The following is a 57,671-nucleotide window of genomic DNA, read 5'->3' as shown; positions in this document are numbered from 1 at the left end:
TTCAATTTACAGGAAAATATCAAAGAACTTTTATTTAACGTTTTGCTAAAGAACTTTAAAAGGAGAAAGCCATTCTTAAACTGCAGCCTCTTCTTTTTATTTAGAAACATACAGTTCTATTGTCAACCCAAAAAAATAGTAGTTGACAATAGAGTTTTTACATTATACAATCCCACTAATAAGAAAACTATGGAATGAATGATGATTGATCAAAAAGGAGATTTGTACAATGAATGCAAAAAGCAGGAGACTCAGAATTCTACTTAATTGTTCTATTTTCGCAAGCATAACAGCAATACTGGCACAAATCGAAATCCCGCTACCACTCATCCCCATCAGTGGTCAGACGTTGGCAGTTGGGATAGCTGCGACAATTCTTGGCAGTCGTCAAGGCGCATTAGCCATGATTTGCTATGCAGCTATAGGTGGGATTGGACTCCCGGTCTTTGCTGGTTTCGCTGGTGGACCGCAAGTTTTAGTCGGACCATCTGGCGGCTATATTTTTGGCTTTATCGCAGCTGCTTATGTAACCGGATTAATCCTTGAAAAAACGAAATTCTCCATTACGATGGCACTTGTTGCTAATATAGCAGGAATGTTTGTCACGCTCCTTTTCGGTACGTTACAATTAAAAATTGTATTAGATTTGGGATGGAATGCGGCACTTATAGCCGGTGTCTATCCATTTCTTGTAGTGGGATTTATTAAAGCTTATTTGGCTAGTTTGATTGGGATTAAGGTAAGAGAGCGGTTGGTTGATGCGAAGTTGATTGTGGATGGGGAGAAGGTTGCATCCTAAGATGTATTTGAAAAATATCCCAACAGTTAGGCGGACCCTCTGTTGGGATTAATAATATTACTAAATTATAATATAACTTATTAGCAGGTCTTATATCATTCTTTTATTACACAAAAAACAGGTCAACTAAAGTATCTGATTGACCCGCTATTACATGTAGGTGCTTTTACCTTCTAGCCTCACCTTACCTGATACTCGGATGTTAGTTTAATAGAGGACCATCCATGTTGTTGTCCTCTACTGAATTTTACCCGAAGATTAATAGATTCTTCATCTTCATTCCAAGTTAATGTATTTTGAATAGCTGAAGGGACTAGGGTATGAACTTGTATTGTAGTATCGATGCGCGAATGCTCTTTACAAATACTTTCATAATCCTTATAGTATGTAATTGCCATCATTGCTTTACCTAGCAAGCTTTCAATTCCTTGTTTTAAGTTCTCCTGAGACGCATATTCTAATTGAGTTCCTAATTCTTGAGCAAGCTCTTTTAAACTCTCTCGATGACTTAGTTCCCCGCTTTCAAATCTTTGTTTGACCAATCCTACTACAGGCTTTAAATCACCGATATCAAAATATGCAGGTCCTAAAATAGTGCCAATCCCAGGATTCTTTGTCGTCAATTTATTCCCCTTCTTAGCAGTGGCTTTAAGAGAAATACTTTCAATTTCATAGGATTTATTGACCCTTAAGGTCAACTTAAGATCTCCAGTATCCAACCGATCATCTATATAGCTTTCAGGCACTAATTCAATACTTTCTATCTCATAATCCAAGTATTTCTCATATAATTTGTCTTTAATAGCAGGAATAATAGTAGAAGTTGATTGAAAGAGATCCGAGAGCACTTCCGGCTTTACAATGTGATAATATTTGTGCAGCTGTTCAACGCATTCATTATGCTCAACTTGAAGAACGTCGGGAAAATATTTTAAAAAGTAATAGTATGTTAAGGCTTCATGACATTTGCCAATCGCATTACTTTGATTTCTTCCACCTTCATAGTTGTGATTTTCTATTAAATGTGTCATGTTCCTTATCGTCCGTTTATTCGATGCTTCATTTTCTGCTTCACTAGGAAACGTTTCATAACTGACAGCAAGCTTCACAGAAGATGTTGGAGCACTTTCAAATTTAAACCTTAATGTTAAAGCTATTTCACCATATTTAATACCAACTGAATTTTTCCCCGACTTATAAATATCAATTGCTGTAAAATATGGACTACTTGGACTGAATCTCTCAACAGATATAGAACTTTCGTATTTTCCATAACGGGTAATGATTGTTGTATCGTCCGTCATAAATAAGCTATGATAAGCATGATTAAACCCTTTGTTCCTATCATTATAGGAATCCTTCAACAATGTAAAAGCTTCTTCGCGTATGTTATATAAAAATTTCTTTCTGTACTCCTCGATTTCAGGCTTGAATTTAGGGTATTGGTCAGAGATGATTCTTTTCAACGATTTTACGTCTGAATTAGAAATCTTTCTTTTCGTTAATTTTACTATGTTTTTTAAAAAATCTAAGTAATGCTTTTCAAATGCTTCATTAAATTTTTCTTGGAGAGAATCAGATAAAAAATATTTCGCAAAAAAACTCTTTGCTCCTAAATTCTTAGTCTGTATTTTCGCTTTCCTTTTTACCAAAAACAAATTTACATTGATGATGCTACCATCCTCAAGGAGCAATGTAAGGTCTTTTGCTAAATTTGTATTTTTCGCTTGAAACTTAGATTGAGCAGAAACGATATTTGGATATAATTTTATTATGTACTCCACTGTATCCCTTACTGTTTTGGGATATGTTGTAATTAGTGGATTCTTATTAATTGCTAGCATAAGTGCCTGATGAACCTCGTGTACATGCTTGTCGCCAAGTTTTCGTGGATTTATCATATTAAACACCTCAACCTAATTATAGCGTATTTATTTCTATTACGGGAATTTTTGTCTAAAGCTTAAAACTGGCCTTATGCTGCATTTAGTGGTAAAATAAAAATACTTTGGGAGGTATGAGCATGAAGATAAATGAAAGAGGACGGGCAAAACATCGTCCATTAAGAGACTATGACCCAAAAATAGTAAAGGAACTGTTACTAAATAAAATAGAAGAAGAACAAAAAACAATACAAAAACTAGCATACGAAGAGACAAAACCCATCGTTCAATATAAAGATGATAAAATTAATGTACTCAGTCTTTTCTCAGGAGCTGGTGGTTTGGATCTCGGCGTTGAATTAGCAGGTCTGGCAGCTGTAATTGGTAGGGAAAAAGCCCAAAAAGCCTTCCATGACAGAGAGAACTACAGAGCTGTTAGAAATGAAAGTATTTTTCACACCATATATACAAATGATCTATTTAAAGAAGCTAATGAAACGTATCAATTGAACTTTCCACCAACATTTCAACATGAAATGGATATTCGGAAAATAAAAGAGTTTCCATCAGCGGATTTAGTTCTTGGTGGCTTTCCATGCCCAGGATTCAGTGAAGCAGGACCACGATTAATAGATGATGAAAGAAACTTTTTATACATCCATTTTATCCGTTGCTTATTACAAGCAAAACCATTTGCTTTTATTGCAGAGAATGTCAAAGGAATGCTTACACTTGGCAAGGGAGAGGTAATGAATCAGATTATGCAAGATTTTACATCGGCTGGATACAATGTAAAATTTAAACTTGTAAACGCCCGGGACTATGGAGTTCCCCAACATAGAGAAAGAGTATTTATCATTGGAATTCGAAATGATATAGAATTTAATTATAAGTTCCCAGAACCTACACATGGACATGGAAAGGATCTGGAACCATTCATTACTTTAAAAAATGCAATAGGTGATTTGGAAAATAATCCGGGAGATTGGTATAAAGGTGGTTTTTCTCCAATCTATCTATCCCGAAACAGAAAAAAGAAATGGGATGAACAAAGTTTTACCATTCAAGCTTCTGGAAGGCAAGCCCCATTACACCCAAGTGGACCAGAAATGGTAAAAGTGGATAAGGATCACTGGATACTGCCAGATGATCCCTCATTGCATCGACGTCTCTCAGTAAGTGAAATTTCTCGCATCCAAACGTTTCCAGATTGGTTTATATTTTCGGATGGAGGAAATCTGGAATCTAGTAAAAATAATCGTTTAAACAAGCAATATAAACAAATTGGAAATGCAGTACCAGTAAATCTAGCAAAAGAAATTGCAATGCCGATTGCAAAATGGTCGAAGGAGAATATGGAATCTATAAAACAATTGGTTTTATTTTAGTTTTTAGCTTAACAAAAACCTCTCCTATAAATTAAGATATGGGAGAGGTTTTAATTAGTAGGATATAGTGGATGTATTAACATCCTCTTATAGCATATCAACAATGTTTTAAAGTAAGCTCAAAATCGCGAGGATCCTAGATTATCATTCTTTTATTACACAAAAAACAGGTCAACTAAAGTATCTGATTGACCCGCAATATTAAATAATAGAAGTTTGTCTATATTTTATTATAAGATTTTTATTGCCCTTTATATACCGGTTCCCTCTTTTCAACAAAAGCCTTCAACCCTTCTTTAATATCTTCACTTCCGAGTGCTTTACTCGCATATTTCCATTCTTCATGAAAACCAAGCTCCATCGGTAAACTTAACAAACGGATAACAGCTTCTTTTGTTGATTGCACGGCAATCGGTCCATTTTTACAGATAACGATTATATTTTTCTCAATATAGCCGGTCTGTAAACGCTTGAATATTTGTCTATTCAATGGGTAACTACCTTTCAAACATTTTGAAGTTCATAATAATTATTTAGATCTAAGCCAAAACTATTAAATATAATTAATTACCACGCATTTCCCTGTATCTTAAAAACAAAGTGTTATCAAAAATTAATTACGAAGCATTTTCTTCTAAACAACCCACCGTATAATCACTATGGTATAATAATATAAAATCTTATGACTAGGAGGAATATTCGTGAATGGTATCGTTGATTTAGTTGAATCTCAAGTAATTGCTTCTGTAAAAAGTAAACAACAGTTAGAATTTGCTGCCAATTCTAAGGCTAATATTGTTTTTTTATTAACTGGAAATCTTATTACGACGAAAAAATACATAAATCATTTAAAAAAATATAATAAGATAATATTTGTTCATATAGATTTTATTGATGGATTAGCAAACACGAGAAGTGCAATTGAATATATTGCAAATATCTGGCAACCGAAAGGAATTATTACTACGAAAAGTAATCTAATTAAATTTGCGAAGGAGGAAGGACTTATGGCTATACAGCGTATATTCCTAATCGATGGAAATGCGATGAAAAAAGGTATTGAAATTGCTCACTCAAGTAAACCTGATGCAATTGAGGTCCTTCCTGGAATCATGCCCGACATCATTGACAATTTGACTAAACTAACCCACCTACCAATCATAGCAGGAGGGCTAGTAAGTAATAAAAATCAAATTACAGATGGATTGCAAGCGGGCGCTTTGGCTATGTCCGCAGGTGATTCAAAGCTTTGGAATTTGAGTCTTTAGTTAACTCTGGTAAATCTTTAATACTATTAATTATAAAGTCTGGTTGATCTTCTGCGTGCTCTAGCATTGCTTTTTCTGTTATGCCTGTTAGAACAAGAACTGAATTTAAACCATAGTCATTTCCCATTCGAATATCCGTCTCTAATCGATCTCCAACCATGTAACAACTACGATGCGGGAGCCTAAGTATATCCTCAACAATGAATTTGGCCGCTAACTGGGAGGGTTTTCCGAGAATGAGTTCTACTTTTTCACCGGTTGCCCCTTCTAGGGCTCCTATCATCGCACCACAATCCGGTATTTGTCCTCCTTCAATAGGGCAAGTTCGATCCGGATTTGTAGCAACTACGATCGCTCCATTTTTCCAGGCTTGAAAAGCTTGATTCAATTTGTCATAGGTAAACTTCCTGTCCCATCCTATTACAACGTAACGAACTTCATTCTCATTTCCTGAAATTTTTATCCCCATATTCGTTATTTCGTCATATAATGGTTGTTCCCCAATGACCATCACCTTCTCGTTTGGAAGTAATTTAGATTTTAAATAACGAGCTGTAAGATAGTTTGAGTTAACTACATTTTCTTGATTTATATCTATTCCTAGTTTCCTTAGTTTTTTCACATAGCTTGCAATTGTTTCAATTGATTTATTTGTTAAAAATACTATTGTATCGCCACGTTCTTGTAATTCTTGGATAGCCTCTCGTGCACCCTCAATTAATTGATCATCAATATAAACAGTTCCATCCAAATCAAAGATAAATCCCCTTTTCACCTTAATCCTCCCTTTAAATTTATCTAAAATGCTCCCTTTTTATTCGTGTGACTTATTTCCTCCAGATAACTTATTTGCGATAGCTTGCAGTACAAGAACTATAATAACCAAAATAACTGACATCGCTGCCGCTGAGTAGTATTCGGCTCTCAATACATTTTGAAAAATCGCCAGACTCATGGGTGCCCATTCAGCAGGAGCCATTAAAATGGAAACACTGGTTTCCTTTATAACTGTTACAAATACTAAAATAGAACCAGCAGCAATACCAGGAAGCATTAATGGACCGACGACTGTTGTAGCTGCCGTTAATGTAGAAGCCCCCAGGCTGACAGCAGCCTCTTCAATATCTTGTTTTATAGCTCTCATCGTTCCTACTGTAGAACGAACCATATATGGTAATCTACGGATACTATAGGCAATGATTAAAATTAAAGCGGTTCCAGTCAACTGTAAAGGTGCAGTATTAAAGGTTTGAATTAAGGCGATACCAAAAGCAATTCCCGGTACAATCAACGGAATAGTTGTCATAAAATCTAAGGTTGTCGAACGCTGACGGACGACAAAGTACGATACAAATGTAGCGATAACTGCACTTAGAATAAGTGCTCCACCCGCTAGGACTAAACTATTTTGGATATTCCCCAAAGAAGAAGTAAATATGGTGCGATAATGATCAAATGTATATCCATTAGGTAATGGATCCCTTCCCCAGGTTGTCGCTATGGACTGCAAGAAAACTGTAAGCATAGCAAGAATTGGAATCAATACAACTATGCCTGAGAATATAGTAAGCGGAATTGTTAAAGCTTTATTTTTATTAAGTTTCACTTGCTTCGGTTTGCCAGAAAGTACGTCATAATTTTTATCCTTAAGAAGATAGTTTTGCAACCAATAGACAACCCCAGCAACCGCGATCATAATTACAGTTAGAATAGCAGCCCCGCCCCAATTAAAGAACCCAGCGATTTCCCGATAAGCATCCACCACGATAAGATTCAAATCATTTGGAGCCAAAATAATTGGTGTTCCAAAATCTGAAAAACTGACAGCAAATATTACTAATAAAGTAGAAAGCATACCGGGCAAAGCCAGTGGAAATGTGACTGTTATAAATGTTAACCAACCCCTAGAACCCATATTACGGGAGGCTTCTTCCAAGGATATATCACTAATCTTAAAAGCCGCGACCATTGGCCAAAGTGCATACGGGAAGAAAAAGAAAATTTGCACAATCGCTATCCCAGTCATCGAATACGGATCAATCAACATTCCTTCTCCACCCAATTTTTCATAAATATAAGTAACCCATCCTGAACGTCCAAACATAATAATGAACGCATAGGCAGAAATAAATGTCGGGATAACTAGAGGCACGGTGCATAATGCGCTAATCGTCCTTTTAAACGGCATCTTTGTGCGTGCAATTCCATACGCTATTGGAATACAAATAATAAGTACCCATAAAGAAACTATTAAAGAAAGCTTTAAACTATTAATTAATCCTCTAAAATAACTTCCATAAGTAAACATAGCTTTAAAATTATCTAATGTAGCGTTCTTTAACTGGTCAATTGTAATTTGCATTTGCTCCCAGCTAACGAGCGAGCCAAACACATTAATAGGTTCATCTGTAAAAGCGACTAAAAAAACGGATAATAAAGGGATGATTAAAAACAAAAGAAAGAATCCGTATATTAATAATTTAATTAAACCCAATCCCATAAAGTTTTGTTTGAATTTGTTCATATTAGTAACACCCTTTCAGGTGATACACCTAAACGGATAGTTGAACCATTTTTCTTAATGCTGTCACCTGATTCATATGTCGTATCTATTAATAATTGATGTTCACCGACTCTTACATCGTAGCGAACAATTGAGCCAAGATAGGTTGCCAAATGGATGGTCCCCTCAAAGGAATTACCAAAGTCATCCGGAGCACCATTTAACACATTAATATTTTCCGGTCGAATGATTACCTGTACATCTTTCTTATCCGTTTGGGTGGATGACTTAATTTGTTGATTACCGATTTGCACAATTGTCTCCCCCTTTTCACTTCCAACAACTTTACCAGATAAGATATTAGACGTACCCACAAAATCTGCAATGAATGGCGTGTTGGGATTGCTGTATAAATCGGTAGGCGTTCCTACCTGTAATATCTTTCCATCCTTCATTACAGCTATCCGGTCTGCCATGCTCATTGCTTCTTCCTGGTCATGAGTTACAAAAATTGTAGTTATTTTTAAATCCTGTTGGATACGCCGAATTGTATTTCGCATTGTATGACGTAGCTTTAAATCCAAATTGGACAAAGGCTCATCCATTAAAAGTACTTCAGGCTCCATTACTAGCGCTCTTGCCAACGCCACACGCTGTTGTTGCCCTCCAGATAATTCACTGGTAAGCTTTTTTGCATGTTCTGTTAATTCAACGTACTCTAATATGTCCATTACCTTTCTCTCGATATGTTGGGGATATTTTACAATTTTACTATTAAGCATTCGTGTATAAACTCCAGCTTTTTTAAAGAATTTGCTCTTTTTCAATTCCTTAATATTTAAACTATAAGCGACATTATCGAATACATTCATATGGGGAAAAAGTGCGTAGCTCTGGAAAACCATTCCACAATTTCGTTCGTTTGGTGCTAAATTCGCCACATTTTTATCTCCAATTTTAATGATGCCACTAGTTGGTGTTTCAAAACCTGCTATACATCTCATTGTCGTTGTTTTCCCACAGCCGGACGGACCGAGGAGGGCAAAAAACTCGCCCTCTTTAATGTCCAGGTTTATATCTTGAAGTACAGTTAATCCGGAAAAATCCTTTCTAAGTTGCTCAATTACAACTGACCCCATTTTATCAACATCCTTTAGTTTATTTTATTGGTCCACTCGTTACGAATTCGGTCATAATGTTCATTAACCCAATCAATATCCAAGTCCACCGCATTATCCTTTATGGAGTCAATATTTAATGGTGTCTCAGACTCTACTTCTGGGTTGATAGGGATATGATACCAATTCGCTAAAATTTGCTGTGCTTCTTCCTCTAACATGAAATCTATGAATTTCTTACCACCCTCTGGGTTTGGCCCATCTTTAACTAGAGTGGCTGGATTTACTAAAATAGGAGTTTTATCCGGCACAACAAAATCTACTGTTTCTCCTTTTGCTTGATGTTCATACGCCATAAAGTCAAAACCAATTGCAACATGGGCTTCCCCCATAGCTACAGCTTTTGTTGGAGCTGAGCCAGAGTCAGGAATAGAATTGGAATGGGAAGCTAGCTGCTGAAAATACTCCCAACCTTCTTCCTCTCCATGTTGCATCATATAACTAAGTACCATTAAAGTAGCCGTTCCCGATGCTGCTGGATTGGGAAACTGAATTTTCCCTTCCCATTTTGGATCTAATAAATCCTCCCATGTCTTTGGAGCTTCTTCTTCCGTCACAAAGTCAGTATTATAAGAAAATCCTAGAACAAATAATTCTGTTCCGACATAATAGTCGTCTTCATGTTTCATCTTAATTCCATTTTCGACTACCTCCCAATCCTCTGCACTTTCCGGTATATACTGTGTTATGATTTCTTTTTCGACTGCAGATTCAAAAGGAAGGATTCCCCCTCCCCCATACCATACATCCGCCTGGGGATTACCTTTTTCCGCCATCATTTGATTCACTAAAACGTTTGTTCCCGCATAGTGAACATTAACCTTCTGTCCGTATAATTCTTCATACTTTGCAGCAAGTTCATTAGTTAAATCTGGTGTCTCCGGTGAATACAATGTTATTGGATCACTTGAAGATCCTTCCCCATCTTCGGACTCAGACTCTTCACCTGCACATGCTGTAAGCGCCCCAACAAATAAAACTAAAAATAATAAAGTCAATAGAAATTTCTTCATGTTACATCCCCCTTTTGCTATTTACGAAAAACTTTCGGAAATGAATAAAGAAGAGATTGAAAAAACATACTCCTGTGGCAGAAGTATTATTTCATTCTCTTCTCTTCCAATCTCCGAGAGATATTCGATTAATCAACATTATAGCGAACGCTTACATATTTGTAAATACATAACCATTAAAATATTGCGTTAAAATGAAATATTTAGTTATCTGTTACCTATTCCCTAGATATTTTTCCAAAATGAACCATTAACCCCATAGACAAGGGATTTATTTCACAGCTATACTGATGGTAATTTCATAATTACTTAGGTAGAGTCTTAGAGAAGATACCATGAGTCACCCTTTTATGGGGGCTCTTCGGTGTCTTCTCTATTTTTTTTGTAAAGGAGGGATTAACCCAAGAACATAGACCTCTTAGAAGAGACAGAAACAAATATACAAGGAGGATTTAAAATGAAGAAATTCTTATCATTTCTATTAACATTCACCGTCACCTTTCTATGTGTTTGTTTTCTGAATTCCCAAAGTACCGCAGCAAGTGAGGAAATCCTGCTGGAAGAAGACTTCGAAAAAGAAGGATTACCAGATGGTTTTAAAGTAATTGAGGGTAATGCATCCGTTGTAGATGGGGCGCTTGAGCTGACGTCACCAAGTACATCTCAACCTTCACGCGTTATATTTTCAGTTGGGGAGGATCTGGGTGATTATATCTTTGAGGCTGATGTCTCTTTTAAATCAGCAGTGGATGATGGCCGCTGGGCTTCTCTGATGTATAGAATTCAAGATGAAAACTATCCATACTACCAATTTGCTGTTAGAAAAGGCACAGCTGCACTAAATGGTATAGAGTTGGCTTTACGTACTCCTTCCAATACGTGGGATGTACAAGCGACAAACTTTTATCCAGAGGATTTCCAATATAATGAGACATATCGGTTAAAGGTGATTGCAAAGCATGATCGTGTACAACAATATATCAATGATCAATTGGTGATCGATTCAGATCTTGTCGGTACCTATTTAGAAGGAGATCTAGGATTTCAAGTTTCCGGTGCCACGGTTGCTTTTGACAATGTTAAAGTTACAACAAGCACCCAGGAACTCCCGCCACTGGAAGAATCAAATGCCTTTCTACCAGAGGAACCTGAAACAAATATCGTCAACGCACCAACTGTAATATCAAGTGAGATTCCTAATCAATTTGATGAACTTGAAGGAGTATCATCTGTATTATTTCCAGCAGAATTAAATGATGATGGACATGTTACGGTCGGGGGCTCCACTTTAACAGATATTCTAGCCGTTTCAAAAGAAAAAGTTATCCCAGTCATTCAAGTGGATGATCCGAATGCGGTTGAAGGTGTCATTGATGCTTTACAATCCACGTCAATCAATGATGTGCATATATTATCAGCCAATGTAGACATATTGGAAAATATTAAATCTGCTTATCCAATCGCTCGGGGAGCCATTCTCTATGAGAAAAATCATTTGAATAAACATGACTTGAAGAAATTAGTGGAAGATGCAAATATGAGTCGTTCCTTTACAGTAGTTCTTCCGGAGCAACATATTTCCATTGACAATACACACTACTTCCATACCCGGGCAATTTCTGTGTGGGGCATTGGAGAAAATGCTTATGATTTAATTCATGCTGGTGTCGATGGAATAATTTCCAGTAATCCTGCAGAAACTACAGCAGTTTTCGAAAATTACCCTGAAAGAACGATTGTTCAACGTCCAATAGTAGTTGCACACCGAGGCGTTCCATCCCTGGCACCTGAAAATACAATGGCTGGTTACCACTTATCATATGAATTGGGTGCTGATTTAATTGAAACAGACGTCCAACGTACAAAAGACGGTCATCTTGTGATAATGCACGATACTACAGTCGACCGAACAACAAATGGTACAGGTGCAGTAAGTGAATTGACACTGGAAGAAATTCGCGGGCTTGATGCCGGCAGTCATTTCGATGAAGAATTCGCAGGTGAAAAAGTGCCTACTTTCCGCGAATTTTTAGAAGGCTTCAAGGGCAAAGATGTGCTGCTTCTTGTGGAATTGAAAGGAATTGGAATAGAAGAACAAGTACTTCAGGAAATCATCGAGGTTGGCATGGAAGAAAATGTCGTCCTGCAAAGCTTTGACATGGAAAGTGTGAAAAAATTTCGGGAAATCGCGCCGCAAATCAGTGTAGGTTATCTTTACTCTGCATCAGTTCCCGATTCGCCGGAACAACGAATACAAGATGCTGAACGAATGTTGAACTATGCGACAAGTATTGGTGCCCGCTTGAATGCAAGTTATGGCAGCCTTTCTGAAGAATCTATAACATATATGAGACAACGGGGATTAATCAATATGCACTGGACTTTCCGCAGTCAGGAACCTTTTAAGGATTTATTGAAAAAAGGCTTAATAGGCCCAATCACTGACTATACACAATGGTTGAGCGACGGACCGACATTTATTGAAACGCCAATAAAAAAACGGAATTTAAAAGTTGGTAAATCCGCAACCATTCAAGCAAAAACATTTGTAAACTATCGAATGGATCGTTCAGAAAATCTGGAAACTACTCTTTATAGCCACGATAATGATAGATATGTAGATGTGACAGGCAATACTATAACAGCACTAGCACCTGGAAGAGCTGAAGTCTTCGCTGTGCATACATTTAATATGTTGGATGAAGACTGGAATTTGGTTTCCAAACCAATTGAAGTAAATGTCAGTAAGTAAGACAAACGAAATAACGAACCATGAAAATGACATTATTCCACCGCTTGAGGATTTAATCTAAACTGTATAATAAAAGAACAACACTCATATGCTCCCCCTATAGAAGAAGAGACTTATATTATTTCTCAGTCTAATATACGATACGGGGGAGCATATCATATCTAAATATATAGCTATTTTTCTTTTACAACAAGCAAGAAATCAATATTGTCATTTGAGTCATGCTTTGCAAAATAGTAAGTATATGCGAAAAAAATCGTATCTAAAAAATCCCCCTACTCACTTTTTCTTAAAATCGACTCATCCAGCCGACTTACAGAACTTTGTCCGGCAAGTCCCATTGTAATATCCAAATCGGCGAGCATATGCTGCAATACTTCCTTAACTCCCCGCTGACCGGCAAATGCAAGGCCATACATAAGGGGACGACCAATTAGTACCGCCTCCGCTCCTAGGGCTATTGCTTTTATAATATCCGAACCTCGGCGAATTCCACTATCCATGAGTACAGGGATATTTCCTTCGACTACATTCACAATCTCTGGAAGAGCATCTAATGCTCCGATTGCGCCATCTACCTGGCGTCCCCCATGATTAGATACAATAATACCATCGACTCCCTGCTCCATAGCAAGTTTCGCATCATCCGGATGGAGGATTCCTTTTAAAATGATCGGAAGGTTCGTATGCTCTCGTAAAAAAGCAATATCCTTCCACGATAAAGATGTGTTACCGAAAACTTTCGTCCAATGCATAATCGCGGCTTGTGGGTCTTCTTGAGGATTTTTTTCAAGTTTTGCTTGAAATGCTGGATCGGTAAAATAATTCCCTACTCCTTCACCAGCAAGAAACGGTAGATAAACATTCTTCAAATCATACTCCCGCCAAGCCATCATTGGCGTATCTAACGTAACAACAATTGCTGAATAGCCGGACGCTTCTGCCCGTTTTAAAAAGCTTGCAGTAATATCCGGATCTCTGCTCCAATAAAGCTGGAACCAACGTGGTGCATCGCTCATTGCCTCCGCAATTTTTTCCATGGGAACAGTCGATGCAGAACTAGCTATATAAGGTACGCCCAATTCCGCGCAAGCTAATGCCGAACCAATTTCTCCATCTTTATGAATAATCGATTGCACACCAATGGGTGCATGCAGAACAGGAGACGGGAAAATATCACCGAATAAATTTATCGACAAGTCCCGCTTATCAACATCCCGGAGCATTCGCGGAACAATTTTCACGCCAGTAAACGCTTTCAAATTTTCTCGCATTGTATGTTCTCCACCTGCTCCACCCGCGATATAATAATATGGGCCATCTTCTAATTTTTCACGGGCAAGTTTTTCCCAATCTTCTAGAATCACTGGAAGTCTTTCGGGATCAGGACTGTGCATCGTTGAATAAATATCAAATTGAATCTTGTTTCCGATGTTCTCCATGAAATATACCTCCTCGATTTCTTACTTTAGTATTTTATTCGACCCTTCACCTATCAATTGAAAATCGGCTTATTCACTCGTTACATTGTTTATATATTTCTCACGCAACTGATATTTTAGTAACTTTCCTTGTAAATTTCTCGGCAGTTCATCTACAAAATCAACGCGGTGCGGGATCTTATATTTAGCTAATTTCCCGGAACAAAAATCTATTATCTCCTCTTGATTTGCAGATTCACCTTCTCCTAAAACTATAATGGCAATTGGTATCTCTCCCCATTTTTCATGAGGTAGACCAATGACTGCCACGTCTGCAACTTTAGGATGCTCATGTAGAACTTCTTCAATCTCTGCAGGGTAAACATTTATAGCACCTGAAAGAATCATATCCTGTTCCCTATCAACGATATAGTAAAATCCCTCTTCATCCTGTACACCTATATCGCCTAAACCGAGCCATTCGCCTTTAAATGATTCGGCTGTTGCCTCAGGTCTATTATAATACTCTTCAAACAAGGTAATTCCCTTTACGTAAAATGCTCCCGCCTCGCCAGATTGGACAGTATTCCCTGCTTTATCCAGAAGCTTCACCTCCATGCCAAGCATCGGTACTCCAACAGAACGGTTTTTATCCCTTTGGTTTTCCGGGAATAAGTTTGTAGCACCACCAAGTTCCGTTGCTCCGTAAAATTCGTTAAGGTCCGCAGTATTGAAGTATTTCATGATTTTATTTTTTGTACTTGTATGGAGAGGTGCTCCCACAGAGATTATAGATTGCAAGGATGAAACATCATACTTATTTTGAATGTTTTCCGGCAACGAAAAAATGGCTTCAAACATTGGCGGGGCTAGGAAAGTAGAAGTCGGCTTTTCTCTTTCAATTGCTTCTAGAACTTCAATCGGATGAAACTTTTCTAGGATATGAACCGGGTTTCCGACAAAAAAGTTTGGCAACGCAATTGAAAAGGCTGCTGCACCATATAATGGACCTGATGCCAAGCCTTTACCATTTCTTCCTATGGAGAACTCGATACTAAAAAGCAAAGCAACCAAATATAAACTTCGATGTGTTCTTACAGCTCCTTTTGGACGGCCAGTTGTTCCACCAGTATACATGATCGATATCCTATCAAGTTCATATAAAGTTTCAGATGGGACAGGTTCCTCATTCGAAAAACCAGAAATCCATGCTTCATACTCGAAAACTGTGATATCTGCTGCATCCCCAACACTTATAAAATGCCTTGTCGTTCGAACCTCATTTGAAATAGCCATCATTTCATTTGAAAACCGACTATCGAAAATAAGAACAAGCGAATCTGAATCATCTAGTACGTGTTTAATCTCCGGGCCAACAAACCTGGAATTAATCGGAACAAAAACTGCACCAATTTTACTGCATGCAAAGACAATTTCAAATAACTGATTGCAATTCATTAACATAAACGCTACTTTATCACCTTTTTTAACTCCAATATGCTGCAAGGCATGTCCCAGCTGATTAATACGATTATTGAATTGGTGATATGTAAATCTCTTCTCCATAAAGGATATTGCTTCTTTTTCTCCATAGCGAATTGCATTTAATTTGATTGGGTCGCTGAAAAGCATCTGTTGCATCCGTCATTCCCCCTCGGAATTTTTAAATTCTACTACGAGAACAGCCATGTTTTCTTTCAATCCTGCCTCCCCTTCAGTAAGTTTTACTTTATAGTTTACCACAAGATTGATTATTATGTATATACCACCTATATTTAGTATTCTGAAATTTATAGTTAACAGTTTGTCCAGTTATATAATAGCCGAGACATAACTTCCAAATATGGCGATCGATCTAAACAAAGTGTAGGAGCATCAACAGCCGCTCCAGGAATATAACTTCGCGCTTCCTTTAGCGGCTGATTAGTCACCTCGGGCGCGGTGCACTGCGAAGTCTCATCGATGCCTTTCTTACTACAGTAGTCCCCTTCTATTCTTGAACTAGTCAGTAGATTTGTTCAGATTTAATCCATGTTTGAATAGTTATGTCCCAACCAATTTACTAAATTATCATTTTCAATTTCAGTAAAAACTACAGCTTAATCTCTTGCTTCCCAAATCGACTTTTCACAAGATAAGCCGCACCAATCATTCCCGCATCATTGTCCAATTGCGCGAGCTTCACTTCACAACATTCACTTACCCTAGGGAGGGCATACTTTTTGAATGCTGCTGTTATTTTAGCGAGCAGCGGCTCCCCTGCTTTAGAGATGCCGCCACCAATTATGATCTGACTAGGGTTGATCGTAACTGCCATATTTGCCATCGCCATACCTAACATATCGCTCATCCGATCAATAATCCTTTGACTCGCTTCATCTCCGGACGTTGCACAATCAAAAACATCTTTCGCTTCTAACATACCACGTTGGTTATAACGAGCAGCGAGTACACCATGAGGAGCTTCTTTTATATGATCCATGGCCATGTGTACAATTCCTGTTGCTGAAGCTATTGTTTCCAAACATCCCACTCTTCCGCAATTACAGCGGTATTCGTTTAGGCGGTATTCGTTTGGCGTAACCAAGATGTGTCCAATTTCACCGGCAGTGCCATTCGTTCCGTTCAAAATCTCTCCATTTGCGATAATTCCGCCACCAACGCCGGTGCCAAGCGTAATAAAAATAAGGTTTTCAGCAGAGTTGCCGCTCCCTTTCCAGTTCTCCGCTAATGCTGCTAAATTAGCATCATTTTCTATAAATACAGGTAAACTTGATAATCGGTGAAGTTCTTCTGTCAGATTGAAGTTTTTCCAGCCAATATTTACAGCCTCTTCAACGATACCAGTTTCTGGATGTATAAAGCCGGGAGCGCCCACGCCAATTCCGATGATTTTATTTTCTATTTTGTGTTTTGATAAGGTATCCGTGATCGATGCCCAAATATCTTTCACAATTGTCTTTCCTGCATTATCTTTGTTCGTTGGTATTTTCCACTTAACTAAAAATTCTCCATTATGATTGATTAAGCCGATTTTTACAGTAGTGCCACCAATATCTATGCCTATCATCAACTCATCCATTTAGATGTACTCCTTATCATGTAAGATTAGCGGATTGCTTCCTTATGAGTAGGTTACTCCTGCATGATCAAGCAACGTCTTATTTTATCTGATACACTCGGGCTTCATACGGACGGAAAGTCATTGTATCCAGTGTTTCATGAGCCTCTTCCACCTGATAGTTACTTAATCGCAATTCAGCCTGCTTCCCTAGTAAATCTTCAGGGAACTCGAAATCGGCAGTACCATCCAATAAGTTTGTTAAAATAACATACTGCTCTTCGCCTAATGTTCGCACGTAAGCATAAATTTGCTCATGTTCTTCTAAGATAAGTTCATAGCTGCCGTATATGAGTGTCTCATTTCCACGGCGCAGCTCAATCAACTTTTTATAGTAATGATAAATCGAATCAGGATCTTTCAGCTCGGCTTCTACATTAATTTCCTTCACATTTGGGTTTACTTTCATCCATGGTGTTCCCGTTGTAAATCCGCCGTTTTCCTTACTATTCCATTGCATCGGTGTTCGGGAGTTGTCCCGGCCGCTCTTCCAGATGATTTTCATTACCTCTTCATGACTCTTACCGGCTTCCCGTTCTTCTTTATAAAGTGTTTTAATTGCAACATCATTATAATCATCAATGGAATCAAACTCGACGTTCGTCATCCCAATCTCTTGCCCTTGATAAATAAACGGTGTTCCTTGCATTAAAAAGTACATGGTTGCAAAGCTCTTTGCCGATTTTTCCCGCAAGTCCGTATCATTTCCCCATGTGGAAACAGAACGAGGCTGGTCATGGTTTTCTAAGAACAGCGCATTCCAACCGACACCATCCAGACCTTTTTGCCATTTACTGAGCGCTTTTTTAAGTCCTTGCATATCGAGTCCGCCTGTTGCACTCTTGCCCCAAAGGTCCAAGTGTTCGAATTGGAAGATCATATTGAAAAAGCCATTCTCCTCACCGACCCATGCATCCGCTTGTTCAACTTTGACTCCGTTCGCTTCTCCGACGGTCATAATATCATATTTATCAAACGTTTCTTTTCTCAGTTCCTCCAGGAAAACTTCAATTCCAGGTCGATTCATATGTCCCTCATACGAAGGAACATATTTTAGATTGTCGGGATTCGGCATATCTGGAAACCCGGGAACTTTTTTAATATGTGAAATCGCATCGACTCGGAAACCATCGATCCCTTTGTCCAACCACCAATTCACCATTTTATACAAATCGTGACGAACTTCCGGGTTTTCCCAGTTGAGGTCTGGTTGTTTACTGGCGAAAACATGCATGTAATATTCTCCAGTCTTCTCATCGTACTCCCAGGCGGATCCTCCAAAGATAGATTCCCAATTATTCGGGGCTTTGCCATTTTTTCCAGGATGCCAAATATAATAATCCCGGTAAGCATTGTCCTTTGAAGAACGGGATTCAATGAACCATTCATGCTCATCTGATGTATGGTTAATGACAAGGTCCATAATCAATTTCATACCACGGGCATGTACCTCTTCCAGTAATTCATCAAAATCTTCCATCGTTCCGTATTCGGGTGAAATCCCTTGGTAATCGCTAATATCGTAACCATTATCAACATTCGGAGACGGATAGATTGGTGAGACCCAAATGACATCAATCCCTAAATCCTGTAAATAATCCAATTTCGAGATGATACCTTGGATGTCCCCGATGCCATCTCCATTTGTATCCATAAAACTGCGCGGATAAATTTGATAGGCTACCGCTTCCTTCCACCACTTGCTAGTCATACTTATTTCCTCCTTTAGCTGAACGGTTTCGTGTAGAGCGTCAGCTAATTCTTTTCCTGTAAAGCAAGATTATGCCCACCACATATTAGCAGGGGCCTCTTCCATATTGATCGCTTTCAAGTTCCGTACTGCTGCGCGAAAGCCTTCATCAATTGACATGATCGGATCTTCATGTTCAATGCTTAAGACATGATCATAACCATATGTCCGTAACGCACTAACAATGTTAGACCATTCCTGGATGCTATGACCATATCCGACTGAGCGGAAAGTCCATGCCCGCGTTTGGACGTTTGCATATGGCTGCATGTCTGTCAGGCCATACATGTTTACATTATCTTGATCAATATATGTGTCTTTCGCGTGGAAATGATGAATCGCATTTTCCTTACCTAATATTTTAATCGCTGCAACTGGGTCAATGCCTTGCCACCATAAATGACTTGGGTCCAGATTAGCACCGATTGCGTCGTTCGTTGCATCTCTAAGTTTCAGCAATGTATAAGGGGTATGAACAAGAAAACCTGCATGAAGTTCCAATCCAACTTTCACCCCATAATCTTTTGCAAATTGAGCTTGCTCTTTCCAATAAGGAATCAATTTTTTCTCCCATTGCCAATTGAAAATATCCGTGTATTCGGTTGGCCACGGTGTTACAGGCCAGTTAGGGTATTGGGAATCTTCACTTGAACCTGGTGTGCCGGAAAATGTGTTCACGACTGGTACATCTAACAGTTGTGCAAGTTTCACGGTTTTCACGAACGTATCATGGGATTTTTTTGCATGTTCTTTATTTGGGGAAACCGGGTTATCGTGGCAGCTGAATGCACTGATCGTTAAGCCCCTTGAATGGACTTTATCGATAAATTCCTTCCGTTTATCCTCACTCGCGAGTAGTTCATCCACATCACAATGAGCAGTACCGGGGTTCCCGCCAGTACCAATTTCCACTGCTTGTAATCCAGCTTTTTTTACATGATCCAACATTTCTTCAAAAGGTTTTTCATTAAATAATACTGTAAATACGCCTAATTTCATGGATACCGCCTCCAGTTAATTTAATGTTATACTTGATTTGCTTTCACTACTTTTGTAAATCGCTTCAATTATTTTGGTAACCGTTCTCGCTTGCTCAGGTTTATTCACTAATTCTGCTTCCCCAAGACAGCTTTCAATAAAGTTTTTAGCCTGAAGAAATCCTGCTTTTGCTTGATCATCTTCCACTTTTGCTGTGGTTGTTAGGTATGCTCCAGTTTTTGGCTGATAGAATTCAAATGGAAATACATTCAATCCGCCATTCGAACCGGATATGCTTACATTTGTCGTATCTTCTTTTATATTTGCTGCCCAAGAGCATTCAAATAACATAGAGGCACCATTCTCAAATCGGATATAGGAAGATACATGATCATCCACATCAAAAGATTCATGATCAAAGCTGCCCCAGTCGTTGAGCTGATTTGGCGTTTTGCTTAATCTGTTATACGTTGTTCCTGTTACTTCTACTGCGTTGGGTTCATCTAATAGCCAAAGTGCTGCATCCAAAAAATGGCAACCCCAATCGATCAGACTTCCTCCGCCTTGTAATTGTTTATTCGTAAACACACCCCAGCCTGGAACTTTCCGGCACCTCAATGCCTGGACCCTTGCTACAAGCGGGTCCCCGACTTCTTTCATTGTTTGTTTGGCCAGCTGAACAGATTCCATGAACCGATAATGATACGCAATGCTTAAACATTTATTCGCTTTCTTTGCTGCTTCAATCATTAAATCGCACGCTTCGGCCGTAATGGCCATCGGTTTTTCACATAAAACATGGACTCCCGCTTCTAATGCCGCGATAGAGATTTCTGCATGAAATTTATTCGGTGTGCAAATTGTCACCGCATCAACGGCGGCAAAAAGTTCTTCATAATTGGAAAACACGTAAGGGATATTAAATTTTTTCGCTACTTCTTTTGCTTTTGTAATTTTAAGATCTTGTATTGCGGTAATTTCTACTTTGTCTGATAATGCCTGGTAGGCTGGGATATGGCGATCTTGCGCTATCCCACCTACTCCGATGATTCCCATTTTCAATTTCCGCATCAATTTCACTTCTCCAAGCTGATAATTCGTTTCGTTTCCACTGATTCCAAAGCACCTAGAATCACTTGCAATGATTTCTTGCCTTCCTCGCCATCAATCAATGGATTTGTATCATGAAGAATGGATTCGACGAGATGATCGATTGTATATGAGGTTGTTTGACCACCATCTTCATTCGATTGAATGCCATCCAACTCATACTTCACTACCTCCCCATTATTGTATTGCACAATAAGGGAGTATTCGGGGTCATCCTCAAGCCTTAACGTTGCATTTTCCCCATAAAGAATCGTTGAATTATCTTCTTTTGCGGTATATGCCCAGCTTGCTGCCAGTGTTCCTACGATGCCGCTTGTTGTTTTTAAAATTAACGTTGCATTATCATCGACATCGATATTTTCTTTCGCATTCATTTCGACAAAAGCTCCTACCTCTACGAATTCCTCACCTAACAGATAACGCAGTAAATCCGCTTTATGTACACCAAGGTCACCCATTGCTCCGATAAAGGCCTGCTCTTTTTTGAAGAACCAACTGTCCGCTCCGTCTGCACTCCAGCCTTCTGGACCACCATGTCCAAAACTCGTACGGAAACTATAAATTTTTCCAACTTCACCTTGTTCGATTAATTTCCTTGCTTTTTGATGAGAAGAAACGAAGCGCTGATTATGGCCGATCATGAGTTTCTTATTATTTCTCTTAGCTGCTTCAATCATCTGTTCAGCTTCTTCACGGGAAGTTGCCATCGGTTTTTCACATAAGACATGAGCGCCTGCATTTAGGGCAGCGATACTTACTGTTGCATGTAAATAGTTAGGGAGACAGACGCTCACTGCATCGATATTTTCTGATTCCAGCAATGCTTCATAACTTGTATATGCTTTAGCATGATATTTTTCAGCAGTTTCTTTTACTCTTGCTTCATTAATGTCACACACTGCGACAATCTCCACATGTGGGTTATTGTTGTATTCGATTAAGTGGCGGTGTTTTGCAATACTTCCACAGCCAATGACAGCAACACGAATTTTTGTCATAGGACGATTCCTCCTTCGTTTATTTCTCGGCTATTTCTCTGGTGAATCCGCTTTTCCATGCGCAGGGGTTTAGTCAATCTTCCATATTCACTCAGACTTATATTCACTTACGGATTCACGGTAAATTACGTTGTGCGGAATGATGATCCGTTTTGCCGGTTCCTTTTTATTAACTGTCTTTTCTATTAACGCTTTAGCTGATTGTGCGCCTAATTCATAGATTTGTATATCAATTGTTGTTAATGCAGGACGCGTAATTTCTGATAAATATACATTATTGAAGCTTACTAACGAAATATCCTTTGGAACATGCAATCCTGAATCTTCAAGCATGCTTAAAACACCTAAGCTAATTAAATCATCACTAATTACAATCGCTGTCGGAGGGGTCTCAAGCGCTAATAAACTCTCTACTGCTTCCCGTCCTCCTGATTTCAGAAATTCGGTATGAATCTGATACGCTTCTTTATTTTCTAGTCCAGCTTCATCGAGTGCTGCTTTATAGCCTTCCTCACGGTCAACTGTTACGAATAAATCCCTCGCCCCACCAATAAAAGCGATTTTTTCATGCCCTTGTTCAATCAGATGTTCGGTAATTTCTTTCCCTGCTGAAAAGTTATCATTATCGACATGGGTTGTTTCGCTGATGTTCTCATAGGGTTTTCCAACGATGACAAACGGAAATTCTCTTTCCCTCAGGAACTGCGTAACAGGATCATTCATCCGGGAATAAAGTAAGATCATACCATCGACATAACTGCCATAAACCATACGTTCAACTTCCGCAAGTATTTCTTCCTCCGTTTGTCCGCTGGAGAGCATCATCGTATATTGTTCCTTATGTGTAACAGATCCAATTCCCCGCAATACTTCTGGGAAAAATGGGTTTTGCAATGCTTTGTCAGCAGATGACGGCAAGATAACACCGATTGCCTTTGTTGATTTGGCAACTAAGTTTCGTGCATGGATATTCGGATGATAACCTAGCTTTTTCATTGCTTTTCGTACTTTTTTCTTTGTATCTGGACTAATTCTCGGATTATCGGCAATTACCCTAGAAACTGTAGAGGGTGATACACCTGTTGCCTTTGCTATGTCTTTTATTGTTACCATACTCTATTTCACCTCACTTCTTTAATCGCCTGACTTCCCATACTGGGTCTTTTGTTTTCTGTTGTTGTTTCCTTTCAACGTACTCATCACTGAAGTGAGTATGATAAAACACAGCGAGCAGAATAAAGATTAGAGCCGTTGACTGTGTCATAATAATGACAATAACATCGAATCCTAATAATCCCACTATCATTGCGATTAAAGTTGCTAATCCAAGTGTGTTTACAATTAGATTGACCGATTCTTTATATGTCCTTATTGATGAAGACTCTCCTCTCTTCGTTAAATAGATGAAGAATGAAGCACCGATCACAAAAAAGAGCAGGCTTGCAAATGCGATATTAAAAACAGCAAAGAGTAAGCCACCTACAACGATTGCTTTATTCTGGGTAAACCATTGATTTGAAATCGCTGCTTGCAGTTCTTTTTCATTGGTTACACCCGACAAATCGAAATCCCGAGTATATTTAATGTTTGCAATTGGCTGTCCCGCCTCTTTGATCGTTATGCCTTCCTTTTGGAAGAGGACTGCATTTTCCATCTCCAGCGCTTGCTCTTTTTTCTCCTCTGATAAATTCCCGCCAATCACACCAGTTTCTTTCTCTTGATAAAAGATAGGAACATGCTCCATTTCCCCTTGAGAGAAAGTTGCATTCTTTAATGAGGCCACGGTCGCGTCATCAATAAGTGCAAACGCATTCGGATACGTTTCATCAATTTCGTAAGTATCCATTTTCGCAAACTCCAGCGACACTGGGATCAAAATCAAACCATTTAAAAAGAAAAATACAAGAATGATTTGCAACCAGTTTAATTGATGTCTCCCCGTAAACATGTCGGTAGGCCTGAATATACTTTTAAAGTAATTTAATGGGAATATATCTGTTTTCATCTATACTCACTTCATTTCTATGATTTAAATCGATTATCCTTTTGTTCCGCCTGCAGTTAAACCGGAAACAAAATTCTTTTGTAACATAAAGAATAAGATACTAATCGGTATCGCAATTAAAATTGCCCCTGCAGAGAAGAGTGCTACTTTCTGTTCTTGCGGATTACTAATAAATGTATGTAATCCAATTGCTACAGTGTAATTTTCAGGTGACCGCAATAGGAATTTAGCTAACATGTATTCGCCAAACGGTGTCATAAATGCCCATAATGCTTGAACAGCAATCATCGGTTTTGCCATTGGTAGCACGATTTGTGCGAATATCCTGAAGTGACCAGCACCATCCAGTTTTGCCGATTCATCCAAATCGTATGGTATCGTATCAAAATACCCTTTCATTAGCCATGTATTCATCGGAATACCTCCACCGATGTAAAGGAACATCAAGAACCAACTTTGGTCGAGTGCACCTAACAGTAATGCCATAACATAGAAGGCAACTAAAGTAGCAGTCGTTGGTATCATTTGTACGAGTAGGAAAAACATCAAGCTTTTCTTACGGCCAATAAAACGATAACGGCTAAATGTATAACCAGCCAATGTAATAAGGATCACCTGGATAATCATCGTGACAAATGCAATGACCAGCGTATTAATATACCATTCGCCATAGAGTGTTTCTGTAAATAATCTCCTGAAGTTATCCAATGTCCATGTCGCATCGAAATTGAGATCAAAGGCGGAGATGTTACCGGCTTTAAATGCGGAGCTTGCTGTTATCAACAAAGGATACAATATAATCACAGATACCAGTAGTAAAAATGCATACGTGAAAAACTTTGTAAAGAATCGGGAAGATTTTTGTGATCGGAATAAATTACTCATCGTTAATCCTCCATTTCAAATGCTTTTGTCTTTTTAAATACAATCAACGCAATAGCAATGACAAATATCGAAATAAATAATGTTACCGCTGCTGCAATTGAATATTGTGGTGATGTTCCAGTTGTAAGCTTAAATATCCATGATATCAAGATATCCGTTGAACCCGCACCTGCTCCGATACTTCCTGGTCCCCCTTCATTAAAGAGGTAAATCATGTTGAAGTTGTTCAGATTAAAGGTATATTGCGTAATAAACACTGGCGCTGCAATCATTAATATCGTAGGAAGGGTTATATGTCGAAAGCGCTGGATTGGACCAGCCCCATCAATTTTTGCTGATTCATATTGTTCTTCTGGAATAGATTGCAAGATTCCCGACACCAGCACATAAATATAAGGGAATCCTAACCAACCTTGAACTAATATAATTGCTATCTTAGTGAAGAATGGGTCCGTCTTCCATGGTAAAGCTCCCAAATCTATAAAAGGAACAAGCGAATTGATAAACGGAATGACCTGTGAATTAATTGCTCCCAAGCTATCATTAAACATATTTGAGAAGCTCATAATGGTAATGAATGCAGGTACAGCCCACGGGAGTAAGAAAATAATTCCAAATAACCGTTTAAATTTAATAAACTTCTGGTTTAACACAACTGCCGTGAATATACCGACGGCTATTTGTAATGTAGTGGCACTTAGTGTCCAAATTATCGTCCAACCAAGTACAGCTATAAATGTATCACGATACGAGCTGAGGAAGAACATATTAATAAAGTTATCAAACCCAACCCAATCAATTAAGCTAGCTGGGGGTATATGATAAAAGTCATAGTTTGTAAATGAGATAAAGATCGTAACTAAAACCGGGAAGATAATTGCAAAAATCATAACGAGGTAAGCGGGTATCGTGAATAGATAAGGAAAACCATTATGATACACATTCTTCAAAATATCTTTCGCCGTTTTATTTATTTTCTTTCCCTCAACGATTTGTATTGCAACTTTTCTCGCATCATAAATATTAATAGCATAAAACAATAAAAATATAACTGTCAAAAGTAGTTGCAAGGATCCTTCTATGAGTAAGAATAAAGAATGATCCTCACCTGGTGTTAACCCTAACGTAACCATACCAGTAAACGCAGCAAAACCAAACACAATCATTTCATATATAAACAAACCGAATACAGCTAGAAAGACAATGCCCTTAAATGTTTGTTTGTTATAAAACTGACCTATTCCTGGAATGACCGAGAGCCATGTCGCTGTTCTTACCCTCTTCTTCGCGTCCTCTGTACGTTCCACAACAGTGTCACTCCCTTTTCCAAAAATGCCCGGCAGAGCCTAATTGGGCCCTGCCGTTACATTGTTTTTCTTATTAATATTTTTGTTCGATATTTTCTTGAATGACTTTTACTGCATCATTCGCTGACTCTTCCGGCGTTTTATTTCCAGAAGCAGCATCGAACATTAATGTTTCTGCACCTGTCCAAACTTCAGCCATTTCAGGAATATTCGGCATTGGAACAGAAGTGTTATATTGTTCAATTACCGCGTTTGTTAACTCGTTATCTCCTTGACTGACTTCTTCTTTTGTGAAATTGTTAGCAGGGATTTCTGCTCGCATATCATATAGTATTTGTTGATTTTCTTCGTTTGTTACATAAGTCAACCATTCTTCCGCCAGCTCTTTATCTTCTGCATAGTCACTGATGACCCATGCTTTCCCGCCGGCAAATGGTTGGTAAGCTTCACCATTTGGAAGAGTTGGTATAGCGGATACGCCGTAATTGACACCCGCTTCATTATAAGTCGCAGCTTGCCAAGGTCCACCGATAATAGCTGCAGTGTTTCCACCTGTGAACTGGGCATCAATGAAATCTCCTGCAGATGTAGCATCCATCATTCCTTGTGGCCATACATCCTGGAACCATTCTGTTGCATACGCGATTCCTTCAATTGCGCCTGGATCATTCAAGCCAATGTCTGTCGGGTCTGTTCCGTCTTGTCCAAACACATAACCACCATATCCTGCAAGGAGTCCATATGTACTATAGAAATCCAACCAATTTGCTAAGAATACAGTACTCTTACCACTTTCGGAAGCAAATGCAAAACGCTCATCATCTATTAGAGCTTCCAATTCCTCAAAAGTTTCCGGTGCCGCGTCTAGTAAATCTTTATTATAATAAAGGACTAATGCTTCAATAACGAATGGAGCGCCGTAAATTTTCTCTTCAAATGTCACTTGCATTTCGTCGGTTTCATCATATCTTCCATCTTCAGGGAACGTATATTCCGCTAAATGTCCTTGTTGGCCTAAGTTTCCAACACGGTCATAAGGAGCAATCATAACGTCCGGTGCAAGTCCAGCTGGACCATCTAATGGTAACGCCTCCAACGTGTCGAACATGTCTTTTTCTGAAACCTTAATGGTGACACCATGTTCTTCTTCAAATGCAGGAGCTATTTCCTCTATAAAGCCGACATAATCATCCTCCACCCCAACTTCTAATGTTGCGGATCCCGTACTTTCTCCTCCATCCGTTGAATTGGATGAATCAGATTTGTCTTTTTCGCCACTACTACAAGCTGCTAGAAACAGAACTGTAACCATAATCATACTTAATGTGAACTTTTTCCAATTCATTGTATTCATTTTACATCTCCTCTTTCTCGTTTTTTGTCGATTAATTCAATCTTTTACCCCCGAACAACTACTAAAACGCTTTCTTAAATTGCCTAAAAAAAATGACTTTGTTTTAAGTATGATATCTCCTTTCGAAATGGTAGTTTTACTAGCTTGCGAAATCGTTTGCACAACCTCTATTACTATAATATACTAAACTTGTGATTTGCGCAAACGATTTCACTAAGAATTTTTATCGTTTACTAAAAAATAAAAATGCTGCTATACCAATTAAGATATAGCAGCTATTATTTTATTACCTTAATCTACGTTTTCTCTGCACGATATATGTGATTAATCCTGCAAGCAGTAAAACGAGACCAGCAAGCATCCAATTATAGTTAGTTGTTGCTGTTTTAGGTAATTTTCCACCTTCTTTTTTACCTTCTGTTAATTGATTATCTTTTCCGTTGTTAAACTTCCCTTTATCTCGACCTTTATCTTTTTCTTTACCAGCCCCTGGTTTTTCATTACCTTCGTCATCACCAGGTTCTTTCGGGTCTGGTGGTGACTTATCATTTCCTGGATCATTTGGGTCCTTGGGATCTACCGGTGGGTCCTTATCTCCCGGGTCACTCGGGTCCTCAGGATCTACCGGTGGCTCCTCCGGGTCTACAGGTGCTTTATCCTCCAGCTTCACAACAACTGTCGTCAAAGCATCGATCTTCAATTGATCTTCAGTAAGCTCAAACCCACTCGGATCAGCGACTTCACTCACACCAGCCTCATCATTATCAACGATAACGACACCATCGCTTAGATCAACATCACCTAATGACAATGCACGCTCCTTGCTATCTGCGTTAAGGAATACATAATACTCCTCGTTCTGATCCGATGAAACCGCATGGTAAGCAATTACTAAATCATCTGTTGCAATTTCTCGGATATCTAACAGTGTCACGTTACGATCCACTTCATCCTTTGTTCCTAAATGAAATGCATCGGTTGAACGACGTAATTCAATTAACCCTGTCGTGTACTCCCTTGTTAAATTCTGAATTGGATAGCGTTCTTCATTTGTTGCTTTTTCCCAATCAATCTTGTTGATTGCATCAGAAGAATCATAGGAATCATGGATGAAATATGGATATACAAATGGATTGCCATCTTCATCCGTCATATAGGTTGATTTATATGGTGCTTCCGTCGTTTCTGCTCTAAACTGTTTTGTCCTGCCAAATTCTTGACCCGCATGAATGAACGCCGTACCTTGTGCGGTCAATACCATTGCATTTCCAAGTCGAATCCGCTTATGAATCTCTTCTTCATGGTATTCAGGGTCTTTTTTAATCGATTGAGCGATCACATCATGTAATGTCAGGTTATCATGTGCCGCAATGTATGTTAGCACATCACCCGGATCATCAGCCACAAAATTATGGGGGTTGGCTGTTAGGTTATCAAAGATTTGCTGAATATTTCTAGCTCCACCTGTTAAGAAACGCGGCTCCCCTTCACTGCCGAAACCAGATTTTAGCTCATTGCGGAATTCATCAGAGAATGAAGCGACACTGTCTGTATACTGCATCCAATCCTGATCTGCCGGCATGACCGGTTCGCCTTCATCTCCAACATAAGTTCTCCAGCCCTCACCAACCATGATGATATTTGGGTTGAGTTCCTTTGCAGCATCATAAGCAGTTTGAATGGTTTCCGCATCATGATCGCCCATCATATCAAAGCGGAATCCATCAACCTTAAACTCTTCCACCCAATACGTAATCGAATCCACCAACACTCTCCGGGACATTTTATGAGTCGTACCAAGGCGACCGCCACCAAAGCTCTCTCTTGGTGAGCCATCTGCATTCATAAAGTGGTAGTAATTCGGTACCAAGTCTTCAAAAATCTCTGTACGCGCTGTATGGTTGTATACTACATCGAGGACTACTCCCATACCACGGCTATGAATTTCATCGATGAGACGTTTGAACTCGGCAATTCGTAACTCTGGGTCATCTGGATTTTCCGAATACATGCCGGATAATGAGAAATAGCTGTGCGGGTCATATCCCCAGTTATAATTATTATCCGATGATGACCACTCCATAAGGCGCTCATCACTCGCCCACTCATCACCAAAGAAAAAGCTCATGACCGGTAATAGTTGAATATGTGTAACACCCAAGTCCTCTATATAATCCAATTTCTCAGCAAATGCACGGAATGTACCAAATTGTGAATCCAATTCATCGGAAATGTTAGGATCTGATGTAAAATCACGCACATGCACTTCATAAATAATTGCATCTTCACGTTTTTCAAATCCATCAATCGCAGCATAATCCAGGTCTGGACCGATGGAAGACGGATCAACAATTGCAGCTTTTCCAATCGGATATTCTCCGCCGGCTTCAGGGTTTGCCCATGTGGCCATCGATTTTGCATATGGATCAAGTGCTAATTTTTCTTCTCCATCATGGGTAATCTTGTAATGATAATAATACCCTTTTAAACTGTTTAAGCCAGTATTTTCATCATCGAGCGTTACTTCCCAAACATCCTGATCTCCTAAAGTCATCGGAATTTCCTCATGAACAACATTGAACTGATCATTTTTATCATAAAGCACAACAGAAACATTCTCGGCTTTCGGTGACCATAATTTTAATGTCGCAGATCCATCATCATGCAGCCGTGCACCGAGTTCACCATCATAAGCATACATTTCATCAATCATTTTCCAGCCACCGGAGACAGAAATTGTTTTCTCTCCATAGGTAACCGAAAATGGCGCCTGCTCCAAATCAAATGTACTGTACAATTCTACAATCGCATCATCCATTATTTTTACGCGTTCAATAACAACGTCATTACCAGCTTTATCCACTACCGTAATGCCTTCTAGAAGATCATTTTCTGTTAAATCCTCTGTTTTTGTAAATCGGAGCTGCATTTTCTCATCCGACAGTAAATCTCCTGACAGAAGCATAACAGGAATGGACCCATAAGGATTTGTATATATTTGGTCATCCCCATCCTTTATGAAAATTTGATTGTGATCAAGCATATTAAATCTATATTCGCCTGTTTGTTCTTCTGTATCTTTATTGACAAAAAGGAATTCGATCTCGTCGGCATTTTCCGCTAACACAAGGTCATAATATGCACCGTATTTCCCAATACCGTTCGCGTCTTCCGCCCCATTCGGCCAATTATCAGAAGGTGCTGCGACATCGCCCCAGGACCATAATGACCAGCCATCATAGGTTTGATCGGCACGTTCATAATGGACACGTATCGTATCGTCTGGTAAATCAATTGGTTCTACTAGAAACACCTCATCCGAACCTTGTTTAATCCATACTTCATTAATTTCTGGTGAGAATAACTCGACAAATTTGTCGTCACCCTCTTTATCTCCTGTTGCGGTATCCAATATTAAAAATCCTATCTTTTGCGCATCACTTTGCAGCGGTATGTCAAGGTATGCTCCATACTCTGTCATTTGATTCTCCACAAATGATGTAGCTCCTGTCGGCCAGTTTTCTGATGGGGATTTTACATCCTCCCACAGCCATAATCCGAAATCGGCATAATTATTGTCGTTACGTTGATAGTGGACACGCAATGTGTCTTCAGGAATTTCCGGCAACGTGTTTTCACCTTCAGCATCATCACTGTCTGATACTAAAATGAGCGTACCACCATCCGTTCGCGCCGGCAATGTCACCGTAACACTGCGATCATCGCCAATTGCAACAGACTTTTCATTATAGACATCTTCCGCAGTCGCATTTTTAACATACGGAGTTGGAATGTTCACATCTATCGCATCATCTGTCGTATTAATTCCAACAATGACTGACTCTCCCTCATAACTGCGCTCAAAAATCATATACCCGGACTCATCGTCTCCAGCTAATAATTCATAGGTTCCTTTAGAGAAGGTCTTCGAATAATCATCGCGAATATTTAATAGCTTCTTATAATGCTCATGAACATCGTTATCTTTCACTTGCTCCCAAGGGAATACATATCGGTTGTCATATTCAGGCCAGTTTGCCTTTCCAGAAAGCCCTAACTCTTCACCATAATAAATGACTGGCTGACCTTTTGAAGTAATTTGTAGTGTAGAGGCAACCTTTAACTTACTCGTATCCTCAGCACCAATATAATGTAAAAATCCATCCTCATCATGACTGCCTAAGAATTGGCCCATTGTTGCCTTATTATCCAATAAGTCATTCCTAGCTTGGATTTTCCCATCAACTGCACATATATTTCCATTTACTAAGTCTCTTGCAATGTTTTTGAACTCAAAATCCAAAAGCGAATCCATCGTTCCTGTATTTAAGTAACGATCCGCATAGTCATTTGTTATTGTTGCCCCAAATGCTTCACCAATCATTTTGAATTCTGGCATTACTTTCGTCAATTCATTTTTAAAATGCATCAATGTTGTATCTTCCACATGTTTAACAGTATCCACCCGGAAGTAATCAATCGTATTCCCATTTTCCGTTTTCGCTTTTTCCAACCAGCCTACTTGCCAGTCGACGATTTGCTCACGTACTTCCCGATTCTCTGTAATAAAATCCGGAAGTCCGGAAAGTTCACCAGTTATTTCATCACCTGGATTTCCGCCATCTTGACGAAGCATATCCCGAAATTTCATACGATCTTCATCTGTCGGATAGCCTTCCGGTTGATCTTGCAAATTTCCATCATCCATTTTCAGACCATAACCAGTATGGTTTAATACAACGTCCACCATAATTTTTATACCGCGATCACTTGCAGCATCAATCAATTCATGGAACTCTTCTAACGTTCCAAGATGCGGATTTAGTTTCTCAAAATCTTTTGCCCAGTATCCATGATAACCATAGTATGGTATACCACCGGCATTGGCATCATTATAGGCAGCATCATGATACACATTTTCAACAATCGGTGTAATCCAAATCGTATTGATTCCAAGGTCATCCAGATAATCGAGGTTTTCAGTAACCCCTTTAAAATCCCCACCTTGGTAAGAACCCGGACTTGTCGGATCATAGCCGATGTTGTTATTATTTTCTTCATTTCCATCAGCAAATCGGTCTGTCAGCATAAAGTAGATTCTTGCCTCATCCCAGTCGAAGTCCTCTTCTCCGTTGACAGCCCGCGGTTTGATATCTACTTGAGCTTCTGCCTCATGTGTGCCGCCATATACATCAATAACTGTAACAGGCAAAACCTTTGTACCAGCCCCAATACGATCAGCAACTGAGATTGTTATTTCTTTTAAATCAGGGTCAATAGCAGTTTTACCAGCCCCACCAACTGAAGTTAAATCTACATACATCTCACGAATCGATTCCTTGTCAACTTCTTGTCCTAGGTCATCCTCCATATGTAATGTCAACACTGCATGTTGATTATAATCGATCTCTTGAGGTGCCACTTCCGTCGTAATTGTTAAATCTTCTGAAGAAATATTAATGATTGATTTACCTTCTCCATTGGTATGGTATGGATCAGCGATTTCTGTCGTCTCTCCATCAATCGTAACAAGATACGTATACTCATATTCCCCTTCCGGCAAGTCTTCCACCGTGCCAGTAAAGCGTTCGTTTTCAGCTTCAAAATTCATATCGTAAACTTGTCCATCCAGCTTCACTTGAACCGATTCAATCGTATCCATTGCGTCTCCGCGATACAAATCAGCATCACGATAGAAAAATTCCACGTTTCCCGCATCAACTTTGGGGGGGTGCATAAATGGAACGGTTCGGAATTCAACTTCCCCTTCTTTCACAAACACTTTTGTCATGTCTTCTGTCGGACTGATGTTAATCGTGCGGTCTTCGTCTACATCAACCTCATCCCAATCCGCGCCTTTTCTTAATTTAAAGCCTATACTGCTCGTTGCTGAACCAACTTCAATATGCGCTGTCGCAACCTCTCCTACTTCGTCGAAATCAATCTGATCATCTTTGGCACCTGTGTTCCATACCCAAATATTCCAATCCTCGTAATCTTGATTTTCCCTTTCATAAACAAATTTAACTGTCGGCAAATTGGAATCATCCGTAATTTCATTCAGCCCTTCCTCATCAACCACTGGACTCTGATGAGGATTTTCTGAGCTTGCAGCTGAAACTGGTTGGATACCAAAGAATAGACTTAAAAACATAAGAGCTGTTAGAAAAATAGATATACTTCTTTGGTGGTGCTTCATCTTCATTGTTTCTCCTCTCCTAATTGCGTGACGTTTGCCTAAATGTTCCTGTAAAATAAATGAACCTTCACCTTTTCGTCATTAAATCTCTCCTTTTCCAAATATTATTTGTGAAAACGTTTGCCCAATTTCTCTATTGATTATATATTCTATCTCAAAATCACGCAAACGTTTTCAGTAAATTTTTTAAGAGGTTTAACCTTTAGTTCCCCCTGCTGCCAGTCCTGATATCAGATATCGCTGCAAGAATAAATATACTGCTGCAATAGGTACTGCCACTAAGACAGATCCTGCGGCAAACCTAGTAAAGTTATTTGAAAATTGATCATTAATAAAGTTGTATAGACCAACCGCTAATGTATAATTTTCCTCACTTGAAAGTACAATTGAGGGTAGCAAAAAATCAAATAAAGGAGTCATAAAGTTGAATAAAGCTACTACTGCAAGAATGGGTTTTGCAAGTGGTAGCATTACACTCCAAAACACCCTTAGATGTCCTGCTCCGTCTATTCTTGCTGCCTCATCTAATTCGCGAGGTATTGTATCAAAGTATCCTTTAACAAGCCATGCATTAAACGGAATTTGACCACCAAGATATATTAAAATCAAACCAGACAGGGTGTCTAATAAACCTAGCATATTCAAAAAGATATACAAAGCAACCATCGCCATCATAACTGGAAACATTTGCAAGAGTAAGAAGATATATAAACCATTTTTCCTTCCAACAAATTTATATCGAGAAAATGCATAAGCAACTAATGAAGTTAGAACTACACTTCCTATTGCATTTGCAATAGAAACAATTAATGAATTTTTATACCACAGTAAATAATCACTGTCTGGACTAAATAGCCATTTATAATGATCTAATGAGAAATTTTCTGGTATTAAACTGGATGAATATAGACTAGTACTTTGGTTGAAAGACATACCAACTGTCCATACTAAAGGATAAAATATAATAATTGCTACAACTGCAATTATTATATAAATGAAGGCTAACTCCATTCTGGACTTTTGCTTTCTATTCATTAGATTTCACCCTCTTCTTTAAATGATCTTGTCTTTCTGAATTGATAAAATGCAAATCCTGAAACAATTAACCCCATTATAATTGAGATTACTGCAGCCATAGAGTAATTATTTGTATCAAAAGTTAGCTTATATACCCAGGAAATTAATATATCCGTTCCACCAGCATTTTGCCCTCGAATAGGTGGGCCACCTTCATTAAATAAATAAATGACATTGAAATTATTAAAGTTTGAAGCATATTGCATAATTAATAATGGTGCAGTAGCAAACATCACGTGGGGAAATGTTATGTTTCTAAACTTTTGAAAACGCGAGGCACCATCCATGTCAGCTGCTTCGTACCAATCTTTGGAAATACTCTGTAATATCCCAGTAATTAAAGCAAAAATAAACGGAAATCCAAGCCACGTTTGAATCATGACAATGGCTATTCTAGTATATAAAGGATCGCTCAACCAAGATACGCCATTTCCACCTAATAACGGAATAATAATATCCCTGTTTATAGCTCCAAAATCATCATTAAACATCGCTGAGAACACTAGTATAGTTACAAACGCTGGTACTGCCCAAGGTAGAATTAAAATGGTACGAATCAATTTTTTAAATTTAACTCGTGGATCATTTACAAGAACAGCCAAAAAGAAACCAAGTGCAATTTGTAATGTAGTCGCAACAACTGTCCATACAATAGTCCACGAAAACACACTTATAAATGTATCTTGCCAGATTGGAACTGTGACCAAGTTTTTAAAATTATCAAATCCTACCCAATCAACTAAATTACGAGGTGGTGAATTATATAAATCATAATTCGTAAAAGCCAAAAGCACAGAAAATAATAAAGGGAAGATAACAACAAAAATCATAAGTAGTAAACCGGGAAACGTCATTATATAAGGAAATGCATGGTCATAAAATTCTTTAAATGATGCTCTCAACTTTAATGGCTTCCAACCATCTCGTAATTTTTCTGCTTGTTTTTTTGCATCGATAACATTAAATACATAAAGAGTGATCACAATAACGGTTACAATCAATGACAATACACCTAAAACTAACAATCTGATAGAATGGTCCGTACCGGGAATAGTTCCTAATGTACGTAGACCCCATAAACCATAGTTAATAGATTCTAAAAATGCAACAAGGAAAGCTAATTCCATGATAATAAAGATTGTTCCTTTTAGATATCGCCTATTGTATAATTGACCGAACCCTGCAAAAACAATCGATAATATCATTGCCACTTTCGGACTATGTTTCTTCCATTTGTCATTCTTCCTTACTTTCTTTTGTTCTATATTTTCATCTGGATTTTTCTTTGCTGGAGTAGACAAAACGGTTTGCCTCCTTTTTTCTATTAAACATTAAAAGTAATAATGGGAAGAATAACCTTCCCATTATTATTTTGCTTTTATTGACCTCCACCACTTGCATTTATATTTGTTTGAATTTGCTCAGCTGCTTCGTCAAGAACTGCTTTCGCTTCTTCACCCTCAGCAAGGAATTGTAAAGCATTGTTCATCGGTTCCCAAACTTGAGACATTTGAGGTGTACTTGGCATTGGTACGCCATATTCAATTTGTTCTGCAAACGCAGCATAAATTGGGTCATCAATACTTTCTAATGCTGCCGTATTTGGAGGGAGCTCTCCTGCCACATCAAAGTAATATGCCAAATTCTCCTCATTTGTCATAAACAAAGCTAAATCTTTAGCCCAATCTTTATTTTCAGAGTAATAAGATACCATCCAAGCCTTTACTCCAACTAAAGTGGAACTTGGTTCACCATTAATTGCAGGAAATGGAGCAAATCCAAGACTATCACCAATTGCCTCTTTATAACCTGGTATACTCCACGGTCCGTTAATAACTGCGCCTACTTTTCCTTCTGAGAATAATCCATCAATTACATCAATTGTTGTTGATGAAGGAATCAATCCTTTCCCAAAGAATGATTGGAATAGCTCTCCACCTTCTATAGCGCCCTTATTATTTAAACCAATATCGGAAGTATCATACTCCCCTATATCTCCACCAAAAATATAACCACCATAATTTTTGAAGAACGGATAAGCAAAGTATAAATCATCCGGTTTCATTAAGAATCCATATTTGTCCTCAGCTGCATTCGTATTCTCTTCTAAGATCGTCTTCAAGTCTTCTATCGTTTCAGGAGCTTCTGGCACAATATCAGTATTGTAAAATAACCCATATGTTTCAAATACTGCCGGGATTCCGTATATATCAGTTTCACCATCAAAGTTGTACGTTACAGCTTCCACTGCAGCATCAGCATAGGGACTTAGTTCATCATCTGTCAGATTAATCGGGTCTGCAAGACCTTGAGCCACAATATTCCCTATTTGGTCATGCGGTTGATAGAATAAATCTGGGCCATTTCCTTCTGGGCCAGCTAATGACAATTCTTGTAATTGATCCAGCATACTTTTCGCTTCCACATTAACTTTAATTCCTTCTTGCTCTTCATAATCGGCAGCTATTTTCCGAACAGCTTCTAGTTGTTCTTCTTGATCATTTGCCCAGACTGTTAACTCCTCTGGTTTTTCCGCCTGTTCTCCATTATCTTCACCTTCACTTCCACTGTTCACTTCTTCCTCCCGGTCTGGTGCACAGGCTGCCAAAAAAACAAATAGGGACAAAAACATAACGAACGATAATAACAAGTATCTTTTCTTCATCTCAATTCCTCTCCCCTTTTAAATTAATTTAGCTAGCAACGAAACATATGCCTAAATCAGATTAGTACAATAGTTTTGCGCAAACGTTTGCTCTAGCTTTGATATCATTCTATAACGAGCTATTTAATTTGGCAAGCGTTTTCATAAACTTTTCAAAAATGATAAAAGCAATACTAAATACCCATTGATAAGTCCCTTTATTTATGATATTAATTGAGTAACATCCATGAAAATACTTAAATATAAAATTTGAGGGCAATGATTTGTTATCACAGACAACCCCGGCTTTTATTCAATTAAAAGCCGGGGTTAATTATATTGCTAGGAAGGAGAGTGTAGTTAAAAAATCTCATACTATTAAGGAGTGATATGGTGAATAAAAGAAGACTTTTAATGAAATCGATTGCATTAAGTTTATTTTTATTTTTCACTTTTTCTTTTTCAACGGCTGCGCAGTCTGATGTTTCAAACAAGGTTGATTATTCTAGAGATGTTATCTATCAAATAGTAACTGATAGATTTTACGACGGAGATTCAACAAATAATCCATCTGGCAATATTTATAGCTCAGACTGCAGTAATCTTCACAAATATTGTGGAGGAGACTGGCAAGGGATTATCGATAAAATAGACGATGGTTACCTAACTGGATTAGGAATAACTGCACTTTGGATCTCACAACCTGTTGAAAACGTTTATGCACTTCATCCCAGTGGGTATACATCTTATCATGGGTATTGGGCTAGAGATTATAAGAAAACGAATCCTTATTATGGAGATTTCAATGATTTTGACCGTTTAATCGAAACGGCACATGCAAATAATATAAAAGTCATTGTAGATTTCACGCCTAATCATTCTTCCCCTGCTTTAGAGACTGATCCTTCTTATGCAGAAAATGGCGCCATATACGATAACGGAACATTATTGGGAAGCTATTCAAATGATCCATTAAATATATTTCATCATAATGGCGGGACAGACTTTTCCTCCTATGAAGACAGCATCTATAGAAACTTATACGATTTGGCAGATTATAACTTGCATAATGATACAATGGATCAATATTTAAAAGATTCTATTAAGCTATGGTTAGATAAAGGCATAGATGGAATCAGAGTGGATGCTGTTAAACATATGCCAGAGGGTTGGCAAACTTCTTTAATGAGTGAGATATATGCTTATGAACCCGTTTTTACATTTGGTGAGTGGTTTTTAGGATCGGGTGAGATTGATCCACAAAATCATCATTTTGCAAATGAGAGCGGCATGAGTCTTCTGGATTTTCAATTCGGACAATCAATTCGTGATGTATTGAAAGACGGGAGTTCTGACTGGTACGATTTCCATGAAATGATTGACAGCTCTGCTGTAGATTATAATGAAGTTATCGATCAAGTAACTTTTATAGACAATCATGACATGAGCAGGTTTTCTGAAGAAGCATCCTCGAATAGACATACAGATATCGCCCTTGCTGTATTACTTACCTCTCGAGGTGTTCCGACTATATATTATGGAACTGAACAGTATTTAACTGGAGATAGCGATCCTGATAACAGAAAACCGCTGACTAATTTTGATACATCAACAAATGCCTATCAAATTACTAGTCAACTTACATCGCTGAGACAATCCAATCCTGCACTTGGATACGGAGATACCAATGAACGTTGGATAAACTCTGATGTTTATATTTATGAAAGAAAGTTTGGAAATAATGTTGTTGTTACCGCTGTAAATCGTGGACATGAAAGTTATAATATTACCAATTTGAATACCTCTTTACCAGAGGGAGGGTATAATGATGAACTGAACACTCTATTAGACGGTAATAATATAACTGTAAGTTCAAATGGTTCAGTAGACTCGTTTAATCTCAGCCCAAGAGCCGTATCCGTTTGGCAGTACACTGAATCTTCTACTACACCACTTATAGGACATGTCGGTCCGATGGTAGGTAAAGCTGGAAATACGGTTACGATAAATGGGGAGGGATTTGGTACTGAAGAGGGAACAGTTCAATTAGGTTCATCTACTGTAGAGATTCAATCTTGGTCTGACACAGAGATAAAAATTCTTCTTCCAAACATCAATCCTGGTAAACATGATATAACCGTTTACACAGCAAATAATAATAGTAGTAATTCATATAATGATTTCGAATTACTAACTGGTAAACAAATAACGATGCGTTTTGTGGTAAATAACGCATTTACTACTCTTGGTTCGAACGTTTATATTGTTGGGAATGTAAGCGAACTAGGAAATTGGAATCCTGATGAAGCAATAGGACCAATGTTTAATCAAGTTATATATGAGTATCCTAGTTGGTATTATGATATAAGTGTTCCTGCCAATGAAAGCATAGAGTTTAAATTCATTAAAAAAGACGCTGTAGGAAACGTGGAGTGGGAGTCCGGTATTAACCATTCTGTTACAACTCCTCAAGATGGGACTGATACAGTAATTGTAGACTGGCAACAATAAATTTTATTGACAACCTAATCCGCTTACATTACATTAAAATGGAGAACAACTTAAGGGCAATGCTTTGTACAAATGACAACAACCCCGATTTCCAACACTACGGAAATCGGGGTTTTTATTTCAGAAAGGAGAAAACTAAATGCTAAAAGAAGCAATCTACCACCGCCCAAAGAATAACTTCGCATACGCTTATGACAAGGAAACATTACATATCGTACTGCAAACGAAAAAGAATGATATGGAGTCTGTCGCACTTCTGTTTGGAGACCCGTATGACTGGAAAGATGAGGTATGGCAGACGCAAACGGTTGAGATGATCAAGTCAGGATCGACCGCTTTACATGATTATTGGTTTATCGCAGTAAAACCTGAGTTCTACCGGATGCGCTATGGATTTCGCTGTACGGATTCTAGTGAAACATGCTATTACACGGAGAGTGGTATTTATTCTGATCCTCCAGCAGATATTTCCAATTACTTCTGCTTCCCATACTTGAATCAAATCGATGTCTTCCAAGCACCAGACTGGGTTAAGGACACTGTTTGGTATCAAATTTTTCCAGAACGGTTTGGAAACGGCGACCCATCATTAAATCCAGAGGGAACTTTACCATGGGGATCGGCTGCACCGACTGCTACAAACTTCTTTGGCGGTGATTTCCAAGGTGTAATCGATTCCCTGGATTATCTAGTTGATTTAGGAATTAATGGCATCTATTTCACACCGATTTTTAAAGCGTATTCTAATCATAAATATGACACGATTGATTACATGGAAATTGATCCGCAATTTGGGGATAAGGAAACTTTTCGCCGCCTTGTACGTGAATGTCATCAGCGGGGAATTCGTGTCATGCTTGATGCGGTATTTAATCATAGCGGCTATTATTTCCCTCCATTTCAAGATGTACTGGATAAACAAGAGAAATCAGCTTACACGGAGTGGTTCCATCTTCGAGAATTCCCTGTAAAACCAGAGCCAGTACCAAACTATCATGCGTTTGGCTTTGTTGGATCCATGCCGAAGCTCAATACGGAAAATCCGGAAGTGAAAGCCTATTTATTAAAAGTTGCCCGCTACTGGATTGAAGAATTTGATATTGACGGGTGGCGTTTAGATGTCGCGAATGAAGTCGATCACCAGTTTTGGAGAGATTTTCGAAAAGAAGTGAAAGCAGTGAAACCGGATGCTTATATATTAGGAGAAATCTGGCATGATTCAATGCCTTGGCTTGGAGGCGACCAATTCGATGCTGTCATGAATTATCCGTTTACAAATAGTGCAATCGATTTTCTTGCAAAAAATGAGCGATCTCCTGAAGACTTCGCGAATTCCATTACCAACGTATTGCATATGTATCCGGCAAATGTGAATGAAGTTGCCTTTAATTTGCTTGATAGCCACGACACACCGCGGATTTTGACATTAGCAGATGGCGAGTTGGATCGTGTGAAACTTCTATATCTCTTTCAGCTCTCTTTCATTGGTACACCTTGTATCTATTATGGGGATGAAATTGGGATGGAAGGCGGTCAAGATCCGGGTTGCCGCGCATGTATGATATGGGACGAAACGAAGCAGAATCATGAATTGTTTACGTATGTTAAAAATCTGATTACAATGCGAAAAACAATTCCTGCTTTTGGAAATGATGGTACATTCCAAATCGTTATGTACGATAATGAAGCAAATACATTAGTCTATCAAAAGCAAGCAGGTAACCGGCGTATCCTTTTTGTTGTAAATAATAGTACGGAGGAGCAGACGTTAGCTTTACCAGATTTTCCTGAAAAATATTGTAGTGAACTAGTTGTTGGAACTAGCATCAATTCAGCCTATTCCCAAGAGCTTATTCAACTGACAGCGTTAGATAAGATAAAAGTCTCTCCATTGGGTTTTCGCATTTTTGAGTATAAGAATTAATAGATAATTTAAAGCTAGAAAATTACGACCCTAGATGATTAAATTACCTAAGGATAGTTCTTGTTAAAATAAACCACAAGAACTGTCCTGACATCAAATTTTATCCGTCCACTTATCCTATCTGTTACTTTTTTCTATAGTAAAAACCACAGAGAGGATAACACCCCTGTGGTTTTCTCAATCGTTATAAATGATTAGTGCGTCGCTCCACCAACCGTTTTCACATCTTCTTTTCCATCAAATTCAACAATTGCTTCGATTGCAGCTGAGATCCCTTTTACTAAATCATCAAGGCTCATCGATGCTGTCTCCGGGCGATCAATCACTTGATCCGTTAAGAACGGGATATGCATGAAACCAGCCTTCGCATTTGGAAATTCTGTATGCGTCAAATAAAGTGTTTGATACATGATATGGTTACAAACGAAAGTACCTGCCGTATTGGAAATAGATGCTGGAACACCTGCATTTTTCATCGCATCCACCATCGCTTTTATCGGCAATTGGGAGAAATAAGCACTTTCTCCGTCTGGCTGAATCGGCGTATCAATTGGCTGATTCCCTTCATTATCAGGAATGCGTGCATCATCTTGGTTGATTGCTACACGCTCAGGTGTTAACCCGAAACGGCCTCCTGCCTGGCCAATGTTTAGTATATAATCCGGCTCCTCTTTCTTCATTGCGTCTTTTACAACTTCAGCACTTTTAAAGAAAACAGTCGGGATTTCCAATTTGAGGATTGTAGCCCCTTTGATTTCATCAGGCAATCTTTTCACTGCTTCAATCGCAGGGTTAGTCGTATCTCCACCGAATGGATCAAAACCTGTAACTAAAATTTTCATTTCTTTCATCTCCTATATCTCATGTTGTGTGCGTTGTTAATTAATACTAAAATGCCCAGAAATACATTAACCCGATATGGATAACGATCATTGTAACAGCAACTGGTGCTTGAACTTTTATGACGCCAAATTGATCCTTCATTTGCAGGAGTGCAACCGGGAGAGCATTGAAGTTCCCAGCCATCGGTGTTAAGAGCGTTCCGCAGAATCCGGCAGTCATGGCGAGCGCACTGGCAATAACAGGGTCACCGCCCACGGCCATGACAAACGGAACTCCAATTCCTGCTGTAATAACCGTGAATGCCGCAAATGCATTACCCATAATCATCGTAAAGATAACCATCCCCATTACGTATGCAATAACACCTGCTAACTGGCTGCCCTCGGGAACAATACCACCAATTATATCAGCAATAACGTCCCCAACACCAGAGACCGTAAAAATGACTCCAAGGGCTGCGAGTAATTGCGGCAGCATACCTGTTGTACCAACTTGCTGTACCATCCGGTCACTTTCAATAAGAATCTCTCTATTTTTAGGTTTAATAATAACAACAGCAACGATCGTCGCAATGATAGATGAAATACCAATTACCGATGCACTAGATTCAGGTATTATTGTAGCAACCACTAATGCAATTAATGCCAGTAATATGACCGGGATAAATATTTTATTATTCAAACGGTCGGATTCAGCATCAGCTTTCTTCGGATCCGGATTATAGACGTCTCCCATATTTACTTGTTTGAACAGTGTCAACACACCAAGAATGACTACTAAAATACCACTTATCAAGGAAGGGATGTATTCACCTACAGCGAATAGAACTCCGATAATCAACCAGAATAAGCCACTGCCTAAGCGGGTAGGGTTTGTTTCATCCATAAATACGCGAACTGCTGTATAAACTAGTTGAATTCCTATAAGAATAAAGAAAAATTCTAATAAATTAGCGAAAAATGTTTCCATAACCTCTACCCCCTATTCCTTTTAGATTGATTGTTTTTAAGTTTATTATCAAATCGCTGGTTATCTATAATCCCAACGATAATCATGATAATTGCAATAGGAATAGAGGCTTTTGCAATTTCAATAGCTGGTGCATGATAGCCTAGTGACTCTAGTGAACCAGAGATTAATAGGACACCACCTGCTGCAACGAACGTATTTTGACCATAGAAATTACCGTAGTTTTCCATAGCTGCGGACCTAGCTTTAATTTGTTCTTTTTCTTTCTCATCTAATTCACCAACAGTAGTTTTTGCAGCAGCCTCCGCCATTGGTTGAACTAATGGACGAACAAATTGCGGATGTCCACCTAGACGGATCGAGAACAATCCCGCCAATTCGCGGATAAATAAATAAACGCTTAAGAATTTCCCTGCTGTTAAACTTTTCACCTTTTGAATGAGTTTTACCGCTTGTTCTTTTAACCCATGCGATTCAGCTAGTCCAATCAATGGTAATGTCAGTAAGAACAGCGTAACAATCCGGTTATCAACAAATGCTTGACCTAAACTGGACAAAAATTCCGGGAATGATAAACCAGAAACAAGTGCAGTTGCAAGTGCAGCTATGATGACAATTGCTATCGTATCAAATTTCAATAAAAAGCCTACGACGATAACGACAATACCAATTAACTTTATCCATTCCAAACGATCACTTCCCTCTTAGATGTAAAAATCTTGCTGATTTAAAAAATCAAAATAATATGCTTACTATCATAGCTTATTGAAGTTTCTAGCTCAAGTGGAGATAAATAGGAAATGAAGGTCCATTTTAAGCTGTTTGCTTGAATTGATGGTAATGCAAGCGCATAACATTTCGTGAAAATTTTTTTTGAAAAAGTTACTGGAAATGTTAACTTTCGATGAGAAATGGAAAAAAGAAGAATACCGCGTCCTAAGCAAGTACGTACCGCTCCTTATACAGCGGTTCAACGATATAAAGCAAGAATTCGTAATGTTCCCTGGAGACTTTTAAGCCCTTGGAGACTTCAATGGAAGTTGCCAAGGGCTTTATTGTAAGGAAATATTATCGTATGGGGGGACAGTTATTGTGTGTTAATGTGGCGAAGTTCTTTTTCGTGTTGAATAACTTTACTTGCGGCAAATTCAGCTGTTTCCTGCGTTTCTTGAAGTTCAATCCGAATTCCACCTACTTTTTGGTTTAGGCTATCGAACTTTTGATCAATTTTATCAAAGCGTTTATCTACTTCTTGGAAACGTTGATCGACTTCATCAAAACGCTTGTCCACTTCTTGGAAGCGCTGATCGACTTCATCAAAACGCTTGTCCACTTCTTGGAAGCGCTGATCGACTTCATCAAAGCGCTTGTCCATTTTTTCATTGATCTGCTTCGAATGTTCATGTAATACATTTAAAATTTCCTTCAAAGCTACCTTTTCTTCCACTGGTTCTCCCCTCCTTGTTACTATTATAGCTTGTCTACGGAGATTTGAGAAGCCTGCATTAATAATTGAAGCGCATCTCGGGCACCGACTACTAAGAACAAAAAGCTGTCGTTCGATTTATTGAACTCCAGCTTTTTTTTCCCGTTACCGAGGCTATTGACGCTTCTTCGTTTTTTTATTATTAAGCTTTTCATTCGCTGTTAATGGCTCATTGGCAAATTCATGGTCAAAACTCTTGGAAAGTTTTTTCCGTACAGCTTGCTCATCACTGAAGCCACCATTACTTAACTTTTTCTTCGTCATCGAAACACCTCCTTATTATATATTTTAGCGTTTGAAGGGAAATTATAAGCTGATACAAAGATTCCCTCTACTTCCCATCATCGGAATTTTAAATTATAATAAGATTTAACTAATTCAACAATCATGCAGCTGGATAAAGAAAATTTTTGTACATATGTACAAATCACGTATACAAGGATGTTTACTCGCATATGAAGCAAGAGTATACCAAATTGATTAAAGGAGAATGAAATCATGCCTAACGGATCACATTGCACACGGTTAAATTTACCAATCGAAAAAGTATGGACGTTTGTAAGTTCCATTAATAACTGGGCTCCGCTTGTCCCCGGTTATATCAACCATGAACTTATTAATGACTCCGAATCCACCTGGGAGTTTCAAGGAGATTTAGGCTTCATGAAGAAAACAATCAAACTAAAAGTTGATATTACCGAGTGGAAAGAACCGAACTTTGTTACCTTCAATCTTTCCGGCCTGTCTGACAATTTCTCTGGTGGTGGCTATTTCGATGCAGAGAAAGTTGATGAAAATTCCACGAAAATGACTGGTTATTTAGATATAACTGCTCGTGGAGCGATGAGCCCGATGATTAATAAAATCTTAAAAAAGTTTGTCCCAAAAACGACCGAGAAATTGACGATTTCCGTTGCTAATAGGATGAAAGAGGTAGTTGGAGAACGGGCTTAAGGTTTTACGTTTCGAGCGGAGTGTGGATTCTCCGCTCTTTTATTGGTTAAATTCATTCATCTCGCTTACTCAAAAATTCGTTCGGTTCCTCTCCTTTTTCAGCGTTATAATTCTTAAATTGACTTTTACGGCCATTGCGATGCTCGCCACTTTGGCCACGTTCTTTAAATTGGCGATTTTTATTTTCTTCCATGAATTTAGCCTCCTTTAGAGATTTGTATTAGTTTCCCTTCTGGTAGTGGAATTATTCGAGCAGGGCGTATGAGACAATATAAAAGTGCTCTGCAATGCAAAGCACTTTCTCATTTAACTTTATAAGATTATTTATTTTGTTTGGTCGGACGAGTCATGATCAAATTTATCTTTCATTTCTCCCATTTTCTTTTTAACGTCACCTTTTGCCTTATCAAATTTCCCTTCGGCTTGTTTGGAGAGATCACCTCTTGCTTTTCCAAACCTATCCTTCGCTTCTCCTTTAGCCTTATCAATCTCGCCACTTACTTTGTTTTTGAAACCTTCACTCATGTTGCCCACTCCTTTCAGTGTACAAATTTCCCTTCTTCATCATTATTAAACATATATCTGACATTGAAGTGTGGACAACGGATATAATCTCTACACAACTACCTGCAACAAACTCTTCTTTATCTAGATGTGTTTGTTCTTGGTTTATTCATAAATCGAGATTTTATGCATAGAATGACCATAAGGCAACTTTTCTATTTCTGTCATAATCTGTAATAAACTTGTCCCTATTTTGTAAGCCAGTTTTACGTTTACCTTCCATGTAAGCGGAAACAATAATAGTACGAAGGCGCAAGCGCTCTTGCAGGTTAAAACGCGATTCGTTTCGCAACACCTGGGACTGCGATTACTCGTCCCACCGAAGAGCATTTGCACAGCAACGTACAAACTGTGCCTCCCATTACGGGGCAAATTTTTTATTGTTTCTCAATATTAAAAAGGAGGTATGTGCACCATGATGAATCAATCGGATAAGTACCTCGAGGAAACATTGCTTCAGGCGAAAAAACATGACCTTCCCCCGCATTACATTAGACAGCTCGAGTCAGAATTGAATCAACGACGTGAAAAAGAAAGAAAGCTTACGATGGACGTGTATCGGAACAATCTTCTTAACTAACATTCACTTTAAGCACCCTGGGGATTTCACGGGGTGCTTTGTCATTGCTGTCGTACGTTTTTCATCCTATTCTCCTCATACTACGAATTTATCCACTTCGATTTTCTCGCGCTACGAGGTCATGTATATATATGAGAACGTTTCACATACTAAATCTTGGAGGTGCTGTCATGTCAAAAGAAACAGACCATGCAAAGAAAAAAAGAGCTAGATCCAGCGTGAATCCACAAGGGTATTCAGAGGATGTTGCTAATCAGGAGCCTAAATCACAATTGGAACAGCGAGCAAAAAAGAAAAACACAAAAATATAAGTAGCTGAATCAGGGGTGTCCCTGGTTCAGCTACTTGTTAAATGTGAGAAATAGGTTGAAATAATTGCTTATGATGGTAAGTGCTCAAGTTTTCCAGATTCCGCCGTCAAATATTCCTGTAGGGCTTGCTGGAGAGTTCCTTTCACTTCCGTCTGTAAAGTATTGCCTGCTCCTAAAGAGGCTATTTTCTTCGCAAGTTGTGGCCTTAAGCCAGTCAGGACCGACTTGGAACCCATCATTCGTATTCCATGTAACACGGTTTGAAAGGTATGGATAATATATTCGTCTATGTCGGGGATACCAGACAAGTCGATAATCAATGTTTCTACCTCTAATCTTGCTATTTCATTTAATACTTTTTCCACTATAATTTCCATTCGGTAAGAATCGAACTCACCGATGAGCGGTAAAACAGCTACCGTAGAGCTAACCGGGATGATTGGAACTGTCAGATGTTCAACAAGTTTTCGCTGATTCAAGAACAATTCATCTTTGTATTTGGAATAACTGATGAAAAAAGTATTTAAAAATTCATCAATTCCATCGTTTATTTTCTTCTCCAACTCAAAAAAATCATCCAGCGAATTTGAAGTAGTGCCGGACGGGTTACATTCATGAAGGAGATGCCACAACGTGCGTCTTATTGCATGGACCCACTCCAATTTAAAGGATAGCGTCAAAGCGTGTTTTGCCCAGGCAATACCTTCTTTTTCTGCAAAAGCGATGAGCTCCTTCTCCTCGTCTCCCAATACATAAAGGCAGATATTCTCTGCATTTTTCAAAAGATCAATGTTTCCTTCTATTAAAATATGATTGATTTTCTCCGTAACATTCCCTGCCTCCGATAATAGCATCGACCGGAAATCTTCCCTGTTATTCTTAATAAATGACTGAACGTTGTAAGTATGTGCCAATGGATGCCCCCTTTTGTTATTTAAAACTGCTCATAAAGTGAAACTCATTCAGTGGGGGTTTCCGTACCTCCTCCACTGAATATTTGTTGAACAAAATCAAGTATTTACAGACCGTATATCCCCCACCTTGACATTTTGGTTTTCCTTTTTGTTTAGAGGTGGGGGTATGAAAGACCGTTAATACATGATAAGCTTATTCCCTCATTTTATCGTAATTAAACAAGGAAAGCGTGAAAATATTAGAGAAAAAATCAAATCTTGCCGATTGAGATAACGGGAACAGGATTGCCGTTATAAAAGGTACAACCTTTAGCACCATCATTAAAAGGAACGCTTGTCACGTCCCTTTCTTTAATTCAGATAACGCTTTATTTTCAATGGGAATGCGTACGGTCATTAAAGATATGTGGAGAATCGGGAAAAGAATTGCGGTGAAATACGCTCCAAACAGTATGGGAATAATGAATAACTCGATACCGACAATGATATAATTCGGGTGTTTTACATACTTGTAAGGCCCCCTGCTGATTAAAGAACGGTCAGGCAGGATAATGATTTTTGTATTCCAGAACGGTCCAAGCGATTGAATACACCAGACCCTTGCTGCTTGCGTTAGGAGAAAGAGCGCAAACACATAATTGTTCATTACAAAACCAAAGTTATCACGGAGCGAAACCTCAGTCAAAATCGATAAGAAGAATAACAGATGGACAATAATAAACCATTTATAATGTTCTCTCCCCCACTCTACCCCTCCTCTTTCCAACATCCATTTTTCATTTCTTTTTGCAATAATTAATTCCACAATACGCTCTAACGCTATAAATATAAAAATCCACCAAAGATAACCAGGCATCATTCACTCCACTCCATTAACAGTATTTCGGACGAGAAACCAGGCCCTAATGCAGACAAAATGCTTTTCTCTCCAGCTTTTATTCCTTCTTTCATCCATTCTTTAAGGACATACAAAACAGTGACGGACGACATATTTCCATGATCTCTTAACACATTATAGGAATGCTTTAATTTATCTTTTTCCACCTTTAATACTTCTTCCATCGCTTGCAACACTTTTACTCCTCCTGGGTGGGCAATATAAGTGTGTATTGCTTCTTTTTTCAATTGAAATTGTAGAAAGAAAAGCTCGATATGTTCTTTCCAAAAAGATTCGACAAGCGAAGGGATGCTTTTTGCAAAAATAACTTCAAGCCCACTATTCGTTACATTCCACCCCATTACCTCGGTGCTATCCTTTTTTGTACGTGAACTCGTCCCTTTCACTCGCGGGACGGCCTGTTTCTTATACTCCAAGTATGGCGAATTCTCTCCAACCAGTAGTGCCGCACCCACCCCATCCCCAAATAAGGCGGTACCAACAAGGTTACTTTTACGATGGTCTCCTTTTTGAAAAGTCACCCCGCAAAATTCGCAGCATATGATAAGTGCAGTCTTTTCAGGGTGTGCCTTGACCCAGTCATGAGCCCTTGATAAACCGATTGCTCCACCCGCGCACCCTAATCCCCAGAGCGGCATTCGTTGGACGTCTTGTCGGAAGGGCCTTTCATTAAGCAGAAAAGCATCAATCGTGGGAGTTGATAGGCCAGAACTGGATACATAAATAATTAAATCTACCGCTTCATAAGGAATGGAGTTTGTTAGAAAGTGGTCATTTTGCAAACAATCATCAATTGCTTCAAGCGAATGGCTAATTGCATTTTCTTGATAGATATTATTTTTCTCTGCAAAAGTGTGCTCTTTTTCAAACCATGTTTTAGCTACGGCAAATTGCCGATTCTCAATCTGGGCATTGTCGAACACGGGAAGTAGCCGTTTGACCTCACGATTGGTATAGCCAAATACGTTCTGGACTAATTCTTTTACTTCTTCTTGGTTGATGTTGTGTTTCGGGATACTTGTGCCAACTGAACATATGTATGACATAACTTCACCTTTTGGATTCATATTTTTTATAGTTTCCCCAGGTTGAGAGTTATGATTCATGGTTAGACGTGTAAATTCTCAAAATAAAAAGAAGCCGTATCTTGCCAGCTTCAATCTTTTATCGGTGCGTATTTTGTTCTTGGTCATACGGATTCCTTTACTCCAAAATGGATATAGAATATTTTTAACTCATATCAAACCACATTCCACCGACAAGAAAGCCAAGGCCTGTTTCCCAAAACCATAGAAATACTACCATAAAAAGAAACCAGGAAATTCTCCAAATTTTAGTAGAACCTACAAATTGAATAATGTAAAAGATGAGCCAAAATACCAATGAAGAACCAGTAATAAACCACATACCGGAACTTATTCCTCCCTCACCTATTCCTGCTCCAAATAAGGCTAAGAGATTAAACGACAGTAATAAAAGTAAAATAATAATGTTAAATATATGAAAAGCCCACTTACTCAATTAAATCACTCCCTCTATATACTTTAATTATCTCTCTAATTCGCAATTCCACAACATTTGCTATGATTCGGGGAGGAACAGCACTTTTAACTGGGGGGGAAATCGATGGATATAAGTGATGTTTTGGGCAGCACACAAGTTGTGGCACCCCCTTTTCGGAAAAGAAACTAGATACCATTACGCTAACTGAAAAGAGGAAACATATATTCTATTTAATCTATTATTCTAATAAATCTTATGCTATAATCTGTGTAACAACTACATAAGTATAGTGGTCGGCTAACCTCTTCCTATAGAAAAAAGGTGGTCTTCTTGTAAATCAGAGAATGAGATTCCTTGTCTTAAGAATAACGTATGAAAAAACTGGATGCAAGACAATTTTGTTCCATAAAAATACATAGATCTGTATGCATGTTATAGTATTTTCCCAACCGATAGACCCGAGCAATTCAAAATCCAAGCCCTTGATAAAAATGGCAACATCTTATCGGAAAGGTCTTACAGTAATTAAAAAGGGGCAGTTGTTATGAAACGTTTCTTATCTATGAACGAACCGAGAAGCGGATTAATTGTCAGCTATAACTGGATTTCTCAGAGCAGTAAAACAACATAGATTTGAGGTGGTTGCTCTCTGCTCCCCTATTTGATTTTATTTTTTAAATATTATGTTAGAATGAAAACTAACAACTAATTTTACAAGAAATGAGGTGAAAAAATGGCAACATATTACTCACTTGGAATAGTAAAAGATTTTACAGCAACGTCATTTGGAGCATTGTCCGAGAATGAATGGAAAAACTTCTTAAATGAACGGTTCGATTTAGAGCAATACAGCTTACATGTTGATGACAAGACTGTGAAAGGTACTTTGAAAGAGAATGTCTTCGAGGAGCATATTGCGGATTTTTATATGAAATTAGTTGCTATGATTGGAGACGACTATATTTTAAATTGGTATAATGCTCACCAGACGAATTTGGACAGTTATGAGCATTGGGTTACGGAATTAAGATGGAAGCAAGAAGGGATTCCTATTACGTTGACAAGTGAACTGGCATTGCTGTTTACGGAAGGAAAAGTTGGAGCTGAGGAATTTATTATAGAGCCAAAACTTATAAATTGGCTATTTAGACATGCAAACCTATCAAATAAATTAACGGGTTGTGTAATGAGCAGTATTGTTGGATAAACATAGCAACTCCCAAGCATTTTGTTTGCATAATTCCTTTAAGTAGAGAATCATCATAATATAAGAAACCGCTCCATGCTGATCACATGAAGCGGCAAAGCGTGTAATAGCCCTTCAAGGGGCGACTCTCTGGAAGTAAGAAATAACTACCCTTCAGCTTGTGCGGCTTCAGGGTGGTTATTTTCTCTTTTCCGACAATATAGCCACGAAGTCTTTAGATACGCTTCTATATTCGACTATTATTCGAACCCAGACTGAAACAAATTTATTTTGTTCCAGTCTGTTTTACTTTTTTCAATCTTTCTTCTGCAATCGCCTGTAATTTAAACTTTTGAATTTTTCCGGTTCCCGTCAGCGGCCATTCAGAGACCTCCACAAACCAAATATGTCTCGGTATTTTAAAACGGGCTACACGTTCCCTGCACAGGTTTCTGATTTCTTGTTTCGAGCAGCTCTCCCCTTCTTTTAATTCAATGAACGCTGCACCAGCTTCTGTCGTTAACTTATCCGGCACACCAACAATGTATACTTGATTGACAGCAGGATGCATTGAAATAACGTCCTCTACCTCTTTTGGAGCTACGGTTTCTCCGGATACCTTGTAGAGGTCTTTACTTCTTCCTAATAGCCGGATATAGCCATTCTTATCAATCGTTCCTAGATCACCGCTACGAACATAGCCTTCTTCATCAATAGCAAAAGCCGTTTCCTCCGGTTTTTTATAATAGCCTTTTGTTACAACGTTGCCTCGAACTGCTAACTCACCAACGGAACCGCTTGGTAAGGTTTCCCCAGAACCTGGATCAATTACCTTATATGTTACACTTTTATCTCCAAACTCCGGGTCTCCAGCTACTCCAGCTGTTTTCACCTTTCCAACAGTTGTCGATATAATTTCTAAAGGATCACCGATTTCTGTCAGCATTGTTGTAGAAACTGCTTCCGTTCCTCCACAACCTGTACCAATCTCTGTCACTGCCAGCTCTTCTACTGCACGTTTCCAAAGAGGAACTGGTGATGGAGCTGCACAACATAACAACGCATAGAGATGATTCAGTTTGGTATTTTTGATTTCCGGTCGATTCAATAAAGCTACCAGCATCGAAGGAACCGCCAGAAAATCATGCACATTGTATTTTTCCATCAATTCCAATGATTGCAGTGGCTGAAAGGCCTGACAGGTAACCATCCCTCCACCTACAAAGGAGGCTGCAAATAAACCTTCTTGTAGAAAATAAACATGATACATCGGAAGCGGTGCATAAATTCGTCTTCCCGTTTCATAAGCCCTTGTATAACAAGTAGCAAATCCGGAACGCAGCATCATATCATCCGTAAGCATCACACCTTTTGGCAAGCCGGTAGATCCTGACGTATAAATAATCGCGACACAGGAATCAGGATCATTTGTTTCCAGCATACGTTGATCAACAACCGCATTCTCTACCGCTTCTGCTCCCTTTATAAAATAATTCCAATGCTGGTAAATTGCCGGAGCCTTTTCCTTCTTCATTGGAATGCAAACTGCCTGTTTAAAAGGACTGTCCGCATCCCTCTGGAGGGTTGCTATTACGCCTTTTAATGATTCTGCATGTTCTTCTTTATTTGCAACCTGATGTAAGAAAAGCCAGTTCGTATCCGATTGGCGAAGCATATAGGTCAATTCTTCCTTTTGAAGCTGTGTATTTAACGGAACAACAATAGCTCCAATCATCGAAGAAGCAATAAATAAAGCGATGTAATCTGGATCATTTTCCATTAAGATCGCGACATGATCATCCGGCTGTACACCAAGATGAATCATAGCTTTGGCATACCGTCGTGACCTTTCCCAAATCTCTTCGTATGTCACAGTATATTCCGGCATCATAATCAGCGGATTATCCCGATAATGGTGACATTGCTCCTTGAAATGGGCTGCAATTGTCTTTTTCTCCCATTTAGGATAAGCCGATTTTAGTGCCTCTCTTCTTTGCTCTACACTTAAACGAATTTCTTGCATCTTTGTCCCTCCATTCATCCTTTCATTCATTAAGGAGCCTGCCAAATAAGAATTCCATTTTGACCGCCAAAGCCGAATGAATTACTCATCGCTGTTGTAATACGCTGCTTGCGGCTCTTATTTGGAATGATATCTAACGGTGCTTGTTCATCACGAATATTAGAATGAAGTGTTGCAGGAAGTATCCCTGTTTCTAGTGCTCTGATGCATGCAATACTCTCGATCGCTCCCGCTGCACCAAGTAAATGTCCCACACTTCCTTTAATGGAGCTGACAGGTATTTCATCTAGCCTCTCCCCGAAGATAAGTCTTAATGCCTTCGTTTCTGCAATATCTCCAGCTGGTGTTGACGTCGCATGTGCATTAATATAATCAATATCAAAAGGAGTTAATCCTGACGAACGAAGCGCTCGCTCAATTGCCAATGCAGCACTGGTTCCTTCAGGGTCCGGCGACGTATCATGATAAGCATCATTGGAAGCCCCGTAACCTTTTAGTATCGCATAAATATGTGCCCCCCTTGCCTTAGCATGTTCTAATGGTTCCAGGACAAACAAACCTGCCCCTTCTCCCATTACCATTCCCGTCCGCTCTTTATCGAAAGGACGAGACCATGTCGAAAAGTCTTCCGGCCCCTTAGTCGCTAGTGCCCCTGCATCTCCTAATCCAGACAGAAATGCATTGGACCAAAGGCTATCTACTCCTCCAGCAAGAATATAATCTACATCATCCCGGAAAAACCAGTAAGCAGATTCTCCAATTGCATTCGCTGAGGCCGCACAAGCCGTTACATATGTATTAGATGGACCGCGAAAACCATATTGTATAGAAATCGTACTTGCCGCTGCATTGGGAATCGACTTGGAAATCATACGAGGTCCAACTCGTTTTGCACGCCCTGTTGCGAGCTTTTCCGAAGCCTGCTCTAGCGACTGAATACCGCCAAATGCTGTTCCAATCGCTGTTCCAATTCGATCTCTTTCCACGCCAGCTGCAAAGGATTCTCCATCACCTTTTAACAATTCTGCATCTTTTAGCGCCTCTTCGGCTGCAATTAATGCTAACTGTGTAAAATAATCCGTGTTTCTGACAATCTTTTTAGAAAGAAAATCCGTTGCATGAAATTCTGGAACACGCGCACCAACTTTTGTCCACCTACGTAACTCCTCATCCGTCACTTCCGCTACAGCAGAACGATTGGCAATTAAATTATCCCAGAATGTCGATACACCCATTCCAAATGGAGAGGCAGCCCCCATCCCCGTTACTACAATCTCTATTTGTTTCATGATCACTGCTCCTTTGTATGAATTTTATGGTAATAAATGTTGCATACTACTATTTTTCGTGATTAACAAAATAAGCAACCATTCAAAATCTATCATTTGTTAATTAGAACGATGATTATAGGTATAAAACTAGTATACTTCAAAAAAGCGCTTACTTCATTTTCATTGCCTACCATTAGGAGAAATTAAAAGAACTCAGGAATGGCTTACACTACAACTTTTCGGCAAATAGAAACAGCTGAGGATTCAATAGTCAGATGAGTTCAAGGTTATTTTCATCTCCACTTTAACTGGAAAATTCGGCAGTAAAAAATAACTACTCTTCTGCTTGCGAGGCTTCAGGGGTAGTTATTTTCTTTCTTCTAACAATACAGCTATAATGAACTACTTTCCGGATTTAATTTGTTTAAATAACTTTAGCGTGTCTGTTATTTGTGCTTGGTCTGGTTGACTAATATCTTCTAGTGGTGCTCCCATGACAATACTTATATACTCTTGATTTTCTACTACTCCGAGGGTTGCCCAACATTGCCCCGCTTCATAGGTTGTACCTGATTTTCCACCAATAATCTCAAACCCTTCTTGCTCCTCTTTATTCAGAAAGGTAAGAACAGTTGATTCTAATAAAATTCCCTCAGGGTGATCAGGCGTTGATGTGGTTTGAAAGGTCTCCTTTGTAAAAATCGCCTTAAAATGACCGTTATCTAATGCATAATCTAAAAGTTTTGCCATATCATGCGCCGTTGTATACTGCTTTTTATTGTGAAGACCATCTGGATTCGTAAAGTGTGTGTCTTTTAACCCTAGTTGGGCAGCCTTAGCATTCATCATCTGAACAAAGTCTTTTACATTTCCCGCTACATGAATGGCTAAAGAGTTGGCGGCTTCACCACCTGAACTTAGAATCGTTCCATACAGCAGATCTCGATAAGTGACTGCCTCTCTCCCATAAAATCCTGCCATCGAAGCATTTTGATCGACCATATCTTGGTATGTTTCTACATCTATTGGAGTAATTTCAGATAAGTTATCAATATTTTCCAAGGCGACAATCGCTGTCATTATTTTGGTCAGTGAAGCAGGATATGTTTTAGAGTGTATATTTTTTTCATAAATAGTATTCCCTGTTTCTCTATCAAACAGATAAATGTATGGGCTGGTATATCCATCATTACGTAAAGGAGAAAAATATTCATAAATTTTATCCCCTACTTTAAATAATACAAATATGGTAACAACCGCAATGATTAAAATCTTTATAAATCTCGAGAGTTTTTTCATACTAGTATTCCTTTACATATTTTTCCTATCGTATACCTCAACAAAAGAGCACCTTTAATTGATACATTTATTGTATCAAAGTAGAAATAAAAGGAAAGGCTCCTCTTCCATTGATTCTCGGTAAAACAATGGTAAAGGAACCTGTCCTTCATGCTTTATTTAATATATAACAGAGACGAAATACAAGATTAGATACTAATCATCTATCAAATTATTTATATCTTCCTCAGAGTGCCTTAAACTCGCAAACCATTCTTCCACAAGTTTAACTCCATCAATCAGTTCAATATTTAATCCTTGTGCATAGTGTCTTGCATTTTCGGTAAAAGATCCGGTAGTAATAACATAGCCACCAACCGCATCCCGTTTTACCATATTCGAATGAATGAGTGCAATCGGGTCAAAAGGCAGGTCTTCTTCATAGCATTTTACTTGGCCTAGATATAATCCGGAACCAGTTGTATGTTCAAAATCCACACCTTGATCATTACTGGAAGGAGAAACCCAAATACTTCCGCCTCTACTTGTTTTCATAAGGTCCGCAACAAACGATTCAAAGGAAATAGGATTACCTTTAAGATAAATGCTAGAATAATTTACCGGTTGCTCTGCTGATTCTGTTTTGAATCGTAAATACAACCCCATAGCTAGGGTCTTCTTCAATTCCTCACTTGCTTCGATATGTCGATCAATGAGCGAGTTTATCCGTTGGTGTTTCCTTTTTGTATAACGGAAATGAAGGAATGCAGCCAGTAGGACTAAACCGATAATTAATTCTAAAACTAACATCTTGTGTCACTCC

General features: G+C 38.7%; 48 protein-coding genes. 11 read left to right on the top strand and 37 right to left on the bottom strand.

Going from position 1 to position 57,671, the window contains the following annotated elements:
- The first annotated feature begins 229 nt into the window (after positions 1-229).
- On the top strand, positions 230-799 hold the full coding sequence (locus SPD53_RS08040) for a biotin transporter BioY (protein WP_156857159.1): 570 nt from the start codon (positions 230-232) through the stop codon (positions 797-799).
- Positions 800-978: 179 nt separating this feature from the next.
- Here the strand turns inward: SPD53_RS08040 and SPD53_RS08035 are convergent, their stop codons facing one another.
- Positions 979-2,643, bottom strand: a complete 1,665-nt coding sequence (locus tag SPD53_RS08035) for a hypothetical protein (protein ID WP_336252205.1) — start codon at positions 2,641-2,643, stop codon at positions 979-981.
- Between the two features lie 179 nt (positions 2,644-2,822).
- Between SPD53_RS08035 and SPD53_RS08030 the strand changes: the two genes are divergently transcribed.
- The gene (locus SPD53_RS08030) at positions 2,823-4,070 is read left to right on the top strand and encodes a DNA cytosine methyltransferase (RefSeq protein ID WP_336252204.1); all 1,248 of its coding nucleotides are present in this window, start codon (positions 2,823-2,825) and stop codon (positions 4,068-4,070) included.
- A gap of 241 nt (positions 4,071-4,311) precedes the next feature.
- On the opposite strand, the gene SPD53_RS08025 is transcribed toward SPD53_RS08030, so the two are convergent.
- The gene (locus SPD53_RS08025; protein WP_336252203.1) at positions 4,312-4,560 is read right to left on the bottom strand and encodes a hypothetical protein; all 249 of its coding nucleotides are present in this window, start codon (positions 4,558-4,560) and stop codon (positions 4,312-4,314) included.
- Between the two features lie 211 nt (positions 4,561-4,771).
- Here SPD53_RS08025 and SPD53_RS08020 point away from each other — a divergent pair, with 211 nt between their 5' ends.
- Complete coding sequence (locus SPD53_RS08020) at positions 4,772-5,338, top strand: glycerol-3-phosphate responsive antiterminator (protein WP_336252202.1); 567 nt, start codon at positions 4,772-4,774, stop codon at positions 5,336-5,338.
- Here the strand turns inward: SPD53_RS08020 and SPD53_RS08015 are convergent.
- The 4 genes from SPD53_RS08015 to SPD53_RS08000 are packed head-to-tail and all read right to left on the bottom strand — an operon-like array spanning position 5,295 to position 10,032.
- Entirely contained in the window at positions 5,295-6,113 is an 819-nt protein-coding gene (locus tag SPD53_RS08015) for an HAD-IIA family hydrolase (protein ID WP_336252201.1), read from the bottom strand. The two genes, SPD53_RS08020 and SPD53_RS08015, sit on opposite strands and share 44 nt — an antisense overlap.
- Before the next feature lie 39 nt (positions 6,114-6,152).
- On the bottom strand, positions 6,153-7,862 hold the full coding sequence (locus SPD53_RS08010) for an ABC transporter permease (RefSeq protein ID WP_156857155.1): 1,710 nt from the start codon (positions 7,860-7,862) through the stop codon (positions 6,153-6,155).
- Entirely contained in the window at positions 7,859-8,980 is a 1,122-nt protein-coding gene (locus tag SPD53_RS08005) for an ABC transporter ATP-binding protein (protein WP_336252200.1), read from the bottom strand. The genes SPD53_RS08010 and SPD53_RS08005 overlap by 4 nt, the downstream gene beginning before the upstream one ends.
- A 14-nt stretch (positions 8,981-8,994) precedes the next feature.
- The gene (locus tag SPD53_RS08000) at positions 8,995-10,032 is read right to left on the bottom strand and encodes an ABC transporter substrate-binding protein (RefSeq protein WP_156857153.1); all 1,038 of its coding nucleotides are present in this window, start codon (positions 10,030-10,032) and stop codon (positions 8,995-8,997) included.
- A 457-nt stretch (positions 10,033-10,489) separates the two neighbouring features.
- Between SPD53_RS08000 and SPD53_RS07995 the strand changes: the two genes are divergently transcribed.
- Positions 10,490-12,784 carry a glycerophosphodiester phosphodiesterase family protein gene (locus tag SPD53_RS07995; protein ID WP_336252199.1) on the top strand — a complete coding sequence of 765 codons (2,295 nt, stop codon included), beginning with the start codon at positions 10,490-10,492 and terminating at the stop codon, positions 12,782-12,784.
- Positions 12,785-13,059: 275 nt separating this feature from the next.
- Here the strand turns inward: SPD53_RS07995 and SPD53_RS07990 are convergent, their stop codons facing one another.
- From SPD53_RS07990 to SPD53_RS07915, 16 genes are all read right to left on the bottom strand, one after another.
- A complete protein-coding gene (locus SPD53_RS07990) occupies positions 13,060-14,226 on the bottom strand; it encodes a lactate 2-monooxygenase (RefSeq protein ID WP_336252198.1) in 1,167 nt (388 codons plus the stop codon).
- A gap of 69 nt (positions 14,227-14,295) precedes the next feature.
- The gene (locus SPD53_RS07985; protein ID WP_336252197.1) at positions 14,296-15,846 is read right to left on the bottom strand and encodes a class I adenylate-forming enzyme family protein; all 1,551 of its coding nucleotides are present in this window, start codon (positions 15,844-15,846) and stop codon (positions 14,296-14,298) included.
- Positions 15,847-16,297: 451 nt separating this feature from the next.
- A complete protein-coding gene (locus tag SPD53_RS07980; RefSeq protein WP_336252196.1) occupies positions 16,298-17,287 on the bottom strand; it encodes an ROK family glucokinase in 990 nt (329 codons plus the stop codon).
- Positions 17,288-17,366: 79 nt separating this feature from the next.
- Complete coding sequence (locus SPD53_RS07975; protein ID WP_336252195.1) at positions 17,367-19,037, bottom strand: glycoside hydrolase family 13 protein; 1,671 nt, start codon at positions 19,035-19,037, stop codon at positions 17,367-17,369.
- 69 nt (positions 19,038-19,106) lie between these two features.
- On the bottom strand, positions 19,107-20,075 hold the full coding sequence (locus SPD53_RS07970; RefSeq protein WP_336252194.1) for a sugar phosphate isomerase/epimerase family protein: 969 nt from the start codon (positions 20,073-20,075) through the stop codon (positions 19,107-19,109).
- A 15-nt stretch (positions 20,076-20,090) separates the two neighbouring features.
- Positions 20,091-21,125 carry a Gfo/Idh/MocA family protein gene (locus SPD53_RS07965; RefSeq protein ID WP_336252193.1) on the bottom strand — a complete coding sequence of 345 codons (1,035 nt, stop codon included), beginning with the start codon at positions 21,123-21,125 and terminating at the stop codon, positions 20,091-20,093.
- A 5-nt stretch (positions 21,126-21,130) separates the two neighbouring features.
- Positions 21,131-22,162 carry a Gfo/Idh/MocA family protein gene (locus SPD53_RS07960; protein WP_336252192.1) on the bottom strand — a complete coding sequence of 344 codons (1,032 nt, stop codon included), beginning with the start codon at positions 22,160-22,162 and terminating at the stop codon, positions 21,131-21,133.
- Between the two features lie 87 nt (positions 22,163-22,249).
- Positions 22,250-23,275 carry a LacI family DNA-binding transcriptional regulator gene (locus tag SPD53_RS07955; RefSeq protein WP_336252191.1) on the bottom strand — a complete coding sequence of 342 codons (1,026 nt, stop codon included), beginning with the start codon at positions 23,273-23,275 and terminating at the stop codon, positions 22,250-22,252.
- A 13-nt stretch (positions 23,276-23,288) separates the two neighbouring features.
- The gene (locus SPD53_RS07950) at positions 23,289-24,167 is read right to left on the bottom strand and encodes a DUF1189 family protein (RefSeq protein ID WP_336252190.1); all 879 of its coding nucleotides are present in this window, start codon (positions 24,165-24,167) and stop codon (positions 23,289-23,291) included.
- 33 nt (positions 24,168-24,200) lie between these two features.
- The gene (locus tag SPD53_RS07945) at positions 24,201-25,052 is read right to left on the bottom strand and encodes a sugar ABC transporter permease (RefSeq protein WP_336252189.1); all 852 of its coding nucleotides are present in this window, start codon (positions 25,050-25,052) and stop codon (positions 24,201-24,203) included.
- 2 nt (positions 25,053-25,054) lie between these two features.
- Positions 25,055-26,359 (bottom strand): sugar ABC transporter permease, encoded by a 1,305-nt coding sequence (locus SPD53_RS07940; RefSeq protein WP_336252188.1) that lies wholly within the window; start codon positions 26,357-26,359, stop codon positions 25,055-25,057.
- Between the two features lie 73 nt (positions 26,360-26,432).
- Positions 26,433-27,704: an extracellular solute-binding protein gene (locus tag SPD53_RS07935; RefSeq protein ID WP_336252223.1), complete on the bottom strand. Its 1,272-nt coding sequence runs from the start codon at positions 27,702-27,704 to the stop codon at positions 26,433-26,435.
- Positions 27,705-27,999: 295 nt separating this feature from the next.
- Positions 28,000-33,918, bottom strand: coding sequence for a pullulanase (locus SPD53_RS07930; protein WP_336252187.1), 5,919 nt, complete (start codon positions 33,916-33,918; stop codon positions 28,000-28,002).
- 189 nt (positions 33,919-34,107) lie between these two features.
- Positions 34,108-34,947, bottom strand: coding sequence for a sugar ABC transporter permease (locus SPD53_RS07925; protein ID WP_336252186.1), 840 nt, complete (start codon positions 34,945-34,947; stop codon positions 34,108-34,110).
- Positions 34,947-36,194: a carbohydrate ABC transporter permease gene (locus tag SPD53_RS07920; RefSeq protein WP_336252222.1), complete on the bottom strand. Its 1,248-nt coding sequence runs from the start codon at positions 36,192-36,194 to the stop codon at positions 34,947-34,949. The genes SPD53_RS07925 and SPD53_RS07920 overlap by 1 nt, the downstream gene beginning before the upstream one ends.
- Positions 36,195-36,367: 173 nt before the next feature.
- Positions 36,368-37,654: a sugar ABC transporter substrate-binding protein gene (locus SPD53_RS07915; RefSeq protein ID WP_336252185.1), complete on the bottom strand. Its 1,287-nt coding sequence runs from the start codon at positions 37,652-37,654 to the stop codon at positions 36,368-36,370.
- A gap of 369 nt (positions 37,655-38,023) precedes the next feature.
- Between SPD53_RS07915 and SPD53_RS07910 the strand changes: the two genes are divergently transcribed.
- Together SPD53_RS07910 and SPD53_RS07905 are read left to right on the top strand one after the other, a co-directional pair.
- Positions 38,024-40,144 (top strand): alpha-amylase family glycosyl hydrolase, encoded by a 2,121-nt coding sequence (locus SPD53_RS07910; protein ID WP_336252184.1) that lies wholly within the window; start codon positions 38,024-38,026, stop codon positions 40,142-40,144.
- Positions 40,145-40,283: 139 nt separating this feature from the next.
- On the top strand, positions 40,284-42,068 hold the full coding sequence (locus SPD53_RS07905; RefSeq protein WP_336252183.1) for a glycoside hydrolase family 13 protein: 1,785 nt from the start codon (positions 40,284-40,286) through the stop codon (positions 42,066-42,068).
- A gap of 194 nt (positions 42,069-42,262) precedes the next feature.
- Here the strand turns inward: SPD53_RS07905 and pcp are convergent, their stop codons facing one another.
- The 3 genes from pcp to SPD53_RS07890 are packed head-to-tail and all read right to left on the bottom strand — an operon-like array spanning position 42,263 to position 44,569.
- Positions 42,263-42,910, bottom strand: a complete 648-nt coding sequence (gene pcp / locus SPD53_RS07900) for a pyroglutamyl-peptidase I (RefSeq protein ID WP_336252182.1) — start codon at positions 42,908-42,910, stop codon at positions 42,263-42,265.
- A gap of 46 nt (positions 42,911-42,956) precedes the next feature.
- Positions 42,957-43,880 carry a DUF979 domain-containing protein gene (locus tag SPD53_RS07895; RefSeq protein WP_336252181.1) on the bottom strand — a complete coding sequence of 308 codons (924 nt, stop codon included), beginning with the start codon at positions 43,878-43,880 and terminating at the stop codon, positions 42,957-42,959.
- A gap of 5 nt (positions 43,881-43,885) precedes the next feature.
- A complete protein-coding gene (locus tag SPD53_RS07890) occupies positions 43,886-44,569 on the bottom strand; it encodes a DUF969 domain-containing protein (RefSeq protein WP_336252180.1) in 684 nt (227 codons plus the stop codon).
- Between the two features lie 184 nt (positions 44,570-44,753).
- Between SPD53_RS07890 and SPD53_RS07885 the strand changes: the two genes are divergently transcribed.
- Complete coding sequence (locus SPD53_RS07885; protein WP_336252179.1) at positions 44,754-44,897, top strand: hypothetical protein; 144 nt, start codon at positions 44,754-44,756, stop codon at positions 44,895-44,897.
- Positions 44,898-44,967: 70 nt separating this feature from the next.
- On the opposite strand, the gene SPD53_RS07880 is transcribed toward SPD53_RS07885, so the two are convergent.
- Together SPD53_RS07880 and sspO are read right to left on the bottom strand one after the other, a co-directional pair.
- The gene (locus SPD53_RS07880; protein ID WP_336252178.1) at positions 44,968-45,327 is read right to left on the bottom strand and encodes a hypothetical protein; all 360 of its coding nucleotides are present in this window, start codon (positions 45,325-45,327) and stop codon (positions 44,968-44,970) included.
- A 153-nt stretch (positions 45,328-45,480) separates the two neighbouring features.
- Positions 45,481-45,630, bottom strand: a complete 150-nt coding sequence (sspO, locus tag SPD53_RS07875; protein ID WP_188856219.1) for a small acid-soluble spore protein O — start codon at positions 45,628-45,630, stop codon at positions 45,481-45,483.
- Between the two features lie 234 nt (positions 45,631-45,864).
- On the opposite strand from sspO, the gene SPD53_RS07870 reads away from it, so the two are divergent.
- The gene (locus SPD53_RS07870) at positions 45,865-46,320 is read left to right on the top strand and encodes a CoxG family protein (RefSeq protein ID WP_336252177.1); all 456 of its coding nucleotides are present in this window, start codon (positions 45,865-45,867) and stop codon (positions 46,318-46,320) included.
- A gap of 52 nt (positions 46,321-46,372) precedes the next feature.
- Here SPD53_RS07870 and SPD53_RS07865 read toward each other — a convergent pair whose 3' ends face one another.
- Positions 46,373-46,513, bottom strand: coding sequence for a hypothetical protein (locus tag SPD53_RS07865; protein ID WP_188859348.1), 141 nt, complete (start codon positions 46,511-46,513; stop codon positions 46,373-46,375).
- 131 nt (positions 46,514-46,644) lie between these two features.
- The gene (locus SPD53_RS07860; protein ID WP_336252176.1) at positions 46,645-46,845 is read right to left on the bottom strand and encodes a CsbD family protein; all 201 of its coding nucleotides are present in this window, start codon (positions 46,843-46,845) and stop codon (positions 46,645-46,647) included.
- Positions 46,846-47,299: 454 nt separating this feature from the next.
- Between SPD53_RS07860 and SPD53_RS07855 the strand changes: the two genes are divergently transcribed.
- Complete coding sequence (locus SPD53_RS07855) at positions 47,300-47,464, top strand: hypothetical protein (RefSeq protein ID WP_188859352.1); 165 nt, start codon at positions 47,300-47,302, stop codon at positions 47,462-47,464.
- 170 nt (positions 47,465-47,634) lie between these two features.
- Entirely contained in the window at positions 47,635-47,775 is a 141-nt protein-coding gene (gene sspL, locus SPD53_RS07850) for a small, acid-soluble spore protein L (protein ID WP_188859354.1), read from the top strand.
- Between the two features lie 68 nt (positions 47,776-47,843).
- Here the strand turns inward: sspL and SPD53_RS07845 are convergent, their stop codons facing one another.
- The 4 genes from SPD53_RS07845 to SPD53_RS07830 all read right to left on the bottom strand — a co-directional run bounded on the left by SPD53_RS07845 (position 47,844) and on the right by SPD53_RS07830 (position 51,108).
- The gene (locus tag SPD53_RS07845; protein WP_336252175.1) at positions 47,844-48,689 is read right to left on the bottom strand and encodes an STAS domain-containing protein; all 846 of its coding nucleotides are present in this window, start codon (positions 48,687-48,689) and stop codon (positions 47,844-47,846) included.
- A gap of 337 nt (positions 48,690-49,026) precedes the next feature.
- Positions 49,027-49,548, bottom strand: coding sequence for an isoprenylcysteine carboxyl methyltransferase family protein (locus SPD53_RS07840; RefSeq protein WP_336252174.1), 522 nt, complete (start codon positions 49,546-49,548; stop codon positions 49,027-49,029).
- The gene (locus SPD53_RS07835; RefSeq protein ID WP_336252173.1) at positions 49,545-50,633 is read right to left on the bottom strand and encodes a type III polyketide synthase; all 1,089 of its coding nucleotides are present in this window, start codon (positions 50,631-50,633) and stop codon (positions 49,545-49,547) included. Before SPD53_RS07835 ends, SPD53_RS07840 begins: the two co-directional genes overlap by 4 nt.
- Before the next feature lie 184 nt (positions 50,634-50,817).
- Positions 50,818-51,108 (bottom strand): hypothetical protein, encoded by a 291-nt coding sequence (locus SPD53_RS07830; RefSeq protein ID WP_336252172.1) that lies wholly within the window; start codon positions 51,106-51,108, stop codon positions 50,818-50,820.
- Between the two features lie 715 nt (positions 51,109-51,823).
- Here SPD53_RS07830 and SPD53_RS07825 point away from each other — a divergent pair.
- Entirely contained in the window at positions 51,824-52,297 is a 474-nt protein-coding gene (locus SPD53_RS07825; protein WP_336252171.1) for a hypothetical protein, read from the top strand.
- Between the two features lie 265 nt (positions 52,298-52,562).
- Here the strand turns inward: SPD53_RS07825 and SPD53_RS07820 are convergent, their stop codons facing one another.
- The 4 genes from SPD53_RS07820 to SPD53_RS07805 form a co-directional block, all read right to left on the bottom strand.
- A complete protein-coding gene (locus tag SPD53_RS07820) occupies positions 52,563-54,299 on the bottom strand; it encodes a class I adenylate-forming enzyme family protein (RefSeq protein WP_336252170.1) in 1,737 nt (578 codons plus the stop codon).
- Positions 54,300-54,328: 29 nt separating this feature from the next.
- On the bottom strand, positions 54,329-55,588 hold the full coding sequence (locus tag SPD53_RS07815; protein ID WP_188859363.1) for a beta-ketoacyl-[acyl-carrier-protein] synthase family protein: 1,260 nt from the start codon (positions 55,586-55,588) through the stop codon (positions 54,329-54,331).
- Between the two features lie 384 nt (positions 55,589-55,972).
- Complete coding sequence (locus SPD53_RS07810) at positions 55,973-56,869, bottom strand: D-alanyl-D-alanine carboxypeptidase family protein (RefSeq protein ID WP_336252169.1); 897 nt, start codon at positions 56,867-56,869, stop codon at positions 55,973-55,975.
- A gap of 195 nt (positions 56,870-57,064) precedes the next feature.
- Entirely contained in the window at positions 57,065-57,658 is a 594-nt protein-coding gene (locus tag SPD53_RS07805) for a restriction endonuclease (protein WP_156857124.1), read from the bottom strand.
- Between the last annotated feature and the right edge of the window lie 13 nt (positions 57,659-57,671).

This window comes from Oceanobacillus sp. MO10714A, assembly GCF_037072045.1.
Lineage (GTDB): Bacteria > Bacillota > Bacilli > Bacillales > Amphibacillaceae > Oceanobacillus > Oceanobacillus indicireducens.
The sequence above is the reverse complement of the archived record's forward strand: the minus strand, read 5'-3'. Positions and strand labels throughout refer to the sequence as shown.

Coding starts and splice junctions, on each gene's coding strand:
- SPD53_RS07975 (WP_336252195.1), bottom strand. CDS start 19,037: ATGACTAGCAAGTGGTGGAAGGAAGCGGTAGCCTATCAAATTTATCCG.
- SPD53_RS07935 (WP_336252223.1), bottom strand. CDS start 27,704: ATGAATTGGAAAAAGTTCACATTAAGTATGATTATGGTTACAGTTCTG.
- SPD53_RS07970 (WP_336252194.1), bottom strand. CDS start 20,075: ATGAAATTAGGCGTATTTACAGTATTATTTAATGAAAAACCTTTTGAA.
- SPD53_RS07925 (WP_336252186.1), bottom strand. CDS start 34,947: ATGAATAGAAAGCAAAAGTCCAGAATGGAGTTAGCCTTCATTTATATA.
- SPD53_RS08035 (WP_336252205.1), bottom strand. CDS start 2,643: ATGCTAGCAATTAATAAGAATCCACTAATTACAACATATCCCAAAACA.
- sspL (WP_188859354.1), top strand. CDS start 47,635: ATGTCAAAAGAAACAGACCATGCAAAGAAAAAAAGAGCTAGATCCAGC.
- SPD53_RS08040 (WP_156857159.1), top strand. CDS start 230: ATGAATGCAAAAAGCAGGAGACTCAGAATTCTACTTAATTGTTCTATT.
- SPD53_RS08010 (WP_156857155.1), bottom strand. CDS start 7,862: ATGAACAAATTCAAACAAAACTTTATGGGATTGGGTTTAATTAAATTA.
- SPD53_RS07910 (WP_336252184.1), top strand. CDS start 38,024: ATGGTGAATAAAAGAAGACTTTTAATGAAATCGATTGCATTAAGTTTA.
- SPD53_RS07955 (WP_336252191.1), bottom strand. CDS start 23,275: ATGGTAACAATAAAAGACATAGCAAAGGCAACAGGTGTATCACCCTCT.
- SPD53_RS07930 (WP_336252187.1), bottom strand. CDS start 33,918: ATGAAGATGAAGCACCACCAAAGAAGTATATCTATTTTTCTAACAGCT.
- pcp (WP_336252182.1), bottom strand. CDS start 42,910: ATGAAAATTTTAGTTACAGGTTTTGATCCATTCGGTGGAGATACGACT.
- SPD53_RS07915 (WP_336252185.1), bottom strand. CDS start 37,654: ATGAAGAAAAGATACTTGTTATTATCGTTCGTTATGTTTTTGTCCCTA.
- SPD53_RS07840 (WP_336252174.1), bottom strand. CDS start 49,548: ATGATGCCTGGTTATCTTTGGTGGATTTTTATATTTATAGCGTTAGAG.
- SPD53_RS07950 (WP_336252190.1), bottom strand. CDS start 24,167: ATGAAAACAGATATATTCCCATTAAATTACTTTAAAAGTATATTCAGG.
- sspO (WP_188856219.1), bottom strand. CDS start 45,630: ATGACGAAGAAAAAGTTAAGTAATGGTGGCTTCAGTGATGAGCAAGCT.
- SPD53_RS07815 (WP_188859363.1), bottom strand. CDS start 55,588: ATGAAACAAATAGAGATTGTAGTAACGGGGATGGGGGCTGCCTCTCCA.
- SPD53_RS07825 (WP_336252171.1), top strand. CDS start 51,824: ATGGCAACATATTACTCACTTGGAATAGTAAAAGATTTTACAGCAACG.
- SPD53_RS07960 (WP_336252192.1), bottom strand. CDS start 22,162: ATGACAAAAATTCGTGTTGCTGTCATTGGCTGTGGAAGTATTGCAAAA.
- SPD53_RS07835 (WP_336252173.1), bottom strand. CDS start 50,633: ATGTCATACATATGTTCAGTTGGCACAAGTATCCCGAAACACAACATC.
- SPD53_RS08030 (WP_336252204.1), top strand. CDS start 2,823: ATGAAGATAAATGAAAGAGGACGGGCAAAACATCGTCCATTAAGAGAC.
- SPD53_RS07945 (WP_336252189.1), bottom strand. CDS start 25,052: ATGAGTAATTTATTCCGATCACAAAAATCTTCCCGATTCTTTACAAAG.
- SPD53_RS07995 (WP_336252199.1), top strand. CDS start 10,490: ATGAAGAAATTCTTATCATTTCTATTAACATTCACCGTCACCTTTCTA.
- SPD53_RS07895 (WP_336252181.1), bottom strand. CDS start 43,880: ATGGAAACATTTTTCGCTAATTTATTAGAATTTTTCTTTATTCTTATA.
- SPD53_RS08000 (WP_156857153.1), bottom strand. CDS start 10,032: ATGAAGAAATTTCTATTGACTTTATTATTTTTAGTTTTATTTGTTGGG.
- SPD53_RS07860 (WP_336252176.1), bottom strand. CDS start 46,845: ATGAGTGAAGGTTTCAAAAACAAAGTAAGTGGCGAGATTGATAAGGCT.
- SPD53_RS07810 (WP_336252169.1), bottom strand. CDS start 56,869: ATGAAAAAACTCTCGAGATTTATAAAGATTTTAATCATTGCGGTTGTT.
- SPD53_RS07805 (WP_156857124.1), bottom strand. CDS start 57,658: ATGTTAGTTTTAGAATTAATTATCGGTTTAGTCCTACTGGCTGCATTC.
- SPD53_RS07990 (WP_336252198.1), bottom strand. CDS start 14,226: ATGGAGAACATCGGAAACAAGATTCAATTTGATATTTATTCAACGATG.
- SPD53_RS07965 (WP_336252193.1), bottom strand. CDS start 21,125: ATGCGGAAATTGAAAATGGGAATCATCGGAGTAGGTGGGATAGCGCAA.
- SPD53_RS07980 (WP_336252196.1), bottom strand. CDS start 17,287: ATGGATGAGTTGATGATAGGCATAGATATTGGTGGCACTACTGTAAAA.
- SPD53_RS07855 (WP_188859352.1), top strand. CDS start 47,300: ATGATGAATCAATCGGATAAGTACCTCGAGGAAACATTGCTTCAGGCG.
- SPD53_RS07985 (WP_336252197.1), bottom strand. CDS start 15,846: ATGCAACAGATGCTTTTCAGCGACCCAATCAAATTAAATGCAATTCGC.
- SPD53_RS07865 (WP_188859348.1), bottom strand. CDS start 46,513: ATGGAAGAAAATAAAAATCGCCAATTTAAAGAACGTGGCCAAAGTGGC.
- SPD53_RS07905 (WP_336252183.1), top strand. CDS start 40,284: ATGCTAAAAGAAGCAATCTACCACCGCCCAAAGAATAACTTCGCATAC.
- SPD53_RS07870 (WP_336252177.1), top strand. CDS start 45,865: ATGCCTAACGGATCACATTGCACACGGTTAAATTTACCAATCGAAAAA.
- SPD53_RS07820 (WP_336252170.1), bottom strand. CDS start 54,299: ATGCAAGAAATTCGTTTAAGTGTAGAGCAAAGAAGAGAGGCACTAAAA.
- SPD53_RS08005 (WP_336252200.1), bottom strand. CDS start 8,980: ATGGGGTCAGTTGTAATTGAGCAACTTAGAAAGGATTTTTCCGGATTA.
- SPD53_RS07920 (WP_336252222.1), bottom strand. CDS start 36,194: ATGATATTATCGATTGTTTTTGCAGGGTTCGGTCAATTATACAATAGG.